Raw genomic sequence first — 57671 nt, forward strand, 5'->3', positions numbered from 1 at the left:
ACTTTTTCAGTGGCCTCGGCAAGCCTGCGGGGTCTCAGGCTTCCCGCATCTCCCATAGGAGTCGAGAACCCCTCCGTTCCAATCAACTTCCTCAAAATAAAAAAGCAAAAACCTTATTGATTACCTTTACTTAGAGAAAAATAGAAATTAAACACTCGATTATATTGCTAATATCGGTAAATCGTCTATTTATAAACTAGTAATGGAATTTCTTCTTCAAACAATTAACATATCAATATTTTTTATGCTGAAAAAGATCCATGACTAAGTTTATTGGTATTGCACTTACAAATTAACTATTAAAACAAGTAAATAACATCATCAAAAGTTTACAAATCTAACATCAAATAGTTCGCCTAATAACACTTTAATTATTGACTATTATATATTTCAACATGACGATTCTTGGTAAAGTTGGTTGTAGTAGACTTCACTACGGCTTGATATGAGCATTCTGTTTTTCATATTTTTGCATTTTACTTACTCATGAACACTCCATGAGTAACAATTTTTCGTATTTCTGCCTGTTTACTTACTCATGAACACTCTATGAGTAACAATTTTACAGATTTCTGGTTGTTTACTTACTCATGAACGCTTTATGAGTAACAATTCTTCAGATTTCTGCCAGTTTACTTACTCATAAACGCTTTATGAGTAACAGTTTTACAGATTTCTGCCTGTTTACTTACTCATGAACGCTTTATGAGTAACAGTTTTACAGATTTTTGCCAGTTTACTTACTCATGAACCTTGCTTGAGAAAGTAATTTTCATATTCACAGTATTTTACTATCGTGTGATACGTTCATGACGTTAGGGATAGATGTCTTTATAGGCATCTTTCTTTTTTTATCCAAATATAATGAGTGAGTACTCACTTTTTATTGACTCGTAATAAAGAATGATTTAAGATGAATTTGTGGAGTGAGTACTCACTCATTGTGAAAAATATGAAGGTAAATATATTTGAACGGAGGATTAGGATGAACAATGTTGTACAAATCCAACAGGTCGATCGTTTATTTGGAAAAAGAGCTGTGCTAAAAAATATTTCAATGGCTATTCAAGAAGGGGAGATTTTTGGAGTATTAGGCCCATCAGGATCTGGAAAAACAACTTTAATTAAATTGATTGCTGGAATTGATAAAAGTTCAAAAGGAGAGGTACTTGTTTATAACAAACAGATGCCTGATTTCTCCGTCCTGCCGTCGATAGGATACATGGGTCAATCTGACGCATTGTATAGTGATTTAACTGGTGCTGATAATTTAAGTTTCTTTGGAGCGCTATATAATTTGAAAGGTAAAGAACTAAAGGCGAGAATTCAGGAAGTAGCTGAAATTGTTGGTTTAGAGGATGCATTAAGTAAACAAGTTAATCAATACTCTGGGGGGATGAAAAAGCGACTTTCACTAGCGATTTCAATCCTGCATAAACCTACATTACTAATTCTGGATGAGCCAACAGTTGGAATTGATCCTGTACTTAGAAAGCAAATTTGGAATCAGTTTTTTGACATGAAAAAGCAAGGCACTACGATCATTATTACAACTCATATCATGGAAGAAGCTGAAAAATGCGAGCGTATTGGATTAATTAGAGAAGGTGAACTAATCGCATTAGACACGACTGTAAATTTAATCTCGAAATCAAGAACTGGCAAGATTGAAGACCTATATTTTAATAATGAGGTGAGTTCATGAGAATCTTTGCTATTTCAAAACGAATCATTAAACAATTTTTAAAAGATAGAAGATCTCTTGCAATGATTTTCGTAGCACCTATTGTGTTATTATTTTTATTTTCTTATATCTTAAAGCAGGATGATACAAAGCCTACATTAGCTCTTGTAGATGCCCCGCCAGCATTTGAACATGTAATGAAAGACTATGCGAAAGTAAAAAATGTTAATCCTTCAGATATTAAAGATAAATTGAAAAATATGAAGCTTGATGGTGCTGTCTTATTTAAGTCAGGAGAAATAGTGGTACAGATTGAAGGGACTGATAAAGCAAGAACTACTGCAGTTATGGATGCGATTCAATCAGCAGTGAAGGAAATCACACCATCTAATCTTAAAATTGTAATGGATCCAATTTACGGTAGTAAAAATATGGAATCGTTTGATTCGATTGGACCTATTTTTATTGGATTCTTCTCGTTTTTATTTGTTTTTATCTTATCAGGTATTTCATTTGTGCGAGAAAGATTAACGACAACTCTAGAACGTTTATTAGTTACACCTGTAAAAAGATGGGAAATTGTAGTAGGTTATATTCTAGGATTTGGATTTTTTGCTCTTATCCAATCAATTATTATCACAATCTTTTCAATCACAGTATTGGATATGTATAATGTAGGAAGCGCGTGGGAAGTTTGTGTAGTTAATATTTTACTATCTATGACTGCATTAACACTCGGAATGTTATTATCTGCATATGCTAATAATGAATTTCAAGTTGTGCAATTTATTCCAGTGATTGCTGTTCCTCAAATACTATTTTCAGGTATTTTCTCAACAGCGTTCTTACCAAATTGGTTTAAAGTTATTGGAGGCATTTTACCACTGACATATGGAGCAGAGGCACTAAGAGGAATTATGATTAAAGGTCAGTCCCTTGTAGATGTTGGCTTCCAGCTATTAATTTTACTAGGATTTTCGATACTGTTTATTTCTTTAAACATAATTGCTTTAAAGAAACAGCGTTCAATTTAAGGAGTGTTTTCAATTAAATTAGAAGAGTTTTTACCAGAAGAAAAATTACAGCAAATGAATGAAAAAGAAATAAAAATTCTTGAAGCAGCAATCGAAATCTTTGCTGAAAAAGGCTTTGTTAGTACATCAACAAATGAAATAGCAAAAAAAGCAAATGTTGCTGAAGGTACAATTTTTCGTTATTTCAAAACTAAAAAAGAATTATTAAAAAGTATCATAAAGCCAACTTTAGTAAAAACAATTGCACCTTTTGAAATGGATCGTTTTTCTAAAGCAGTGTTTCATTTAGAACACAAAACATTTGAAGATTTTTTACATGCACTAATTAAAAATCGAATGGAATTTGTGAAAAAAAACAAGTCTGTAATAAAAATAATCATACAAGAAATGCCATTTCAAGATGATATGCAAGAAGAATTAAAAAAACTTTTTAAAGAGAAAATGTATCCTAAAATTGCGCTTGTTTTACAATCGTTTATTGATAAAGGACAAATAAAAGACATACCGATTCCAACTGTACTAAGATTGATTATTTCATCTGTTATAGGCCTTGTTGTATCGTCAATCGTGCTTGAAAATATTCCGTTTTGGAATGAGGAGCAAGAGACACAACGCACAATCGAGTTTATTAAGGCAGGGTTAGATGCTAAAGAATAGTTAAAAAAGACTAGGTGCTTTTTGTGAAAGGGATAGCTAAAAAGTCAGGGAAACTGACTGGTAGCGTCCCTTTTTTTAATAATAGAGTACTTATGAAAGTAGGGAATACAGCCTACTTTTTCTTCCTAATACCTGCATTTCTTGCCTTTAATTACCTTCTCTTTTCGTGTATAAAATATGTTAAAGTTAATAGGTCAAAGAAGAGAAGGGAAGGTGCAGTAATCGTGAATATTAAAAATCTACAGGCAAAGGTAAATGATTTTAAAACATTCGGTGCAATAACTACAGCATTGGCTACTTTTTTCTATTTCGGGACTCTTCTTCCAAAGGACGGATTAACTCAAACAAAAATATTAACAATTGAGAGTGTCGTTTTTGCAATGTTGATTTTTGCATTAGGCTTTTTCCTTACATCAAATTATTTTAAACGAAAACTTCAAAAAGAAGAACAAGCATAAAACCACTGAAAATGAATTGACTCCAATCGTTAGATTTGACTAACAATTGGAGTCGGAACTCATCATCAGTGGTTTATTTTTTATCCTTTTTCTTTTCTTTTTCAGCCCTTAAAAACTCATGGTACATTTTCATTAAGGCACGTTTTTCAATTCTTGAAACATAGCTTCTTGAAATGCCTAATTTCTTTGCAATTTCGCGTTGAGTTAATTCTTTATCCATATCAATACCAAATCGTTGAATAATGACATCTTTTTCACGATCGTCAAGAATTTTAATGTATTGTTTGATTTTTTCAAGTTCCATATTCAGTTGAATTTGATCAACTACATCTTCTGTTTCCGTTTTTAAAATGTCTAAAAGTGAGATTTCGTTTCCTTCTTTGTCTTGCCCAATCGGGTCATGAAGGGAGACATCTTTTTTTGTTTTCTTTAGCGCACGTAAATGCATAAGTATCTCGTTTTCAATACATCTAGCAGCATATGTTGCTAATTTCGTTCCTTTTCCTTGGACAAAGCTTTCGATTGCTTTAATTAAGCCAATAGTCCCGATTGAAATTAAATCTTCAGCATCTTCACCAGTGTTTTCAAATTTTTTGACGATGTGAGCAACAAGCCTTAAATTATGTTCAATCAATAAATTTCGTGCTTCGCCATCACCGTTTGCCATACGATTTAAATAGAGCGTTTCTTCTGCTGAAGAAAGAGGCTGAGGGAAGGCATTATTTTTTACATACGAAACAAACACAAACACTTCTTTTAAGAACAGACTTAAAGCTGTAAATAAACCAGGCATATGATCACTCCTAAGGAAGGTAAGGTAAGTTGTTATTTATATGTTTATGTATTGTACAAATTCATTGTGTCTGTACCATAAAAAAAATGTAGTGAGTATAAAAAAAATGTTGAAAATAGTAAGCGCTACCAATTCAGTAATGATGTATCTTTTTAAAAATCGTTACATATTCTAAAAAAAATATGCATTGACAGCATATTTAAAAGTGCTTTATAATCCTCATTAATAACTTTTTTAATGAATCTTTTGACAATTAAATATATTGCGTTGAAAAGAGCACAGTAAGCATAGCTTCCCTGTTTAAGAGAGCTGACGAAGGCTGCGAGTCAGTACATAGGCTATGGTGAATTACATTCTTGGAGCAATTTCTATTTCGTTAAACGAAATTAGAAACGGTCATTATTTGATCGTTAACAAAATGAAGGTGGTGAGCAGAATTTTTGTTCACAACTAGGGTGGTACCGCGATTAAATAATTCGTCCCTACTGTTTATTCAGTAGGGACTTTTTGTTTTCAATTTTACATACTTACTTCAAAGAAGTGGTATTGGAATAGAATTATAAAATTTGAGGAGGAACAAGAAATGAGTACAAATGAATTAGTGCAATTACGTGATAAGGTTGATGAAATTAATTTAAAAATCGTGGAATTATTAAACGAGCGTGGGGCAGTTGTTCAAGAGATAGGTAAACAAAAGATTAAACATGGTATTAAGCGTTTCGATCCAGTTCGTGAGCGTGAAGTTTTAGATATGATTGCAAATGTGAATGAAGGGCCATTTGAAACTTCAACATTACAACATATTTTTAAAACAATTTTCCAAGCAAGTTTAGAGTTACAAGAGGATGATCACAGAAAAGCTCTTTTAGTATCTAGAAAGAAAAAGCCTGAAAATACAATTGTCACAGTGAAAAATGATATCGTTCTTGGTGACGGATCTCAATCGTTTATTATGGGACCATGTGCAGTTGAAAGCTATGAGCAAGTACGTGCAGTTGCACAAGCAATGAAACAACAAGGTTTAACAATGATGCGAGGCGGTGCATTTAAACCTAGAACTTCTCCATACGATTTCCAAGGACTTGGATACGAAGGTCTTCAAATTTTAAGAGAAGTTGCAAATGAGTTTGATTTAGCCGTTATTAGTGAAATACTAAATCCAAATGATGTTGAAAGATCATTAGAATATGTTGACGTAATTCAAATCGGTGCACGTAACATGCAAAACTTTGATTTACTGAAAACAGTTGGTCAAGTAAATAAACCAGTTTTATTAAAACGTGGACTTTCAGCTACAATTGAAGAATTTATTAATGCTGCAGAATACATTATTTCTCAAGGAAATGACCAAATTATTCTTTGTGAAAGAGGAATTCGTACTTATGAGAAAGCTACAAGAAATACATTAGATATCTCAGCTGTACCTATTCTTAAGAAAGAAACACATTTACCAGTTGTTGTCGATGTTACTCATTCTACAGGTCGTAAAGACTTACTATTACCAACTGCAAAAGCAGCTCTTGCAATTGGAGCGGATGCAGTAATGGCTGAAGTACATCCAGACCCAGCAGTTGCTTTATCAGATTCAGCTCAACAAATGAATATTCCGCAATTTGAAGAGTTCATGTTTGAGTTAAAAGACTTCCGTTCAAAGCTTCAAGGGTAATTAAACTTAATGAAAGATAGGCGGTGAGAGCCTTGAAAAAGAACGTCCTTTTAATTGGCACTGGTTTAATCGGAGGCTCAATTGCCTTGGCAATAAAAAAAGTTCATGATGTAAATATCATTGGCTATGATATAAACGAAAAACAACTTGAAATAGGAAAAAAAATTCAAGTTTTAGATGAAACCTCGGTACAGCTTAAAACCTGTGCCGAGAAGGCTCATCTAATTATCTTTTCTTGTCCTGTTGAGGAGTCAATAAAATATATACATATGTTAAGTGAATATGAACTAAAGAATGATGTCATATTAACAGATGTAGGTAGTACGAAAAGTGAAATTATGAAGCACTCTAGGACACTTACAGACAAAGGATATTGTTTCATTGGTGGTCATCCGATGGCGGGTTCACACAAAACTGGTGTTGAGAGTGCGAAAGTTCATTTATTCGAAAATGCATATTATATTTTGACACCGAGTGAAAATACTGTGGATGGTCAAATTGATGAATTAAAAGAATGGCTTAAAGGAACAGGCTCACATTTTATTGTGATTGATGAAGCGACACATGATCAAATTACTGGAGTGGTAAGTCACTTCCCACATCTAATTGCTTCTAATCTTGTAAAACAAGTTAAGAACTACTCAAAAGACGAGCCCTTAGTAACCTCTCTTGCTGCAGGTGGATTTAGAGACATTACAAGAATCGCATCAAGTAGTCCTAAAATGTGGACTGATATTGTAATTCAAAATAAAGATATATTGCTTTCTCTAATTTCCAACTGGATAGATGATATGAAGCAAATGTATCAGCTTGTAGATAATCAGAATAAAGATGAAATCTTTCAATATTTTAAGGACTCAAAAGATTATCGTGACAATATGCCAGTAAAAGCAAATGGTGCCATTCCAAGTTATTTTGATTTATATGTTGACGTCTTAGACCGTGTTGGTGAGCTTGCTAATATAACAACAATCCTATCTATTCATCAAGTAAGTATTACTAATCTGAGAATTATTGAATCACGCGAAGGCTTACCAGGTGTACTTCGAATAAGTCTTCAAACTGAAAATGACAGAGAGAAAGCAGAAAACTTCTTAAATGTAAATGGATATGAGACGTATATTGTTTCATAAGAAAGCACTTTTAATAGTGCTTTTTTTGATTGAAAAGTTCGATTACTTGATATAGTTTTGTTCCTATTTGTTAAAGCCTCTGACATTTCAAATAAAAATGAATAGTCAGTCTCTTTTATGTACCAATTTTCTGAACTTTATATTATAATTTAGTAGGTTAGGTTATTAAAAAGTTAAACATGGAGGGATATCAATGTCTCAGTTTGAAAAATCATTAGAAAAATATGCTGAACTTGCTGTAAAAAGTGGAGTTAATATCGTAGAAGGACAAACACTACAAATAAATGCACCAATCGGAGCTGCAGAATTCGTTCGTAAAGTTGTAAAATACGCTTACGAAGCTGGAGCAAAAAATGTAAATATCGATTGGAACGATGATGTAATTACTCGTACAAAATACGAATTAGCACCAGACGAAGTGTTTTCAGAATTCCCAGGCTGGAAAGTAACAGCAATGGAAGAATTAGCTGAAAATGGTGGTGCTGTATTATCAGTAATTTCACCAAATCCTGAATTATTAAAAGGAATCGATCCTAAACGTATTGCTACTTTTAATAAAACTGCTAGTCAAGCATTACATAATTATCGTGAATACATGATGGCTGACCGAATTCGTTGGTCAATCGTAGCGATTCCATGTGTGGAATGGGCTGAAAAAGTATATCCAAATGAGCAAATTGACAAAGCTATGGAATTACTATGGGACTCAGTTTTCAAAATTTGCCGAGTTGACAATGAAAATCCAGTAGAAGCTTGGGTTAAACATAACGATTTCTTACAAGAAAAAGTTGTTCAATTAAATGACAAGCGTTATAAAACGTTACACTATACTGCACCTGGTACTGATTTGAAGCTAGACTTAGTAGATAATCATGTATGGAAAGGTGGCGGAGCAAACAGTGAAGATGGTAAATGGTTCAATCCAAATATTCCAACTGAAGAAGTTTTCTCTATGCCACATAGCCACGGTGTAAACGGTACAGTTCAAGCAACTTTACCATTAAATTACGGTGGAAATTTAATCGAGAACTTCTCTTTAACATTTAAAGATGGTAAAGTTGTCGATTTCACAGCTGAAAAAGGCTATGATACACTGCAACACTTATTAGATACTGATGAAGGTGCTCGCCGTTTAGGTGAAGTTGCATTAGTACCACATGATTCACCAATTTCTAATACAGGTTTAATTTTCTTCAACACATTATATGATGAAAATGCTTCTTGCCACTTAGCATTAGGTAAAGCATATCCAAACAATATGAAGGATGGAGAAAAATTACCTTCTGAAGAACAAGAAAAATTAGGAATCAACCAAAGTTTAACTCACGTTGATTTCATGATCGGTTCTCCAGAATTAAACATCGATGGAATTAAAGAAGATGGATCAGTTGAACCAATTATGAGAAATGGTAACTGGGCATTTTAATAGAACATAAAAAAGAGGGTATCTCATTATTTTGAGATACCTTTTTTGTTTAGGCGAAGTCTTAAATATCTGATTTTCAGACTGATTGCAAGCGTTTGTCTTTCGAGGCGCGAAGACTGATGAGGAGCGGAGTTACCTTAGACGGTAATGAGCACCGCAGGCAGGCGAAGCAACGAAGAAAGCGAGCGTTTGTCAACAGTCTGAGGATTACGCAAATTCTTTGAACACTTCATTACTTCTTAATACGGTAATAAAACCATTTAAAATTGTATGACTAACTGAAAATCCTTTACGTTTATAAAATTCAAGCGCGTCCTCATTTCCATTAGAAACAAAAATAAAATAATACTCTACATCATCAAACTGTTTCAGCCACTTCATAGACATTTTGAATAGTGTAGAACCAACGCCATATTTTCGATATTCTTCTTTTATGTAAAATTGAGACAAACAACCAACATTCTTTTTATGAACTGAGGAAAGATCAAAAAATGTTGCAAATTCATTTGAATATGCCTCTTTTGGAGAAATATTTGAATAAACATAACCAACGACTTTGTCTTCATCTTTTACGATAACAATATAATTATGTATGGCTTTTTTTACTGAAGGAACCATTCGTGTATCAAAATTCATATGATCAAACAACTCTTGTTTGATCGTCGCTTTTGCCTTTTGAAAAGTCATTAATTCATTACATAAATCTCTACATAATTCAATTTGATCTTCGTCGATTACTTCATAAGTTAAATTCATCTTGTCACTCCTCATTAAAATCGATTTTTAGTATTAACTATTTTCATATGATTTAATTTTAATATATAAATTTATGAAAACAAATGAATTTATAAGTTGAATCATTTTTGGTATATAATGGAAGGGTCATCTAGAATCAAAATTCATCACCTAAACATAAACAAAATGGAGGATGAAAAAATGGAAGATCTAAAGTATGAGTTTTATATTGGTGCTAAACCAGAGGAAGTTTGGAAGATATTTGTAACACCAGAAGGAACTAAGGCAATTTTTTTCGGTTGTATATTGAAGTCAACATTTGAAGTTGGTGCGCAATATGAATATATTGGACCAGGTGAAGATGGGGATCAAACAGTACATGTTTATGGAAAAATATTAGCATTTGAACCTTACAAAATGATGAGTTATACAGAACATCCTGGTCCAGTTTACCGTGAAAATCATGCTGAATTAGAAACAAAAATTACCCTTACACTTGAAGAAGTGGGAGAGTGTACAAAGCTAACATTAGTTAACGATCAATGGCCAGAAAATCACCCTTCATATGAAAGTACAAAATCTAGTTGGCCGATGATATTAAGTAATGTAAAAACATATGCAGAATCAGGTAAAACATTAGATTTTGGCTGGTAAATATAAAACTAAAAACCTCTGAGATTTTGTCAGAGGTTTTTAGTTTATCGGAATAGATGAAAACCAATATATGCACAAAAAATACTAATAATTGTAGATAAAATGATGTAGGATAAAGCGGTTTTGAATTTTTTTGAGAGGATTAATTGAATGGCTTCATAGCCAAATGTGGAAAAGGTAGTAAAACCCCCTAATATTCCTACACCAATAAACAACCACATAGTTGTAGAGATGGACTGATCTAGATAAAGATGATTAGTTAAACCTAAAATAAACGACCCGAGTATGTTTATAACGAAGGTGCCAAAAGGAAAAATTGTTGTATGCTTTTTATTAACATAGTTACCAAGAGCATAACGACAAATTGCTCCAATTCCCCCACCTATTCCAATAATGATCATGATGAGGTTACTCCTTTTACTTTATTGAATTTCTCAGCCGTTTTCACACCAAGATATGACAAACTTATTCCAATTACTAAACTTAGTAGTATATAGGCAAAACTTACTAGCATCTTTTTTTCATCAATTAGAATCACATTTTCAAGTGAAAAGGTTGAAAATGTTGTAAACGCTCCAGTAAAACCTGTTCCAATTAATAAAGTGTATTCAGGTTTTAGATTAACTTTAGCCATCGGTAAGAAAAATCCTAAAAAGAAGCATCCAATTATATTGATTAAAAATGTATGAATTGGAAAACCATTAGTCAGTGGATGAATTGCTGTCCCAAATAAGTATCGTAGAATTGCTCCAAAAAAACCTCCAACAAATATAAGTAAATAGTTCATAAATCACCTCATTAATACATGATAAAAACGCTCACTAGGAGCGTTTTTGTTAGTTTGTAGCATAAAAAAGTATAATCGAAACTAAATTATTCAAAAAGTGGGCAAAAATCGTAACCTCAATTTTTTTTGTTTTGATATAAATAATACCAAAAATTAACCCAGCTAAAGAGTACGACAGTAATGCATAGATAGAAAAACCAGCAAGCATATGCAATAAACCAAATCCAAATGAACTTACGATCAATCCAATAATCGGAGAATGTTTAAAAATAGAACCAATGATTAATTTTCGTGTAATCCATTCTTCTTTAATCGGTGCTAATATTACAGCAGAAATAATCATAAGGGCTGGATTGGTAAGCAGCAAGCCTTCAACTTCTTTTTGATTATCTGGAGTTGCTATCGAATAATTGAAATGTTGGAAAATTACATCAAGAAGTTGTGAAGAAACAATAAGAACCACATATGCGCCTAAAACAATTACAATATCAACTACAGTAATGTTTATTCGTCTTAAAGTTAGAAGACCTTTTTTCTTCGTATAATAATATAGCCAAAATAAACTGAGGACACCAAAGATTGAATCCGCATAAATCGAAACAGTATTTAAAAGATTTAAAAATTGTTCTCTAGTTAGACTAATATGCGCGGTTTTAACAAAAATCGCACCCCATATCGTTGCAATCACTAGAAGTAAGTTCAAACCAACTATAAATATTAAAAAATAGAAGACAAGTGTTTTTATGGCAGACTTACGTTCATTCGGTATATTTTCTGGTATGAGTGTTTTATAGTTTAATTCATTATCCAAATCGGCTCCTCCAATTTTTTGATCTATGATCTCAAACTTTCTAACAATCTATTTTATATTTATACTAACATATCCTATTTTATCTTAAATTTAAAGCTGAAAGAACCAAAATTAAATTAAATAAAACTAATTATTTTCAAACCATTTAAGATTCAATTTAACTTGTGATAGAAAAGAGAACTTTAATGATGTACAAAAGTACACAGAATGTCCTAATTATTGTAACTTTCATTTTGTTTGATGATTGTTAAATTATGTTAATCTTTTTGTAATCACAGGGCTTTTTATTTTTTGTGTGAAATTTAATCGATACGGAGGTTGACTAATGATAATTCAAGAATGTTTACGGTACTACAAGTCGAAATTTTTAACAATTTTAACCATCGGATTAACTTTAACCCTACTATCAAGTTATTACATTTCATACTTACAAGAAAAAGAATGGGAGCAAGTATTCGAATCAAAAGCAATAGATTTGAACTTAGATAGAGTTGCTGAGGTCATTTCTAATTACACAGGGATTTATTACTTCAAAAGCTTTTTTGTATCAGATAGTATACTTATTTTCTTTCTAATTATTTTAATCTTTGGATGCATAAATTTTTTGCAATCAGATCGCTTTACGAACAATATTTTTAAGTTTATTTTTGCACAAGTATTGTTCTTATCATCATATTTATTTTGCTATTTTCTAATTGTATTTATGTTCTCCATTTTATTTATAAAATGATTGGTTTTTGCTAGTTGCTATCGAAAAGTACTGATAAAAACATGAAGAAAACAAGGTATACTGATATACCTTGTTTTCTTTAATCCTGCTCGATTCAATTCAATTGCTCAACTTGATCCCTAATCCTCTCCATTTTAAAGTCTAATGAATTTACGGTTGCAGAAGCTTCATTCAAACTATCTATTATTTCTTTTGGAACCTTTTTATTGTATTTATAAAAAATCTTATGTTCAAGGCTTGCCCAAAAGTCCATCGCAACAGTTCTAATTTGAATCTCTACTTTTACCCTTTTTGTTTCAGATGCAAGGAAAATTGGGATTTCAATAATCATATGAAAACTTTTATATCCATTTGATTTAGGATTTTTAATATAATCTTTTACTTCTATTATATAAATGTCATCTTGCTGCTTTAAAAGTTCATAGATCATATAAATATCACTAATAAATGAACAACTAATACGAACCCCAGCTATATCATTTATATATTTTTCTAGATTATCGTTTGTTAATTCTAATCCCTTACGCTCAAGCTTTTCCATTATACTTTCAGGTTTTTTTAATCGAGACTTTACGTGTTCAATTGGATTATGATTATGAGTTAAAGTAAATTCTTCATTTAATATTTTAATTTTAGTATTGATTTCATCTAACGCAAATTTATATATTAAAAGTGTGTTAGTCCATTCACCTAAGCTTAGTTCTTTCAAGATAGGCAACCTCCTAATGTATATTACGTAAGTATTCTATCAGTCCAATGTGAACTTAGTGTGAATTATTTGTAACAAGAAGATTAGTTCAAGACATAGAGTATAGGAAGTGCAGGGAGACAATAGTACAAGATCATGGGTTTAGTAGGTGCAGTGAATAGATTGTTTTATAATATTCGATTCAAAAGCTTCAATCTTGAGTTTAAATTCATTAAATTAGTGCTAGATTAAAGATAAAATAAACTACTGTGGGCTTTATTTTGGGTTTTGTTAGTTTTGATATAATGTGTTATAAATTATATATATATTTTGAGTTAGGGGTACATAGATGAAACAGAGTTTTTATCGTTTGTTTATTGAATTGACCAATAATCGTTTTACTTCAGGTCTTTTGCGTAGGTTTTCTACTTCTAGATTGAGTAAGCTATTTATTAAGCCGTATATTAAAGCGTTTAATTTAAATATGGATGAGAGTAAAGAAACTGCTTTTTCTTCATTACATGCATTGTTTACTAGGGAATTAAAGCAAAATGCTAGACCGATTCATGCTGGTGTAAGTGAATTAGCTTGTCCAGTAGATGGTGTGTTAGAGTCATGTGGGAAAATTGAAATGGATATTAAATTTGTCGTTAAAGGAAAAACATATAGCATTATTGATATGTTAGGTTCAAAGGAAATGGCAGATAAGTATGATGAGGGATATTATATGGTGTTGTATTTAAGTCCTAGCCATTATCATCGTATGCATAGTCCGATTGAAGGCGAAGTTGTTTCTCAATTTGAATTAGGTTCTAAATCTTATCCTGTTAATAAAGCTGGTTTAACGTATGGTAAAGATCCACTTTCAAAAAATTATCGCATTGTTTCAGAAGTATTATGCAATGATAATAATAAACATATTGCGATGATTAAAGTTGGTGCGATGTTTGTTAATACAATCGTCGTAACTAAAAAAGAAAAACAATTAAAAAAAGGTGAAGAGGTAGGTTATTTTTCTTTTGGATCTACGGTTGTTTTACTTTTTGAAGCAAATAGTTTTACACCGAATCAGAAACTACAGTCTGGACAAGCGATAAGAGTTGGTCAAAATCTTGGTAAATTATATTAAAAATAATAAAAGTATGCACTTTTTTTCACGAAATGGGAGCCATCGTCTAGAAAGATGGTTCTTTTTCTGTTATTGTAAAGAGTGCTTGTATTTTAATTTCACTTGTATTATTTGCGTATATTGAAAATAATAAAAACGATTAAGATGTTTTTTTTATATAGAAATCTAGTCCTCTTCGTTTAATTTCTTTTTCGATTAAATAAATGAAGGCCGGATCTAGCTGTAAACCAAGAGCTTTTTTGTATGACTCAAGTAACAACTCATCATTTAATTTGTACATATTTTTTGCCCGGTTGGGCGTTCACCTCCGAGTGATTAGAATTTTTTTAATTTCTTTGTAAACTTAATGTATCAAATTTTTAAAAAGAGAACAACCGTTCGTTTATCCACAGAAATAAGTGGATAACTTGTGGGTAAATTGTTTATATTTTCTGAAAAAGTATGTTATAGGACTAAGGATAATGTGTATAGATTTATCCACAGTTTAAATGGTTGTAGTTATTTGTCGAACGATTTATAGAATATATCGAGGTGTAATAATGTTTAATAAATTTTTACCGAGTGAAACTGTTAATAATGTTTATGCAATTACGCCTGAGCATCTAAAAGGCTTAGGAATAAAGGGGATCATTACGGATCTAGATAATACGTTAGTAGAATGGCATAGACCACTAGCAACCCCTGAATTAACAAAATGGTTTAAAGGTATGGATGATGCTGGGATTAAAATTACAGTTGTATCAAATAACAATGCTGAACGTGTTGGGAAATTTTGCGACCCTCTAGGCATTCCATTTATTCATCGAGCACGCAAGCCACTGGCTACTTCATATAAGAAGGCTTATAAACAAATGAATTTAAAACCGACTGAAGTTGTAATGATTGGTGATCAATTACTTACGGACGTATTTGGTGGTAATCGTCAAGGGATTCACACGATTTTAGTAGTTCCGGTTGCGAGTACGGATGGTATTTGGACAAGATTTAATCGAATGGTAGAGCGTAGAATTCTTTCTTCATTAAGAAAGCAAGGATTGCTACAGTGGGAGGATAAAAAGTGAGTCATACAGAAATAAGATGTATTGGTTGTGGAGTTGAAATTCAAACTGAGGATAAAGAAAAGCTTGGATATGCACCTCCATCTTCATTAGAAAAAGAGGAAATTATTTGTCAACGTTGTTTCCGTTTAAAAAACTATAATGAGATTCAAGATGTGGAGTTAACTGATTCTGACTTTATTCGTATTTTAAATGGAATTGGTACAAAAGACTGTCTAGTCATAAAAGTAGTTGATGTATTTGATTTTTCTGGTAGTTGGTTAAATGGGATCAATCGATTTGTTGGTAACAATAAAATTTTATTAGTTGGAAATAAAGCAGATTTAATTCCAAAATCAGTTAAGAAAAATAAACTTACTCAATGGATGAGTGGAACTGCAAAACGCTGGGGGCTAGTGCCAGTAGGTGTTCATTTAGTTAGTGCAGTTAAAGGCACTGGTATTGATGAATTAGCAGAAAGTATTGAGAAGTATCGTGAAGGCAAGGATGTATATGTAGTAGGTTGTACAAATGTTGGAAAATCAACATTTATAAATACTATGATTAAACGTTATAGTGAAGAGAGTAGTAATATCATTACAACATCTCACTTTCCGGGTACAACACTTGACCTAATTCAAATCCCACTTGATGAACATAGTGATTTAATCGATACTCCTGGAATCATTAATCATCATCAAATGGCTCATTTTGTTGATAAAAAAGGTTTAAAAATCATTACACCTAAAAAAGAAATTAAGCCGATGGTTTATCAATTAAATGAAGGTCAAACATTATTCTTTGGTGGATTAGCTCGCTTTGATTATTTAGAAGGTGGAAGACGTTCTTTTACATGTCATTTCTCAAACGAATTATCAATTCATCGTACAAAACAAGAAAATGCAGATGAATTATATGAAAGACAAGCTGGTGAATTATTAGTTCCACCATATGGAGAACAAATTAATGAGTTACCTAAATTAGTAAGGCATGAATTTATGATAAAAGATGCTAAAACTGATATAGTTTATTCAGGATTAGGATGGATTACAGTGAATGACCCAGGTGCTAAAATAGTTGCTTATGTACCAAAAGGTGTAGCTGTAACACTTCGTAATTCTATTATATAAGAATAATTTTGGGGGCTAAAGAGAAATGAAAGACCAATACTATGTAATCGGTCAGCCGATTGGTCATTCAATGTCACCAACTATGCATAATGAATGGTTTCTCTCTAATCATATTTCAGGTCACTATTCTGCAAAAGAAGTTGGGATAACAGAATTAAAATCAGTTATGACAGAGTTTCGTTCAACTGTTAAAGGATTTAATGTAACAGCACCACTTAAAGTAGAAGTAATGCAGTATTTAGATGAAATTGATCCATTAGCAAAAGCAATTGGAGCTGTTAATACGGTTATCAATAAAGATGGAAAATTATTTGGTAAAAATACTGATGGTATTGGATATATTAGAGGTCTATCTTATGTTTTGGAAAAACCGATTGAAGAAGAAACTATTTTAATTATTGGTGCAGGCGGTGCTGCTAGAGCAATTCTTTATAGCCTACTACACTTAGGAGTTAAGCATATTACCGTTACAAACCGAACGGTAGAAAAAGCAAAAGAGCTCTTAGATGGTAAGTTGATGAATGAAGTTAATATTATTTCAATTCAAGAGGCTGAAGAACAACTAGGAAGATTTTCGCTAATTATTCAAACGACTTCGGTTGGAATGAAGCCAAACGAAAATAGCACTCCTTTAGCACTAACTAATTTATCACCAAATGCAATTGTATCGGATCTAATTTATAGCCCGTTTAAAACAGTATTCTTAAAAGAAGCTGAAGAAAGAAATGTAGCTATACAAAATGGATTACCGATGTTTATTTATCAAGGAGCATTAGCATTTCAAGAGTGGACAGGAATTTTTCCTAATACAATTGATGCTTATTCATTATTAGAAAGAAAACTTGGAGGAACAAAATGTTAACAGGTAAACAAAAAAGATTTTTACGCTCAAAAGCTCATCACTTAAACCCTATTTTTCAAGTAGGTAAAGGTGGAGTTAATGAAAATATGGTTAAGCAAATTTCAGAAGCACTTGAAGTAAGAGAGCTTTTAAAAGTAAGTATACTTCAAAACTGTGATGAGGACCGTTATGAAATAGCAGATCAACTAGTTGAAGGTACAGATGCTGAACTAGTACAAGTAATTGGACATACTGTTGTTTTATATAAAGAGTCAGAAGAAAATAAAACAATCGTATTACCTTAATAAGTTAAATACCGTTAATTAGAGGAGAAGCGGAATAATGGATAAACAAAAAGCACTTTCATATGTAAAAGAAAAACTAACGAACGGGCGTTTTACACATACTATTGGTGTGATGGAAACTGCAGTTAGACTTGCCGAAAAATATGGTGCGGATGTAAAAAAAGCAGAGTTAGCTGCAATTTTCCATGATGTCGCAAAATGCATGCCGATTAAAGAGTTAAAAGCAATTATGGAAGAAAATGAACTTTCACTAAAGCTTTTAAAGTATAATAAAGAACTTTGGCATGCTCCTGTTGGTGCATTTCTTACAAAACATGAATATGGAATTGATGATAAAGAAATTTTACGAGCAATCAAATACCATACAAGTGGTCATAAAGAGATGAATTTATTAGATAAAATAATATATGTAGCAGACTATATTGAACCTAATCGTAACTTTCCTGGTGTGGAAGAAGCTCGTGAATTAGCCGAACAAAATTTGGACCGAGCTTTATTATTCGCATTAAAAAATACGATTACATTTTTGATCAATAAAGAACAAACAGTCTACCCATTAACGGTTAAAACATATAACTCAATTTTAAAGCAAGTTCAAAGCCAGGGGGAACAAAAAAATGAATGAAAAAGAATTAATGATCTTAGCAGTAAAAGCAGCAGACGACAAGAAAGCTGAAGATTTAGTTGTATTAGATATGAAGGGAATCTCTTCAATTGCAGATTATTTCATTATTTGCCAAGGTAATTCAGATAAGCAAGTTCAAGCAATTGCTAGAGAAGTAAAAGATCAAGCATATCAACATGGTAAAGATGTAAAACGTCTTGAAGGATTTGACGAAGCTCGTTGGGTTTTAGTCGATATCGGTGATGTTGTTGTTCATATTTTCCATCGTGACGAAAGAAATTATTATAACTTAGAAAAGCTTTGGGGAGATGCACCATCTCTTGATGTATACGGAGAAATTCTTTCATGACATACAATCGCTTCGCGTACTTGTATGATCAATTAATGAATGATGTCCCTTATGAAAGATGGGTCGAATTCTTAAAAAATGTGTTTCAAAAGTATGATATAAATCAACCTGAAATTTTAGATATTGGGTGTGGTACAGGAACTTTACCGATTCTTTTATCAAAATTGAACTATTCAGTTAGTGGGGTTGATTTATCTGAGGAAATGTTAAGTGTTGCGATGGCAAAAGCCGAACAGGAAAAAGTAAATATACCTTTTTTTCAACAAAATATGGTTGAACTAGAAGGATTTAATGAGTTAGATTGTGTAACGATTTTCTGTGATTCACTTAATTATTTAGAAACGGAAGATCAAGTAAAACAAACATTTCGTAATGTACATGAAAGTTTAAAAGAAAATGGTTTGTTTTTATTTGATGTACATTCGTCTTATAAAATCGAAGAAATATTTGCTGAAGAGACATTTTTTATTGATGATGCAGAGTTAAGCTTAGTTTGGTCTTGTACACAAGGCGAACAACCTTTAAGTGTTGAACATGATTTAGTTTTTTTTATGAAAGATGAACATCGTGATCTATATGAACGTTTTGAGGAATATCACAATCAACGAACATATCCAATCAATACGTATAAAACATGGTTGAATGAAAATGGATTTGAAATAAAAGAAATCATTGCTGATTTTGATGAGTCGGTAGAAGAAATGTCTGAGCGAATCTTTTTTATAGCAATGAAAAAATAAAAAACCCTTATAAGAAAACTCTTTTTCTTAAAGGGTTTTTTGCTTTATTAACCTTATAAAATTAAATTTTGTATTTTTGTGTGCAATTGAATAAACAAGTACAATTAGCAACAAGTTAATCAAAACTGCTCCTTAACCCGTTCGATTTCTTGATCAAATTTATTATGTGTTTTTTCAAAGATTTCTTCAAATAAGTCCCCAACTCGGGCTTCAAGTACTTTGATTCCTTCACCAGTAATTCCGCCTTTTACACATACCTTTTCTTGAAGCGTTTCAAGCGTAAAATGTTTTTGTTCAATGAGTTTTCCAAACCCAATAATCATTTCTTCTGCTAAAATCGTTGCTTGTTCTTTTGAAATGGATGTTTGACATACAGCTGCATCAATAAATTTTTGGAGTAAGTAACTAAAAAATGCCGGTCCACAGCTTGCGATATCAGACGAGACTCTTGTAATATCCTCTGAAATCATAACAGGTTTAGAGACTTTCGAAAATAGCTCGATAATTTGCTCCTTATTTTTGGCTGTACACCTTTTTCCGAAATTAACTAAAGTAACACCACTCAATGCTTGGTTAGTTATGCTAGGAATAACTCTTGCAACTTGACAAGGTAAAATGGCTTCTAATTGATCGACATTTATTGGACTTGTAATCGATATAACACAATGTTTTTTTGTGAAATATTTTTGTAAAGATGAAAGTAATGGTTGTATTTCTAATGGTTTTACGCATACGATTACAATTTCTGAAGAGGTGATGACTTCTTTTGCTGTCTCAACAACATTTAAATCAGGATATATATTTTTTAGCTCATAAGCTTTATACATTGAACGGTTTGTAATTGTTAACTGGGAGGGCTTCAAGGCAATCGACTTTATAAATCCATTAAGCAAGATAGTTCCCATATTTCCTGTACCTATGATGCCTACGTTCATGAGTACATCCCTTCCTTTGCATACATTCTCTCCTACACTATATGATGAAAAGTCTAAAATAATGATATAAGTTAAAACGGAGGACGAAAATGAAAAAGTTAATTCACAATAAACTAGTTTGGTTCTGTCTATTAATTGTAGTAGTTCTAATAGTAAATTATTATCAAACTGAGCGTAAAAATGAGGTTGTTTTTGCAAATCGATCTCATGAAAAAAGGGACGATGAAGAAAAGAAAACCGAGTCTAACAAAGAAATCAGTGCACCAGCTCAATCAAAAGTTTTCATGGTTGATGTAAAAGGTGCAATTCAAAAGCCAAGTGTCATTGAATGCAAGGAAGGAGATCGAGTTATTGATGTAATCAAATTAGCAGGAGGATTTCAAAAGAAAGCGGATGTGAATAAAGTAAATTTAGCTGAAAAAATTTCTGATGAGATGGTAATCTATGTACCATTGATTGGTGAAGAAACAGAGGTTGTTTCGGCTTCGATGGCTTCGACTAATAATAATACTGAAAAAAATGAAGCAATTGATATTAATCATGCAACACAATCAGAATTAGAAAAAATACCTGGAATTGGTCCAACAAAAGCAAGAAATATATTAGATTATATTGAATCTAATGGGCCGTTAACTTCGATTGAACAATTAGATGCAGTAAATGGAATTGGCAAAAAATCTCTTGAACAAATGACTCCATTTATTTTAATTCGATAATTTATAATGAGTATTTATCTAGCTTATATAGTTATTGTACAAATCATTACAACAGTCCTTTTTAAAGATTATAATTTGATTTATTTATTGATTTTACTTATTCTAAGTTTATTTTTAGTTATGAAAAGAAAATGGTCAATTCTATTTACTTGTCTAATTTCGATCCTAATTACCTCATTAATATGTTTTTTTCAAAATAATATAATAAATTCCCCTAACCCAAAACCTGCTCAAAGTGTTCGAGGTGTAATTATTTCTTCCCCCATAATAGATGGAAATAAAATTTCTTTTACATTTAAACTTACTAATCAAAAAGTCTTACTTAATAGCTTTGCTAATTCTAAAGACCAATTAAAAGTATTTCAAAACCGTCAAATTGGTGAGATTTGCGATGTTACAGGTGATGTTGATCTACCTCAAAAAAATTCGAACCCATACTTATTTAATTATCAAAAATATTTATTAAACCAAGGGATTCAGTGGACTATTACAACTGATCCAAATAGTTTACTGAAATGTAAAAATGGAACTCGAACATTACTTCAATCTATAGTTTATAACAGACAAGCTTTAACTAACTATGTTGAGGAGCATTTTGATTCCATTACAGAAGGGTATATAAATGCTCTATTATTTGGTGATCGCTCAAAAATGAACGTAGAAACAGAATCTGAATATCAGATTGTAGGCATTGTTCATTTACTTGCTATTAGTGGTTCACACATTAGTTTATTGAGTCTTTGCATTTATTTTTTATTAATTAGAGTAGGTGTAACGAAAGAAACTAGTTTATTTATAACCATTGTTTGTATTATTACGTATGGCTTTTTAGCAGGCGCATCAGCGTCAGTAGTAAGGGCAGTTATTATTGGGGCTTTAGTTTGCGTATTTAGACTAGCAAAAATAAAAGTGGATCTAACTTCGCTCATATATCTATCTTGTATAGTGATGTTATTAATAAGGCCGAATTACATATATGATCTAGGCTTTCAATTTTCCTTTGTGACAAGTTTTGTGCTTATTTTAACGAGTAAGCAGATCTTGAATTATAATACATGGTATGCCAAAGCCTTATTTACTTCGAGTATTACTCAATTAGTATCCATACCTATATTACTTTACAATTTTCACGAACTGTCCCCTTATAGCATTTTTATCAACTTAATCTTCATCCCATTTATCAGTTTTATCGTTATGCCACTCTGTATTATTTGTTTTAGTCTTAGTTTAATAACACCAGCTATAAGTGTTTATTTTACAATGCTTTTAACGTTTTTCATTAATTTGTCAGATGAATTACTTAGTTTTTGTATGCAATTACCATTTATTAAATTAATTTTTACACACCCGTCAAGGGAGATTCTGTTTCTCTATATAATGCTAATATTTTTAATTTTATATTTCATGGAATCAGAAAAAGAAAAGAAACTATTTATTAATTGTGTAATTGGATTTTTCATTCTTATCATTGGACATTTATTTTTCCCTTTTATTAATCCAATCGGAAAAGTTATGTTCATTGATGTAGGACAAGGTGATTGTATTCTTATTAAACTGCCATTTAATAAGGGGAACTATGTAATTGATACCGGTGGCAAACTAATTATTAATGAAGAAGATTGGATGAAGCGTAAAAAGCCTTTTTCTACTGGTAGCGATATTTTAATACCAATATTAAAAGGAGAGGGAATAAGTAAAATAGATAAATTAATCTTCACACATGGTGACATCGATCATATTGGTGGAGGGCTAGAAGTATTGCAATCTTTCCATGTAAAACAATTAATCGTCGGTAACAAACATACATTTACAGAAGCAGAAAAAGAAAGAATTACTTTAGCAATTAATAAAGGGATTGAGGTGAAGAAAATAAGTGAAGGAAAGAAGTGGAAAGTAGGTCGTAATTACTTTGAGGTTATTTCTCCAATTAAAAACTATAAAGGAGAGGAAAACCATGGATCAATTGTTATTAAATCAACCATAGGTGGGAAGAGCTGGTTGTTTACGGGTGATTTAGATGAAAGTGGTGAAATTGAGCTCATCTCTAAATACAAACATATAAAGGCAGATGTTTTAAAAATAGGGCATCATGGCAGTAATACATCGACTTCTGAGGAGCTATTAAAGGCAGTTTCGCCTAAAGTTGGTATTATCTCAGTTGGTACAAAAAATCGTTATGGTCATCCGAAGCAAGAAGTACTTAGTCGACTACAGAAAAATAATGTTAAAATCCTACGAACTGATAAAAATGGCGCAATAACTTATGAATTTAAAAGTGGTCAAGGTACCCTTTATGTGTTTAAAGCATACCGTAAAGAAAAGAACAGAAATTAATAAAAAAATAAAAAGACTGCCAAGGCAGTCTCACCATTTGATTCTATGTATTATCGTGCAACGAATTCTACAATCGTTGCGATGATAAATAGAGTAGCGAAGAAACCAAATGAAACAGCAAAGCCAACGCCTGAATCTGTAGAATCATTACGCTTACTTTGAACGTTTTTTTCAAATGTATTCACAAATAACCCCTCCTAATTCACAATTTTAGTATAAATCAATATAACTAAAAAATCCATAGTATGTTTGTTTTAGTTATACCGTTTTAAATAAAGAAACCGGATCTTTATTTAAAACGTTAATATAAATTAGAGATTAGTATTTACTAATCTCTTCCTTCTCATGTAGGACATGTTATACTGTATAAAGAAAATTAGTGTAGGGGAGCAAAACATGATTAATGATTTACATAAAAAATTGAAAAAGAATGTGTCTCCAATGTATTTATTGGTTGGTACTGAAGATTTTTTACTTCAAGAAGTAGAAAACTTAATCGTGAAAGCGGCTTTACAAGGAGAAGTCGATGACTTTAACTATCAAACGTATGATTTAAAAGAGGCTTATTTAAGTGAAGCTTTAGAGGACGCTCAAACACCGTCATTTTTTGGTGGGAATAAAGTCATTATTATAAAATCATGTGTTTTTTTAACAGCTCAAAAGGAAAAAATTGTACAAGATATCGAGCCGTTATTTGATTATATTGATAATCCAGCTCCCTTTACAACTGTTGTTTTTATTGCTCCTTATGAAAAGTTGGACGAGCGAAAAAAGGTCACAAAAGCATTAAAAAAACAAGTTGAGTTAGTTGAATGCCACCCGGTTGAAGTGAATAATTTAGATGGTTGGATTAAAGAACAATTCATTGGAAATGTAACAATTACTAAAGAGGCTATTGAAAAATTAAAGCTACTAGTTGGAAATAATTTATCAATTTTAAAACTTGAATGTGAGAAGCTTCAATTATTTATTGGAAACGAAGGAGAAGTAACCGAAGACCTTGTAGAAATGATGGTTGCAAAAACGATTGAGCAAAATGTTTTTTCACTTATAGAAAAAACAGCAGTTAGACAGACGACTGATGCACTAAAAATCCTTCATGAATTATTATATATAGGTGAAGAGCCAATAAAAATTGTAGCATTATTAGCTAGTCAATTTAGATTGTTGTACGGAATAAAACAATTATCAAGTAGCGGATATTCCAATAATCAAATTGCTTCATCAGTTGGAGTATCACCTGGTAGAGTATTTTATGGACAAAAGCAAGCAAATAACTTCCAAGTTAGTGAGTTGAAAGAAGCAATTAGATTAATTGCTGAAGTTGATTATAAAATGAAAACTGGTCAAGGTGATAAAATTTTGATCCTTGAAATGTTGATTCTTCAGTTAAATAAATAAAACTGGAATAATAATTGATAATCGTTTATAAAAATATATAGCAAAATCTGGCAGACCATTTTAATTAAATTTGGACTGCCTTTTTAAATGGTGAACAAATTCTTAAAAATAATAAAAATCTATGGAGGGTAGGGTGAATGAAGGGAATTCCTAATGATATAAATAGAGTGTTAAATACATACTTAGATACCTTTGAATTGAAATTACCTAATTTTCTTCATTCTTATTATCTTTATGGTTCGTCTACAATAGGTGCATTTAAGAATGGGATTAGCGATATCGATTTTATTGCTGTTGTAAATCGTCAAGTAACTGAAAAAGATTTGAAAATCCTAAAAGAAATTCATCGGGATATGCAAAAAAAGTACTCTAAAACCATTCTGGACGGATGGTATATAAGTACAAAAGATTTTCTTTCCTTAAATGAAGATGGAGTTTTAAGTATTCGATTCAATGATGCGAAGTGTCATGGGTTTAAAAAGTTTGAAAAGAACTCCATAGATGTTTTTCAATTAAAAAAATACGGCATTACAGTAAAAGGAATAAATATTGAGGAGTTAGATCTTTCGATAAACTGGGAAATCTTACAATCTGATATGAGAGATAATCTTAATTCTTATTGGCTTAACTGGATAAAAAACAGTAAGAAGTTCGCTAATATAAACTATTTAAGTTTGTTTGTTAGTGTTAGGAGTATTGAGTGGGGCGTTTTAGGTGTGTCTCGTCTTTATTATACATTTAAAGAAAAAGATATTACCTCGAAAGTCGGAGCGGGTGAATATGCTTTGAAGACTGTGCCACATAGATGGCATAAGATTATTAAAGAGGCAATGAGATTACGAAACGACAATAAAAAATCTTTTTACAAATCGATTTTGAAAAGAAGAAAAGATGCAATAGGTTATATGGAGTTTATGATTGAAGAATGTAACAAGCTATTTTAAATTAAAAATTGTACGAAAAAATGGTGTCTCAAATGAGACACCATTTAATTCATTACGCGTTCATAGCGTTAACTTGTTTAGCTAAACGAGACTTTTGACGTGAAGCAGCGTTTTTATGGATTAGATTGCTGTTAGCAGCTTTGTCTAATTTTTTAGAAGCGTTTAATAAAGCTTCTTGCGCTTTTTCAGTTTCGTTATTAGTAACTAAAGCTTCAACAGTTTTCACAGCAGTACGCATTTCTGATTTAAGAGATGCGTTGTGAGCACGATGAGCCTCAGCTGTTTTTACACGTTTAATAGCTGATTTAATATTTGGCATACCTTTCACCTCCCGAATGCATTCGAGAAATTTGCCCTCGAACACAAATAGAACAAAACTTATTTTATCAAAACAAGTCTCATTTGGCAATAGAAATTCATAAAGCTATTTTCGCCTTTTTAAAAGAAAATTAAACTACTCGTTTAGAAATGGTAACATCTAGCTAAACTAGTTAAGAAAAGACTTGTTAAATTTCGATGAGTATTGTGGAGGCTAGATAGATGAGCGAGTTAGATTTAAGTCAATATAGTGTTCGAACAGATTTAGCAGTAGAAGCAAAAGAGATGCTTGAGGAGCGTGAACAAACAAAGGAAGAAATTACCGGCTTAATCGTTAAAGAACGTGAAGTTGATGGTGTGAGTATTTCTCATGTTCATATTAAAGAATCTGCATCTGAAAGAATCGGGAAGAAGCCAGGGAATTATTTAACATTACAAGTTCAAGGTATTCGTGAGCAAGATACTGATCTTCAAGACAAGGTTGAAAAAGTTTTTGCAAACGAGTTTTCGGCTTTTATTAAAAATTTAGGTATTACAGAAGATCAAACCTGTTTAGTTGTTGGGTTAGGAAACTGGAATGTAACACCTGATGCACTCGGGCCAATGGTTGTAGAAAATTTAGTTGTTACAAAGCATCTTTTTGAATTGCAGCCAGAAAGTGTTCAAGATGGATATCGTCCAGTTTGTGCCTTATCTCCAGGAGTAATGGGAATCACAGGTATTGAAACGAGCGATATCATATCAGGAGTCATTGATAAAGTTAAGCCAGATTTTGTAATCGCAATTGATGCACTTGCAGCAAGATCTATTGAACGAGTTAATACAACAATTCAAATAACAGATAATGGTATTCATCCAGGCTCTGGAATCGGAAATAAACGCAAGGAATTGAGTAAGGAAACATTAGGTATTCCCGTAATTGCTATAGGTGTTCCGACGGTTGTTGATGCTGTTGCAATTACAAGTGACACAATTGACTTCATTTTAAAACATTTTGGACGAGAGATAAAAGAAGGAGACAAGCCAGCGAAAGCGCTAATCCCTTCAGGAATGGCATTTGGTGAAAAGAAGAAGTATACCGAGGAAGATATGCCTAATGAAAAAGAACGAATGGCATTTATGGGGATTGTAGGAACACTTGAAGAAAATGAAAAACGTAAATTAATTCATGAAGTACTATCACCACTTGGTCATAACCTAATGGTTACACCAAAAGAAGTGGATACATTTATAGAGGATATGGCAAATATAATTGCTGGCGGTATGAATGCGGCACTACATTCTAAAATTAATCAAGACAATATTGGCTCATATACTCATTAATATTTCATAAATGAGGAGAAGCAAATGAGATATGCGTTTAGGTATTTTTCATTAATCATTATTTTTTCAATTACGATTATAACTTGTATGCAAATTGCAAAAGGCGGAATTAGTAAAGTAACATCGACAGATTACTATCATGTCGATGATGTGGTAAAAATTTCAAAAGAAGATGGAAAGGCTGGTCCAGTACTGTTTGGAAAAGATTATACAAAGGATGGACTAGCAGTTAGAGAAGATCATTTAGAAAGATTAGGAGCATTTAATTACTTTACAGTTGTTGGTAAAGGACTTTCCCGTTTTGTTACGTATGTAACTGAAAAAGGGGTAAAGATTGTTGGAAAAATTCCTTCAATTATTGATAGCTTTAATTAGACCTTCTAAACTTCATTCGACATATACTGCTAATAGAGATTGAATATTGCCCTGTTTTTTTGATATAATCAAAACTATCTATGCTGTCGAGAAATTTAGGAGTGATGAAATGAATAAAGAGTCAAGGTCAGAAAGACAAAAGAGAATTAGAAACTTTTCAATCATCGCACACATTGACCATGGAAAATCTACATTAGCAGATAGAATTCTTGAGAAAACAAATGCATTAACTCAGCGTGAGATGAAGTCTCAGCTATTAGACTCAATGGATTTAGAGCGTGAACGTGGAATTACCATAAAATTAAATGCTGTGCAGTTACAATATAAAGCGAAAAATGGTGAAGAGTATATTCTTCATTTAATCGATACACCAGGACATGTAGACTTTACTTATGAGGTTTCTCGTAGTTTAGCAGCATGTGAAGGGGCAGTCTTAGTAGTAGATGCTGCACAAGGGATCGAAGCTCAAACATTAGCAAACGTATATTTAGCATTAGATAATGATTTAGAAATCTTACCAGTTATTAATAAAATTGACTTACCAAGTGCTGATCCAGAACGAGTACGCCAAGAAGTTGAAGAAGTAATTGGTTTAGATGCTTCTGAAGCGGTATTAGCTTCTGCAAAAGCTGGAATCGGTATTGAAGAAATTTTAGAGCAAGTAGTTGCAAAAGTACCAGCTCCTACTGGTGATCCAGATGCACCATTAAAAGCACTTATTTTTGATTCATTATTCGATCCATACCGTGGAGTTGTAGCGTATATTCGTATCGTCGAAGGAACGGTTAAGGTTGGTCAAAAAATTAAGATGATGGCTACTGGAAAAGAGTTTGAAGTTGTTGAAGCTGGTGTGTTCACTCCACGTACAACTCAAAGAGAAGAACTAACAGTTGGGGATGTAGGTTTCCTTACTGCTTCAATTAAAAATGTTGGAGATACACGTGTTGGTGATACGATTACCTTAGCAGAAAATCCTGCAACAGAGCCACTTGCTGGTTACCGTAAAATGAACCCGATGGTATTCTGTGGTTTATATCCAATTGATACTGCTAAATACAATGACTTACGTGATGCTTTAGAAAAACTTCAATTAAATGATGCAGCACTTCAATTTGAAGCAGAAACTTCTCAAGCTTTAGGTTTTGGTTTCCGTTGTGGATTCTTAGGATTATTACACATGGAAATCATTCAAGAGCGTATTGAACGAGAATTTAAAATTGACCTAATTACAACAGCACCAAGTGTTATATATAGTGTTTACACAACAAAAGGTGAAACAATCACAGTTGATAACCCGGCACATATGCCTGACCCTCAATCAATTGATCGAGTGGAAGAGCCATATGTAAAAGCAAAAATCATGGTGCCAAATGATTATGTTGGGGCAATAATGGAGCTTTGCCAAAAGAAACGTGGAAACTTTATCGATATGCAGTATTTAGATGCAAATCGTGTTTCAATCACTTATGAAATTCCATTATCTGAAATTGTTTATGATTTCTTTGACCAATTAAAATCAAGTACAAAAGGCTATGCGTCATTTGACTATGAATTAATTGGATATAAAGAGTCTAAACTTGTGAAAATGGATATTTTATTAAATGGTGAGCAAGTAGATGCTTTATCATTTATCGTTCACAGAGATTCTGCTTACGATCGTGGTAAAATTATCGTTGAAAAACTAAAAGAGCTTATCCCAAGACAACAGTTCGAAGTACCAGTTCAAGCGGCAATCGGACAAAAAATTGTTGCTCGTTCAACAATTAAATCAATGGGTAAAAACGTATTAGCAAAATGTTACGGTGGGGATATCTCTCGTAAGCGTAAGCTATTAGATAAGCAAAAAGAAGGTAAAAAGCGAATGAAAGCTGTTGGATCTGTTGAAGTTCCACAAGAAGCGTTTATGGCTGTTTTACGTATGGATGACTAAGGAAACAATTTATAATTGATTTCTTGAAAAAAGCCCAATAACCAAATTCGGTTATTGGGCTTTTTTAGAGTTAGTATGGTTCGTTATTCAATGCTTTTTTATTTTGAATAAGTTGATTGGAACGGAAGGGTTCTCGACTCCTATGGGAGATGCGGGAAGGCTAAAGACCCCGCAGGCGCCGCCGAGGAGGCTCAAGAATCTCGCCCCATGGAAAGCGAGAATCCTGTAGTGGAAATCAACATCAAACAACTTTCTCTGATTGGATGGTTGAATAATTGACAATTTTTTTTTAAAACAGCTTGTAATAATATTTAATTTTTTATCAGATCGTAAGAAGTGAATAAAAACAAAAAAACAATTAATACTGATTAATGATACTAAAGCTATTAATTAGACAAATATTTTAAGAAGATATACAATCAAAAAAGTTAAAATCAGCAAAAGTCCCTGAATCTGCACCTAAGATGGTATCGGATCAGGGGCTTTTCGTTACATAGAAAAGAGGAGAAGGTATGGCATCTTCCGTTTATATTCATATACCATTCTGTCAGCAGATTTGTTACTACTGCGACTTTAATAAATTTATGATGGACCGTCAGCCGGTTGATCAATATTTAGAATATCTGGAGAAAGAAATTATTGAAAGTTTAAATAGAAATCCGATAACTGACTTGAAAACAGTTTTTGTAGGCGGAGGTACGCCAACTGCATTAACATTAGATCAAACTCAAGTGTTAGTTGATATGATTAACAACCATATCATAAAAGGAAAAAAAGGAATTGAAATGACTTTTGAAAGTAATCCTAATGAAATTTCAAAAGAGAAGCTACAAATTTTAAAAGATGGTGGAGTGAATCGAATTAGCTTTGGGGCACAAACATTTGATGAAGGTCTACTTAAAAAAATTGGACGAACTCATTCACCTAATGAAATAGAAGAAGCCATTCAAACAGCGAAAGCGGTTGGAATTGATAATATTAATCTTGATTTAATGTATGCCCTGCCAGGTCAAACGATGGAACAATTCGTTGATTCATTGGATAAAGCGATGGAGTTACCAATTCAGCATATTTCAGCGTATTCATTAATTATTGAACCGAAAACAGTTTTTTACATAGAAATGAATAGGGGCAAGCTTAAGCCGGCTCCTGAAGAAGATGAAGCAGCTATGTATGACTTTTTAATGAAGTATTTAGAAGAAAAAGGTTTTCATCAATATGAAATCAGCAATTTTGAAAAGAATGGCCTTGAAAGTAAGCATAATCTTGTTTACTGGAATAATGATGAATATTTTGGATTTGGTGCTGGTGCACATGGATATATAAATGGAATTCGATATTCAAATGCTGGTCCGTTAAAGAAATATTTTCAATTGATTGATGAGACCGGTGTGCCGATTGTACATGAACATACAGTAACTCAGCAAGAAAAAATGGAAGAAGAAATGTTTTTAGGTTTGCGAAAAATGCAAGGAGTATCGGAAAGAAAATTCCAAGAAAAATTTGGTTCAAACTTTAATGAAGTATTTCCGAATGTAATAGAAAAACTAAATAAAGATGGATTAGTTGAGATGAATGGAGAATTCCTTAGACTAACTCATAAAGGAAAACTTCTAGGAAATGAAGTATTTCAAGCATTTTTAATTTAGATGAACGTTGGGAAAGGTAGGAAATTAACTTTCCCTCAGTTCCTTTTTAATCCTTTGCACTTCTCTTGACATAGTAAAAAGGATTTGTTAAGTTAATAATATATTTAGCACTCACTAGACAAGAGTGCTAATAGAGGTGATAAACATGTTGACTGAAAGACAGTTATTGATACTACAAATTATTATCGATGACTTTATTCGCATGGCACAACCTGTAGGTTCAAGAAGTTTATCTAAAAAAGAAGGTATTTCATTTAGTTCAGCGACGATACGAAATGAGATGGCTGATTTGGAGGAACTTGGATATATTGAAAAGCCTCATAGCTCTGCGGGTCGAATCCCTTCTGAAAAAGGGTATCGTTTTTATGTAGACCATTTGTTATCACCACAGCTTGTTAATGACGATGAAGTTCGTTCGATAAAAGGTATTTTTGCCGAGCGTATTTTTGAAATAGAAAAGCTAGTTAAAAATTCGGCTGATATATTATCTGATTTAACAAATTACACAACAATTGCACTCGGTCCAAAGGTTACTGAAAATAGGGTTAAAAATATTCAGCTAATTCCAATAGGACCTAATACAGCCGTATCAATTATTGTAACTGACACAGGGATTGTTAAAAATCGAACAGTTACAATACCACCTGGTGTATCGATGAGTGATATTGAAAAAATGGTAAATATTTTAAATGAGCGACTAGTAAATGTTCCAATTCATCAAATAAATGACAAGCTTTATAAGGAAATTGCAATGATCTTACGTTCGCATATTTCAAATTATGAAAGTGTTATTAAGATGATTGGTGGCACTATTGACGTACCGATTGAACAAAAACTGTTTTTAAGTGGAAAAACAAATATTTTAGCACAACCTGAATTTCATAATGTTGAGACAATGAAAGCATTGTTAAACATGATCGAAAAGCAAGATGAACTAAAAAGTATTATTCCGTTTGAACAGATGGGTTTAAGTGTCAAGATTGGTAAAGAAAATGAAAAGTCTGGATTAGAAAATGTAAGTATCATTAGCGCAACCTACTCTTTAGGTGAAGATCAAATTGGTACAATTGCAGTATTAGGCCCAACTCGAATGGAGTATTCTCGAGTAATTTCATTAATGCATTTAATCACAGGACAATTGAATTTATTATTTTCATCTAAGGATGTTGAATAAATCCATTGTGAAAAGAAACAATGGATTACATATAAAAAATTAGGAGGTGAAGGTGACATGACAGAACGTCAGGAAGAACTTTTAAATGATGAAGCTGTAAATGATGAAGTAGTGAATGAAGAAACTACTGTTGAAGAGCCTTCAATCTTTACAGAAGAAAAAACAGAAGAACAATCTGAAGTAGTTGATTCGATTGATGATGAGCTTTCAAAGCTTCGTGCTGAAGTAGATGAGAAGGAAAATAAATACTTACGTCTACATGCTGACTTCGAAAATTATAAGCGTCGTGCACTTTTAGACCAACAAGCTTTAATGACTTATCGTGCTCAAAGCTTAGTATCTGATTTATTACCAGTACTAGATAATTTCGAACGCGCATTACAAGTTGAAGCAACAGAAGAGCAAACCGCTTCTTTAAAACAAGGTATGGAAATGGTTTATCGCTTGTTAGTTGAAGCTGTTAAGAAAGAAGGAGTAGAAGAAATCCCAGCACTTGGTGAACAATTCGATCCGAATTTCCATCAAGCTGTTATGCAAGAAAGTGATGCTTCTAAACCATCTAATGAAGTTCTACAAGAATTTCAAAAAGGCTATAAACTAAAGGATCGAGTAATCCGTCCATCAATGGTTAAAGTAAACGAGTAATCATACTTGCGTCTATTTAGACGCTAATATAAATATAAAATTAAAATACTAAAAGATAACTTTTGTAGATTTTAGGAGGAACATGCAATGAGTAAAATTATTGGTATTGACTTAGGTACAACGAACTCTTGTGTAGCAGTATTAGAAGGTGGAGAGCCAAAAGTAATTCCGAACCCAGAGGGTGGACGTACAACTCCGTCAGTTGTTGCGTTTAAAAATGGTGAGCGCCAAGTTGGGGAAGTAGCAAAACGTCAAGCTATTACAAACCCTAACACAATCATGTCAATTAAACGTCATATGGGTACTACTCATAAAGAAAACATTGAAGGCAAAGATTTTTCTCCACAAGAAATCTCTGCAATCATTCTTCAAAACTTAAAAGCATCAGCTGAAGCTTATTTAGGTGAAGCAGTAACGAAAGCAGTTATTACAGTACCTGCATATTTCAACGATGCTGAGCGTCAAGCAACTAAAGATGCTGGTAAAATCGCAGGTTTAGAAGTAGAGCGTATCATCAACGAACCAACTGCTGCTGCATTAGCATACGGTTTAGATAAAATGGATGAAGACCAAACAATCCTAGTTTATGACTTAGGTGGCGGTACATTCGACGTATCGATCCTTGAATTAGGAGATGGTATTTTCGAAGTTAAAGCAACTGCTGGTGATAACCGTCTTGGTGGAGATGACTTTGACCAAGTAATTATCGACCATTTAGTAGCTGAATTCAAAAAAGAAAATGGCGTTGACTTAAGCCAAGATAAAATGGCTTTACAACGTTTAAAAGATGCTGCTGAAAAAGCGAAAAAAGACTTATCAGGTATTACTGCAACTCAAATCTCATTACCATTCATTAGCATGGGTGCAGCTGGTCCATTACACTTAGAGTTAAACTTAACTCGTGCAAAATTCGAAGAGCTTTCTCACAACTTAGTAGAAAGAACTTTAGGCCCAACTCGTCAAGCAATGAAGGATTCAGGCTTATCTGCTAGCCAAATTGATAAAGTAATCTTAGTAGGTGGATCAACTCGTATTCCAGCTGTTCAAGAAGCAATCAAGAAAGAAACTGGAAAAGAACCACATAAAGGTGTTAACCCTGATGAAGTAGTAGCATTAGGTGCTGCAATCCAAGGTGGAGTATTAACAGGTGATGTTAAAGACGTAGTATTACTAGACGTAACTCCATTATCATTAGGTATTGAAACAATGGGTAGTGTGTTCACGAAATTAATCGACCGTAACACTACAATCCCAACTAGTAAATCTCAAGTATTCTCAACAGCTGCTGACAATCAACCTGCTGTAGACATTCATGTTCTACAAGGTGAGCGTCCAATGGCTAGTGACAATAAAACATTAGGTCGTTTCCAATTATCGGATATCCCACCAGCACCACGTGGAATTCCACAAATTGAAGTAACGTTTGATATCGACAAAAATGGTATCGTAACTGTACGTGCAAAAGACTTAGGTACTCAAAAAGAACAAAATATCGTAATTCAATCTTCTTCAGGTTTAAGTGACGAAGAAGTAGAACGCATGGTAAAAGAAGCAGAATTAAATGCTGATGCTGATGCAAAACGTAAAGAAGAAGTAGATCTTAAAAACGAAGCGGATCAACTAGTATTCCAAGTAGAGAAAACTTTAAAAGATCTTGAAGGTAAAGTTGAAGAAGCTGAAGTTACGAAAGCTAACGAAGCTAAAGACGCATTAAAAGCTGCTTTAGAAGCTGGTAACTTAGATGATATCCGTACGAAGAAAGATGCTCTTTCTGAAATTGTTCAAGCTTTAACAGTGAAGCTTTATGAGCAAGCTGCTGCTGCACAGCAAGCTGCAGGTGGCGCTGAAGGCCAAGCGAAACAAGACGATGTAGTAGACGCTGAGTTTACTGAAGTTAAGGACGAGAAATAAAGAAAAGTGGAAGGCGTTTGGTCAGCCCCGAAAAGCATAAGAACAAGTATGAGAAAAGTTGGTTTTTACTTTTATCATACTTGGGCTTATGACCTCGAGGGGCTAACGCTTGGAACTAGACAATATATATATCTAAAAAAAGAGGGAAGTCAAAGTCAGGGAAGCCTTGGCTTTGACTTTTTCTTTTTCTTTAAGAAAAGCTTAGGATATGTTAAAATATTCTTTATGTGAAAGGAGCGGATTGAAACACTATGAGTAAACGTGATTACTATGATGTGCTTGGCGTGAGTAAAAGTGCATCACAAGATGAAATAAAAAAATCGTTTCGTAAATTAGCAAAAACATATCATCCGGATGTTAATAAGGATCCTGATGCACCTGAAAAGTTTAAAGAGGTACAAGAAGCATACGAAAACTTATCAGACGATCAAAAACGCGCTCATTATGATCAGTTTGGTCATACAGATCCAAACCAAGGATTCGGTGGTGGCGGATTTGGCGGCGGCGGATTCGGTGGCTTTGAAGATATTTTCAGTCAGTTTTTTGGTGGTGGTGGCGGTGGACGTCGTCGTGACCCGAACGCACCAAGAGCTGGAGCTGATTTACAATATACAATGACAATTCAGTTTGAAGAAGCGGCATTTGGAATGGAAAGAGAAATTGAAATTCCAACTGAAGAAACTTGTAATACATGTAGCGGATCAGGTGCGAAGCCTGGTACGTCAAAAGAAACATGTAATCATTGTCATGGTTCAGGTCAAATGAGTGTTGAACAAAATACGCCATTTGGACGTATTGTAAATCGTACGACATGTTCACACTGTCAAGGTACTGGACAGATGATTAAAGATAAATGTAATACTTGTCATGGTGCTGGTCGAGTGAAAACTCGTAAGAAAATCATGGTAAAAGTACCAGCTGGTATTGATGACGGACAACAAATTCGTCTTTCAGGTCAAGGAGAACCAGGTAAAAATGGTGGTCCTGCTGGAGACTTGTATATTGCATTCCATGTACGTGAGCATGAATTCTTCGAAAGAGATGGAAATGATGTTTACTGTGAACTTCCATTAACTTTTGCACAAGCTGCATTAGGTGATGAAGTTGAGGTTCCAACATTACATGGTAAAGTTAAAACAAAAATTCCTGCTGGAACGCAAACTGGTACAAGAATGCGTTTAAAAGGTAAAGGAATTAAAGATGTGCGTGGGTATGGTCAAGGTGATCAGCACGTTATCGTAAAAGTTATCACACCAACAAAACTAACAAGCCGTCAAAAAGAATTGCTTGAAGAGTTTTATAATATTGGTAAAGGTCAAAAAGACGATAAACATGATTCTTTCTTTACAAAGTTAAAACGTGCAGTAAAGAATTTTGGCGAACAGTAAAATAAGTTATTAATTCAGTACGTTAGTATAGGTAAAAAGTGGAAACACTAAATAGAAGAAGTTATAAAATGGCACCCTCTAAATCTGATTATGATTAGAGGGTATTGCCAAGTATAGAAGAGAGTATGAATGGAGTTGGTAGTTAATGAAATGGTCAGAGTTAAGTATTCACACTACACAGGATGCGGTTGAACCGATTTCTAATATTTTACACGAAGCTGGTGCAAGTGGTGTTGTCATTGAGGATGTGTTTGATTTGACGAAGGAGCGAGCACAGGTTTACGGTGAAATCTACCAACTTAACCCAAAAGATTATCCAGAGGAAGGTGTAATCGTTAAAGCTTACCTTCCTGTGAATAGTTTTTTAAACGATACGATCGATGGAATTAAAGAAGCAATTAATAATTTAATAGCGTTTGATATTGATTTAGGTAAAAATACATTTGCTGTTCATGAAGTAAATGAAGAAGATTGGGCTACTGCTTGGAAAAAGTATTATCATCCAATCGCAATTTCAGATCGTTTTACAATTGTACCATCTTGGGAAGAGTATGTACCAAAATCATCGGACGAGTTAATTATCGAGTTAGACCCTGGAATGGCCTTTGGTACTGGTACACATCCTACAACAGTAATGTGTATACGTGCCCTTGAGAAAGTTGTAAAATCAACAGACAGAGTAATCGATGTTGGGACAGGTTCAGGAGTACTAAGTATTGCAGCGGCTAAACTTGGTTCTTCAAATATCGAAGCTTATGACTTAGACGATGTGGCAGTTCGAAGTGCTAGGGAAAATGTTCAATTAAACAAAGTAGATGATGTAGTAAAAGTTGGACAAGGTAACTTACTACAAGGTATTGAAGGACCGTTCCAAGTTGTGGTTGCTAATTTACTTGCTGAGATTATCCTTCGTTTTGTTGACGATGTATATAATGTTTTAGAACCAGGTGGAACATTTATTTCTTCAGGCATAATTGGGGCTAAGCTTCAAGATATTGAAGATGAATTAAAACGTGTTGGTTTTGTAGTGTTGGAAGTATTACATTTAGATGACTGGGTTGCAATTATTGCAAAAAAACCAGCTCAAGGAATGTAATATGCAAAGATATTTTATAGAAGAAACGCAACTTCAGAATGATACTGTTACAATAACTGGTGATGATGCACATCATATCGCAAATGTTATGCGAATGAAACCAGAACAAGAAATTATTTGTACAGTACAAGGATCTTCAACTGTTCGTTGTTCACTTACAAATATTTCTAGTGAACAAATAACTGCTGCTGTTGTAGAATATGTTGAGAATACTAATGAACTACCAATATCAATTACAATTGCTAGTGGTCTACCAAAAGGTGATAAACTAGAATTGATCATACAAAAAAGTACAGAACTTGGAGCAAGTAGTTTTTTACCATTTGCTGCAGCTAGATCAATTGTTAAACTAGACGATAAAAAAGCTGGTAAAAAAGTTGAAAGATGGCAAAAGATTGCAAAGGAAGCGGCTGAACAATCTTACCGATTTATAGTGCCAACTGTTGAACAACCAGTTTCTTTTCAACAATTACTTAACTCAATACAGCATTATGATGCGTGTATTGTTGCATATGAAGAAAGTGCAAAAATAGGAGAATCAGCAGGGCTTGTTCAAACATTCCAGTCATTAAAAGAAGGCTCGCGATTATTAGTCGTGTTTGGCCCAGAGGGTGGTTTGTCTGATAAAGAAGTTGATCAGCTAGAAGCAAAAGGTGCTATGTTATGTGGGCTTGGGCCACGAATTTTACGTACTGAAACTGCACCATTTTATGTTTTAGCTGCTGCCTCCTTTCATTTTGAATTAATGAGGTGAAGAAATGCCAGAAGTAGCTTTTCATACATTAGGCTGTAAAGTTAACCATTACGAAACAGAAGCAATTTGGCAGCTGTTTAAAGCAGCGGGCTATGATCGTACTGAATATGAAAGTAAAGCTGATGTTTATGTAATTAATACGTGTACAGTTACAAATACAGGTGACAAAAAAAGTAGACAAGTAATCCGACGTGCTGTGCGTAAAAACCCAGATGCAGTAATTTGTGTAACTGGATGTTATGCACAAACATCTCCAGCGGAAATCATGGCGATTCCTGGGGTGGATATTGTTGTTGGTACACAGGATCGTACTAAAATGCTTGATTATATTGAACAATTTCGCGTAGAACGTCAACCAATTAATGGCGTAGGAAATATTATGAAAGCTCGAGTTTATGAAGAGTTAGACGTACCTGCTTTTACAGATCGTACGCGTGCTTCTTTAAAAATTCAAGAGGGCTGTAATAACTTCTGTACGTTCTGTATTATTCCTTGGGCTCGTGGTTTAATGCGCTCACGTGATCCAAAGGAAGTTGTTAAACAAGCAACTCAATTAGTTGAATCAGGCTATAAAGAAATCGTTTTAACTGGTATTCATACTGGTGGATACGGTCAAGACATGAAGGATTACAACTTATCAATGCTATTAAAAGATCTACAAGCAGTTGAAGGCTTAAAGCGTGTTCGTATTTCTTCAATCGAAGCTAGTCAAATTACAGATGAAGTAATCGAAGTACTTCGTCATTCAAATATTGTAGTACGTCATTTACACGTACCTTTACAATCAGGATCTGATACTGTCTTAAAACGTATGCGTCGTAAATATACTATGGCTGAATTTGCTGAAAGAATTGAAAAATTACGTGAAGTATTACCAAACTGTTCAATTACATCTGATGTAATCGTAGGATTCCCAGGTGAAACTGAAGAAGAGTTTATGGAAACATACAACTTCATTCTAGACAATAAATTCTCAGAATTACACGTATTCCCATATTCAAAACGTACTGGTACACCAGCTGCACGTATGGAAGATCAAGTTGACGAAGAAATTAAAAATCAACGCGTACACCGTTTAATTGAATTATCAAATCAACTTGCAAAAGAATACGCATCAATGTTTGATGGAGATGTTTTAGAAGTTATTCCGGAAGAAAAATATACGGAAAATGGTACTGAAGGACAATTGATTGGTTACACAGACAATTATCTAAAAGTCGTGTTCGAAGGAACAGAAGACATGATCGGTAAAATTGTAAAAGTCAAAATCGCCGAAGCTGGTTATCCAGTAAATAAAGGTGAATTTGTCCGAGTTTTAGAAGACGTTACTGTTAACTAAGAACTATATAAATAAAAGGATAGATATTCTAGTAAAAATCTAGGGCATCTATCCTTTTTTATTTTGGCTTGATAAAAAATGGCCGAACTATTTAGTATGTATTCCAAACATCCATACAAAATATAAATACGGAGGTGATTCATATGACAAAACACAAACGATCAAGAGATACTGACGATAACCATATCCATGTTGCTACTAACTCATACTTAGATACGAGTGAGAATGATTCTAATAAAATTAATTATGACGATGGTGGTAGCCCATACTTAGATACAAGTGATGATGCATCATCCGCAGCAAACACAAGACGCGGTGCTCCATATTTGAATACATGATAATAGCAGATCGAGCTTAGGGTATAGGAAATAAAAAAACCAAACATTCCCATTACGGTAAGGTTTGGTTTTTTCCCTATCCCTGCTCCTTAATCTAATGCTGCTCTATTAATATCTTCAACCTCAATAAATGGTTTAGGGTACCCATCCTTTGCAATATTGATCATTGCTCGACCAATTTGTTCGGAAGTTGTTATCGAGTTCGGGAAGAGTTTTTTTAGGACAGGATAAATCGGTTTTGTTATGTCATAAATACCTTGATATAATTTTGTTTTTGATTTTATATCCTTATGTGGAATAATTGCGCCGGGACGGAACATATATGCACCCTTAAACGGTAATTTTAATAAGTCATTTTCTGTTTTTCCTTTTACTCTTGCCCACATAGTGCGACCTTTTTCCGTGCTATCAGTGCCAGAACCTGTAACGTAAATAAAAGTCATTTGCGGATTCAATTTCGATAATGTGCGCGCGATTGAGATTGTAAGATCATAAGTAATTTTGCGATATTCTTCCTCTGACATCCTAAAGGATGATACGCCAAGACAAAAGAAACAAGCATCAAATCCTGTTAACTGATTTTCAATTTGAGATAAATCCAACAGATTATTCTGTTTAATTTCATGAAATTTATCGTGTTGAATTCCAGTCACACTGCGACCAACTGAGTAAATCGAATTGACAGTTGAATTTTGCAAGCATTCTTTTAAAACACTCTGACCAACCATTCCAGTTGCTCCAAAAAGTATAACTTTCATAACGTAACCTCCCATATTTTATTAATAAATAAACATTCATTTATTAGTGAAGAAGATGAGGGTTATGCTTTAATAGCATCCCAACTCATCTGTATAGCTTTATTAAGAGTACTTTCATCAAGGGTGAATTGACCTTTAATATGATTCTTTGCTAATTGTGAGATCGGTAACATCGAATACATAATTAATAAATTAGCGTCCTCTTGTTTAATTAATAATTGTTTTTTTCCGTTTTCAAACATGTCAAAGACTGGGGTAAACAGATTAGAGCTTTCATCAAGGCACCAATTTTGTAGTAAAGGTGAGTTAGATACTTGTTCTATAAAGAGGAAGTAATCACTATTCTTCATTATAAATTCAACGAAGTTTCTTGTATAATTTTCAAATTGTTGTCTAGTAGATCCAGTATTGTCAACGCCTTTAATAACGGAGTCACTCATTAATCGTTTGGATTTTAGATAACACTCTTTTAACATGTCCTCCTTATTTTCGAAATAAATATAAATGGTTGCAGCAGATACATTTGCTTTTTTAGCGATTTTTGAAATAGATATTTCTGAAAAACCAATTTCATTTACAAGTTGAATCGTAGCGTTAAAAATTGCTTCTGTTTTATTCTCATCTCTAAGTCTCATGAGCAAATAATAAATGATTATTCATTTATAGTCAATTTTAAAGCCGAAAAATGATTATTTAGATTATGTAGAAAAACATTAAAAAATACTAATAAAAGAAATGGTTAGTTTCTAATTGAGATGAATTATCGAATGTGATTAGGGAATAGTAAAATTTGTAGTTTCAAAAGTCTTATTATTTAGAAGGATGGTGTCATTAATGAAGGAATTCGAGTGGGACAAGTCTTATTCTGTTAAGAATAAGGAATTTAAAATAATAAAATACGGTAAAAAAAGTTTAGGGACGATTGTGCTTTCATCAATGCTTGCATTAGGTATGTCTTCTACTAGTTATGCATTTGGTAAAGGTTCAGAAGGTCCAGATGTATATGTTGTACAAGGTATGTTGAAATCGATCGGTAGTTACTCAGGTGAGATTACTGGACATTATAATTATTTAACGATTAAAGGTGTAAAATATTATCAAAAGACACATGGATTACCAGTTACTGGTGCAGTAGATCCGAATACTTTTTCATCAATCATGCACTCATATGAATCAGTAAAAGCCGGCGGAGGAACTGGCGGCGCAGGTGAAGGTGGCGGTGCTGGCGGAGGAGCTGGTGGTGGCGCAGGTGAAGGCGGCGGTGCTGGCGGAGGAGCTGGTGGAGGCGCAGGTGAAGGTGGCGGTGCTGGCGGAGGAGCTGGTGGAGGAGCTGGTGGAGGCGCAGGTGAAGGCGGCGGTGCTGGCGGAGGAGCTGGTGGTGGTGCAGGTGAAGGCGGCGGTGCTGGCGGAGGAGCTGGTGGTGGCGCAGGTGAAGGCGGTGGCCAAGGTGGAGGAACTGGTGGTGGCACAGGTGAAGGCGACGGCCAAGGTGGCGGAACAGAGCAACCACAACCAGGTAAAGGCGGAACAGAACAACCTCAACCAGGTAAAGGTGGAACAGAACAGCCACAACCAGGTAAAGGCGGAACGGAACAGCCTCAACCAGGTAAAGGTGGAAATGAACAACCTGAGCCAGAAAAAGGTGGCAATGAAAATCCTCCACCAAGTAAAGGTGGAAATTAAGAAGCTTATAGTTGAAATAATGATCGTATAATCGATTAGAAGAGGGTGCACCAAAAGTCTAACTTTTAGGTGCATCCTCATTTTTAAATTGATCGAAAATAGTTAAAAGAAGAGTAGTCTAATAAAGGGTGAAATGTAATTAAGAAGCCTAAAACTTCAAATAAAAGCCCTCGCACAAATAAAAAAATATGAATCTTAATGGAAAAAGGGGCCTCCTATTCGCCAGTTATGCTGACATTTAGGACTGCCCCTATTTATCCGAAATCGTAAAGTTTTTTTTATGAGTAAATAAGCTGATTGCAAAACAAATCATTATAATAATAATAGAAAATAATGAACTTAACCAAATACTTTGAAATTCGCCTACATACGGTTGAACAACATAAGAAAGTATAATACTTATTATGATACTTAAAGGTACGTAATTAGCTGTCTTTCCTTTACTAAAGACAATAACCAAAATTGGAAACAGCAATGCTGAATAGACATTTCCTGAGTAAAATAATAGTTCGATAATATTTTTTGATTGAATAACTGTTGAGAAAAAAATAATAACTCCGATAACGACCGACAAAAGATAGGCCATTCTTATTTTTTGTTGATCGCTTTTTGTTTTTTTTAATGGCTCAATTATATTAAGAACGATTAAGCTAGTAAGTGAGTGAAGTACTGCACCGAATGTTGAGGTAATCGCATTAAATGCGCATAAAACAAAAAGAATGAAAAAGAATGGTGTTGTAATTTTATTTGCTAAACCAACTAATATTGATTGAATATCTGTAAATCCACCTGTAAAAATGACAATGATAAAAAGACACGAAAATGAAAGTGGGAAAATCCCCCATATTAGTCCAGTTAACGAGAAAGTCAGCGGAATTTTCTTAGCTTCAATCATAAATAATCGATGCCATGAAGTTATGTCGAAGAAAAACTGACCAAATCCTACTAACAGACCTGAAAATAGAAATCCCCATAAATCGTAATGATCAATGACTAACATGTATGGATGATATAATTTAATTCCATCATAAACAGGTTGAACGCCTTCTTTTACGAAAAAATATAAAGGGATTAAGATTGCAGCTGCAAACATTGTGATCACTTGAAATCCTGCTAATCCATGTATCATCTTTAATCCACCAAAACCAGCAAATAGGACACAAAAACAAATAAAAATGAAAATTTCAATATACAATGGTAAATTAAATAAAAAATGAAATAAAGTAGATGCTGACATAGATTGAATATATAATATGTGCAGGCTAGTTAAGATTAATATACCAATCATAATCCAATAACCAAATGGATGGAGCTTTTTCTTCAAATAATCTCCTATTGTTAAACAATCAGGAAATTCTCCACGAACTTTTTTCCCAATAAAACTAAATACAAACAAAGCAATAGCTCCTAAAAATGCATAACCAATTCCACCAAATACGCCATATTTAATCATAGATTCTGGCGAAGATAAAATTGTAGTACCTGTTACCCAACGTGCCAAGAGAGAAATGATTCCCATTCCCATTCCAATTTGAATAGAGCCTTGCACGTATTCTCTAAATGAACGTGAATTCACTGTTTATTTTCCTTTCTCACGATACTCTTTTGGAGTAATGCCCTCAATTTTGCGGAACAAAGTACTAAAATAATGTTGACTATTAAAGCCTGAGTTTTCTGCAACATCAGATATATTCCAGTTTGAGTTATTTGTTAAGAATCGCTTAGCTGCTTGGATTCTGAAATCTATTAAATATTCTGAAAATGAAATGCCAACTTCTTCATGAAATTTCCTACTTAAATAAGTATGATTTGTGTGTACTTCGCGAGCGACGTCTGAAAGTGATAGTTTTTCAGCGAAATGCTCATGAATATATAAAAGCGTTTGATGGATTAAACTAGAATACTGATTTGATGTGTCGGTTTCACTATATTTTGAGAGAACTTTATACAATTCACTTTCAATAACTGGTTTTGTTAAATAATCTAAAACTCCGATTCGGATTGACTGTTGGGCATAATCAAAACTTTGATATGCTGTGACCATAATAATATCGACATCTTTATTCTGTGCTCGTAGCTCTTCTCCAAACTCAAGACCAGAACGTCCTGGAAGATTAATGTCTAGAAATGCGATGTTAATTTTATGATTTTGATTAATTGTAATTGCTTGGCAAGCATCAGCAGCTTTATAGAATTTCCAAAGTGGAAATATATTTTTAATCATATATTCCATTTGTTCAAGCTCTAGGGGTTCATCATCTACTAATAAGACATTCATTTTAAAGCTCCCTCCTTTACATTTGAGTCATATATTAGTGGCCAAACGACCTTAACGTTTGTACCTAATTCATTAGAGGCAATTAATACATGTCCATTGCTACCAAAATATAGTTTTAGCCTCTTTTTTATATTGTCTAGCCCGTGACCTTCATTATTTGAAAATGAGTTTGTCATACCCATTAAGCCATTATCGATTACTTCTAAGCAAACTAGTTCAGAATCTTGATAAAAACGAATATGAAGTAAAGCCTCACCAATTTTTTTTTCTAAACCATGTTTAAAAGAATTTTCTACTAAGGTTTGCAAAATAAATGGAGGAACTAAAGCATCATATAATTCATTTGGACAATCTAACTGAGTTTTAAGTCGCTCACCAAACCGTAGAGTTTGTATATCTAAATAATATTGAGTATATTGTATTTCTTGCGCTAGCGGAATTAAGGGCTCTGAAGACTTATATTTAAATTTTAAAAATTGAGAGAATGTTTCAAGTGCCCTGATTAATTCCGATGTTCGATTTAAACGAGCTAAGCTAAGTATGACATTTAGTGTATTAAACAAAAAGTGCGGTTGAATTTGCTGATTCAACTTGTTATATTGAGCTTCTTGGAGTGCGTGTTCTAAACGAATCTCTCTATTCTTATTTTCAAGTAAGTCGATCCTTTTTTCAAAAATAAATAAAAATAATAAAGCAATAGCTCCCATAATAGGAGCTAAAATAAATAGCATAATTAGTAAAGTAAATCCCTCGTAGCTAAGCATGAAAACCTCCAATAGGGCAGGTATAAGGGAATGAGGCTTCCCGTTTTTTTCTTAAAATCAAAGAACCCCGATGGGGATTCTTTGATTTCATTCCTCAATTATACTACAATGTGGCAAGCAACCTGATGATTTTGCTCGGATAATTTTAATTCAGGTACTCTTGTTTTACAAATATCGATCGCAAAAGGGCATCTTGTGTGGAAACGGCAGCCACTTGGGGGATCGATCGGAGAAGGTACGTCTCCTGTTAAAATAATTCTTTCTCTTTGATGCACTGGATTTGGAACTGGAATTGCTGATAACAGTGCACGTGTATATGGGTGTTGCGGATTGTCAAATATTGATTTTTTATCGGCTATCTCGACTACTTTTCCTAAATACATTACCATCACACGATCTGAGATATGCCTTACTACACCTAAATCATGCGAGATGAAAAGAAAGGTAAGAGAGAATTTTTTCTGTAATGATTTAAGTAAGTTTAGTACTTGGGCTTGAATTGAAACGTCTAACGCAGAAACAGCTTCATCACAAATAATTAGTTTTGGATCGACCGCAAGTGCACGAGCAATTCCGACACGTTGGCGCTGTCCTCCACTAAATTCGTGAGGATAACGATCCATCGCTTCAGGTCTTAAACCAACATGTTCAAGTAATTCTTCAATTCTAGCTATACGTTCTTCTTTTGGAACAACATTTTGAATAGCTAATGCTTCACTTAAAATTTGTCCAATCGTTTGTCTAGGATTAAGAGAAGCAAATGGATCTTGAAAGATTACTTGTAAATCCTTTCTTATTTTGCGCATTTCTTTTTTTCCTAAGCTTAATAAATCTTTTTCTTTAAAATGAATGCTTCCACTTGTAGGCTCGTCTAATCTTAAGATCGCTCTACCGGTAGTAGATTTACCGCAACCGGATTCTCCTACAATGCTTAATGTTTCGCCCTCATAAATATGGAAACTAATATCGTCTACAGCCTTTACATGATTAACTGTTCTTCCTAAAATGCCACCCTTAATAGGAAAGTATTGTTTTAAATGATCTACATTAAGTAGTATTTTTTTATCCACTAGTTGTAATGCCATTATTCAATCCCTACTTTCTCTTGAAGTGTATCTGTTTCCCATTTTGATGTGTACATCCAACAACTAACTTCCGAATTTTTGTCAATTGTGTTTAAGTCTGGTACTGACGTATGGCAAATTTCTTTAGCATGTGCACAGCGGGGAGCAAAACTACAGCCTTTAGGCATATTGAATGGGCTCGGTACTGTACCAGGTATCGTAGTTAATTCATCTTGGTCCATATCCAGACGTGGAAGAGAGTTTAATAAACCGATCGTGTATGGATGTTTAGGGCTATTAAATAGTTCTTTTGCCGAAGTATATTCAACGATTCTTCCGGCGTACATTACAGCCACTCGATCGCAAGTCTCATAAACAACACCTAAATCATGCGTGATTAAGATAACGGCTGTACCGAAATCCTTTTGGAGTGATTTAATTAATTCCAGAATCTGAGCTTGAATTGTCACATCAAGAGCAGTAGTCGGTTCATCTGCGATTAGCACTTCTGGATGACAAGCAAGTGCCATTGCAATCATAACCCTTTGTCGCATTCCACCACTAAGCTCATGTGGTTCTTGTTTTGCACGTTTTTCAGGAGAGGGGATTCCTACAAGTCGCAGCATTTCAACTGCTTTATCCCAAGCTTCCTTTTTGTTTAATTTTTGGTGAAGACGAATCGCTTCTGCAATTTGTTCGCCCGCTGAATAAACAGGGTTTAAAGATGTCATTGGCTCTTGAAAGATCATTGAAATTTCATTACCTCGTATTGAACGCATCTGTTTTTCAGTTTTTGCAAGTAAGTCTTCACCTTTAAAAAGAATACTACCACCAGCTATTTTTCCTGGAGGAGAGGGGATTAATCGTAATAGGGACAAGGAAGTAATACTCTTACCGCTACCAGACTCTCCTACAATTCCAAGTGTCTCACCTTTTTTTAAATTAAAGCTTATTCCATTAACTGCTTTACTAACACCGTCATCTGTATAAAAGTGGGTTTGTAAATTTTTAACCTCAAGAATTGTTTCATCAAATTGTTTTTTCATAGTAGGACCTCCTTAATTCAAGTCAACTCGTTTATTAAAGTAACGGTAGAGAATATCAACAGCTAGATTCATAAATACGAAGATAATTGAAGCGATTAATACGCCACCTTGAACCATAGGTAAATCTCTTGTTCTAATTGCATCAACAATTAATCTACCAAGTCCATTAATTGCAAAAACTGACTCGGTTAAAACGGTACCACCAAGTAATGCACCAAATTGTAGACCAACAACCGTAATAACTGGAATTAATGCATTTTTTAGACCATGTTTGTAAATAATGACATGTTCCTTTAAACCTTTTGCTCTTGCCGTACGCATATAGTCTTGACGAACAACTTCTAACATACTTGATCTAGTCATTCTAGCTACGATTGCAGCACCACCAGCACCTAAAGTTAATGCTGGTAGTACCATATGTTTAAACGTTCCCCAGCCAGCAACTGGAAATATATGAAGATTAACTGAAAAGAAGTAGATCAGCATTAAACCAAACCAGAAACTTGGTAAAGAGATTCCTAGTAAAGCGATAATCATAATTGTAATATCAGCTGCGGAATACTGTTTAGTCGCTGAGATAATTCCTGCTAGCATACCAAGTACGACTGTAATGAAAATACTAGCCAGTGCAAGTTCAATTGTAATTGGCAAACGAATCATAATCTCATCTAATACTGGACGATTATTTCGAATAGATTCGCCAAAATCACCTTGTAATACATGAGCAATATAATCGAAATACTGAATAATGACCGGTCGATCAAAGCCAAGTTGGTGACGAATCATTTCGATTGTTTGTTTCGTAGCACCTTCCCCAGCAAGTAGAGTTGCTGGATCACCAGGGACCATCTGCATAATTAAAAAAACGACTAAACTTACACCAATTAAAACTGGAATAGTTTGTATAATTCTTCTGACAATAAATAGAAACATATACTTTCCTCCTTATTTTTTCATCCTTGGATCAAGTGCATCTCTTAGTCCATCCCCGAAAATATTAAATCCTAATACAAGTGTTGAAATCGCGATACCCGGAAATAAGGCAATATGTGGTGCAGTAAATAAATAATCACGTCCACTACTTAACATCGCTCCCCATTCTGGAGATGGTGGCTGTGCGCCTAGTCCGAGATATGACAAGCCTGCTGCTGATAGAATAGCTGTAGCAAGTTTTAACGTAGCTTGGACAATTATTGGTGAAAGAATATTCGGTAAAATATGTTTGAAAATAATTGTTGCATCAGTTGCACCTAAAGCGCGAATTGCATCAATATATTCAAGTTTTCTGACGGATAATGTAGATCCTCTAACGATTCGTGCAAACATTGGAACTGAAAAGATACCGACAGCAACCATAACATTAATTAGACTAGGACCAAGTGCACTAATAATCGCAAGTGCTAATAAAATACCTGGGAATGCAAGTAAAACATCAACAACCCTCATAATGATCGTATCCATCCATTTTCCGTAATAACCTGCGATCAAACCGAGTGTGATTCCGAAAACGGCTCCAAATAAGACTGATACGAAACCTACTGAAATTGAAAGACGGCTTCCATATATTATCCTACTTAAAATATCTCTTCCTTTATCATCAGTTCCCATCCAATGTTCCATCGATGGCGTCTGTAGTTTGTGCATTAAATCAATTGCAAAAGGATCCTTTGGTGAAATTAATGGTGCAAAAATTGCTACTAAAATATAAAAAAGTACAATATATCCTCCAACTAGTGCCAATTTATTTTTTTTAAACTTCCTATAGAATACTTTCCATCTTTTAAGTTTTTGAGATTTTCTTTTTTCTAGTTTTATTTCAGTATTACTTAATACTGTCTCTGCTTTCATATTTCTTCCCCCTTTTCTTTGTTTAAATTTATTCAAAATTGGAATTGAAGTAAATATAATGCGGAAAAGCAGTAAAGATAATTAAAAAACGAGTAAAGATTCTGAAAATATAAAATTTTATTTTTTTTTATAATTTGATTAAGCCTAACGTATTCGAATAAATGGTGAACTAGAGAATGATAGGGCAATTAAAAAGAGGGGGAAGAAAACAATGAAGAAAAAAACAGCTGGAGTACTATTTGCATCATTATTTACAATTTCAACTGTTCTAGCAGGATGTACATCTGACTCAACAAGCAGTAGTGCAACAGGAACAAAAGCGAAAGCAGGGGGAACTTTAGTTGTCGCTAGATTATCCGATGCAACTACATTAGATCCACAATTTATTACTGATATACCATCAGCAAATGTAGTGTATGAAAAGGTTTATGAAACATTAGTTGAACCAGATAAAAATATGGAGCCGCAGCCTCTTTTAGCAACAGAATGGAAACAAGTAAATAACGTGACTTGGGAATTTAAACTTCGAGAAGGCGTTAAATTCCATGATGGTACACCATTTAATGCAGATGCAGTAAAAGCTACTTTTGATCGAGTGCTTGATCCAAAAACTGCATCACCACAAGCGGGTAAGTTTGCAATGATTAAAGAAGTTAAAGTAGTTAACGATACGACTGTACAATTTATTTTGAAATACCCATACGCACCACTTTTATCAATTTTAATGAGTAGTGAAGGTAGTATTCTTAGTCCAAAATCAATAAAAGATAATAGCGATAAAATTGGACAAAATCCAGTAGGAACTGGTCCATATGTATTTAAATCTTGGAAATCAGGTGAAGAAATAAAAATTGCAAAAAATAATGACTACTGGGGAAATAAACCTAAGATTGATGGTGTAGTCTTTAAAGTAGTTCCTGAAGATGCTACAAGATTAGCAATGATCGAAACTGGTGAAGCACAAGTAACTGACCAAGTACCAGTAACAGAAATTGATCGAATTGAAGCATCAGACACAATGGACTTATATCGCACAGATGGACTAGCTGTTGAATACTTAAGCTTCAATGTTAAGAAAAAGCCGTTTAATGATGTGCGTGTTAGAAAAGCAATTGCACATGCAATTGAAGTAGATTCAATCATTAAAGGTGTATATAACGACGTTGGAACAAAAGCGAACTCAACGATGAGTCCGAAAGTATTTGGATATGATCCTGACATTAAAGGTTACGATTACGATATTAATGAATCTAAAAAGCTATTAAAAGAAGCCGGAGTTAAAGATGGACTAACATTTACTCTAACAACTAGTGATCGTAAAGAAAGAATAAATATGGCTGAAGTAATCCAATCACAATTAAAAGGTATTGGTATCAATGTTAAAATCCAAGTTCTTGAGTACGGAGCTTATATCGATACAATCGCAAAAGGTGAACATCAAGTTGCAATTGGTGGATGGGGTAATGCTACTGGTGATGGGGACTATAATCAATTTAATTTATTTGATAGTCAATCCCAAGGTGCAGCAGGAAATAGTTCTTTCTATAGTAACCCAGAAGTAGATAAATTAATTGAATCAGCAAGACAGGAGCCAGATAGCGAAAAACGTAAACAACTATATGCTGATGCACAAAAAATTGAAAGTGAAGATGTACCATATGTTCCTATTCGTAACTACGAGCATTTAGCAGTTACTAGCTCTTCGGTTAAAGGACTATGGTTAAACCCAGCAAGTTATTTAATGCTTGACGATGTAACAGTGAAATAAGTAATTCCATGAAACAGCATAATTAAATTATGCTGTTTCAGTTTTTAAAGAGAAGTTTATAGGTAGGAGGAGAAAATATGATTGATTTGTTATTAATAAATGGGACTGTAATCACAATGGATACAGAAAGAAGAATTATCCAAAATGGCTCCGTTGCGATTCATAATGGAAGAATTGTGGACATTGATTTGACTGAAAACATGAAAACTAAGTATGAAGCGCATAAAGTAATTGATTGTAGTCATCAATGTATTTTACCAGGGCTAATAGATGTTCATGGTCACGGTGGTCATTCAATGTTTAAAACAATTGCAATGGAAAATATCGATTTTTGGATGCCAATTATGACGAATACGTATAAACATTTCGTGACAGATGATTTTTGGTATTACGAAGGAAAGCTATCAGCACTTGAACGATTAAAAGCAGGTATTACAACAGGAGTTAGTGTGTTAGGTTCAGTACCAAGATCAGATGATCCAATATTTGCGATCAACCATGCGAAAGCATACAACGAAGTAGGAGTCCGCGAAGTAGTTTGTACAGGTCCATGTAACCCACCTTGGCCACATTCATTTAGTAGATGGGTTGATGGAAAAAGAATTGAAAAAGAAGTTACTTATGAAGAAGTTTTAAAAGGAGCAGAAGCGGTTATTGAAGCTTTGAATCATGCAAATGGGGACAAAACGAGAGCCTTTATAACGCCATTTGTCATTGTAACGTCTGTTGACCCTTCAAATCCAACATCTCCAGATCGACTTTACGGTTTAACACAACATGATCTTTACCAGGCGAAAAAAATTAGAGAGATAGCTAGAAAATATAATACAAGAATTCATTCAGATGCATTTGGAGGAATGATTCATTTAGCAATTCAAGATAAGGAAAATGCTTTATTAGGCCCAGATGTACATCTTCAGCACTGCCGAGGAATTTCATTCGATGAAGCGAAAATATTAGCTGAAACTGGGACGAATATTAGTGCTTCTCCAGGTTTTGGCCAAGTAAATGCACGTACTCCAATTACAGAATTAATCGAAATGGGAGCAACAGTTGCAATTTCAACTGATGGTACTTCCCCATCAACAAGCTTTGATTTATTCCAAGCAATGAGAAAAACTCAGTTTGTCCATCAGGCTGCACTTAGAGACTATTATTATTTGCCGCCTGGAAAGCTTTTAGAAATGATTACAATTGATGCGGCAAAATGTATCGGTTGGGACGATGAAATTGGCTCACTTGAAATTGGTAAAAAGGCAGATGTCATCACAGTTAATCTCCACCAACCACATTTGACACCTGAGTTTATGCACGTTCATCGACTGGTTTTTCAAGCAGTCGCAAATGATGTTGATCATGTGATTATTGATGGAAAGCTAATTATGGAAGGGCGAAATGTACATACAGTTCACGAAAGTACAGTGTTAAATGAAGCAAATGAAGAAGCCTTCGAAACAATAAAACGTGCTGGACTAGAAAAGTATATGCAGCCGACAAAGTATTTCTGGGGTCATGCTCGTGCCTATGTTGACGAGATGAGATATGTTGAAAACTAAAATAATCTTTTTTTGAAGGGAGAAAAGAATGAAAACGAAGTTAAAAGGAAGATACGTAATTGGTTTTAATGGAAGTGAACATGTCATATTGGAAGATGCAGAAGTTGTTTATGAAAAGGACACGATTTTATATGTAGGAAAAAACTATTTAGAAGAAGTAGATCAAGTAATTGACGTAGGAAATGCGATCCTTAGTCCTGGTTTTATTGATTTAAACGCTCTAGGTGACATTGATCATGATATTTTGCACTTAGAGGCGAAATCAAATAGACAAAAAAATCTCCTTTGGTCTGAACAATACGTAAAAGAAGGACATCATGAACTAATGAGTGAAGAGGAGGAAGCATTTAAATCTTTATATGCTTATTCCCAACTAATCTTAAATGGAATTACTACGGCCATGCCGATTACATCCGTTTTTTATAAAAATTGGGCTGAAACTTTTGAAGAGTTAGAAGCTGCAGCGAATCATGCGGGAAAACTAGGGTTGAGAATTTATCTTGGACCAAGCTATCAAGCAGGAATTCGAGTAGTTGAGCCGGATGGGAAGATTAAAATGCATTGGGATGAAAAAGCGGGCGAGGAAGGATTAGACAGAGCAATAAGGTTTGTTGAAACCTTCGATGGCGCATTTGACGGATTAATCCGAGGGATGTTAGCCCCAGAAAGAATTGAAACACAGACTGAAGAAATTTTAATAAAAACAAAATATTACAGTGAAAAATTAAATGTTCCTATCAAGCTTCATGCTGCGCAAGGAAGTTTTGAGTTTAATACAATTTTAAAAGAACACGGCGTTACACCAATTAGATATTTATATAATCTTGGGTTTTTAGGCCCAAATACAGGCATTCCACACGCTCATTTTGTATCAGGCTATAGTGGAGCGAATTACAATATTGATAATGATATTTCGCTTCTGAAAGAAACAAATACTACTGTCATCCATTGTCCTCTTATTATAGGAAGACATGGAGAAGGGCTTGAATCATTTGCAAAATATAGAAAAGAAGGTATTAATATTGCACTAGGTACTGATACTTTTCCACCAGACATATTTCAAAATGTACGTACTGGTAGTATGCTTTCAAGATTTGTTGAAAAAGAAGTCGAAGGATCTACATACGCTGATTTCTTCAATTCTATTACCTTAGGAGCAGCGGCATTTCTTAATCGGGAAGATTTAGGAAGAATTGCTGTTGGTGCAAAAGCGGATATTATTGCGATTGATTTAGATGGATTTCACATGGGCGTTATGGATGATCCAATTCGAACAATGTTTGTAAGTGGTTCAGGTAGAGATGTAAAACTATCAATTATAAATGGAAAAATCATGATGGAAGATCAAGTGATTCCTAATCTTGATATGGAAGATTTAAAGCAAAAAGCTCAATTCTATTTTAATAAGATGAGAAAAGGTTATATGGAAAGGGATTACGAGCAGCTTCCTGAAAATGAACTACTTCCATCATCTTTTAAATTAGTTAATTCACTAGAGTAATCAGAAGCAAAAGAATTGAAAAACTAGTAAAGATACTGAAAAAACAGGTAAAGATATTCAAAAATAATTATCAGAATATTTTATATAATTAGATAAATATTGTAAGACAAACTAATACTTGGGAGGCAATGCCATTGAAATTAAAAGCGGGATTCGGTAAATTTTTTCTAGTATTATTTTCTGCAGTGACAATTACAGGATGTTCATCTAATCAAGATGTTGGGACAAAAACAAATGGACAAGCAAATGGTTCAAATGGAGGAAATACGCTAGTAATTGCTCGGCAATCTGATGCAGAAAATTTAGATCAACAATTTATGTCTACCATAAATGCTGCGAGTATTACCCATCATAAAATTTATGAAGGTCTTGTACAACGCGATAGTAACAATGAAATTCAACCAATGTTAGCAGAATCATGGAAACAAATCGACGACACAACATGGGAATTTAAATTAAGACATGGTGTAAAATTTCACGACGGTACGGCATTTAATGCAGAAGCAGTAAAAAAGACGTTTGATCGTTTATTAGATCCAAAAGTAGCATCGCCAAGAGCAGTTGTATTCAAAATGGTAAAAGAAGTGAAGGTAGTTGATGAATATACAGTTCAATTTATTTTAAGTGAACCCTTTTCACCACTTCTTTCGATTTTAGCAAACCATGAAGGTGGCATTATAAGTCCTAAAACGATTGATAAATATGGAAAAAATATTATCCAAGAGCCAAACGGAACCGGTCCTTTTAAATTTAAATCATGGTCTCCTGGTCAAGAAATTACATTAGTTAAAAATGAAGATTACTGGGGCACTAAACCGAAGATCGATAAAGTTGAATTCAAAGTAGTTCCAGAAGACTCAACAAGAATTTCAATGATTGAAACAGGAGAAGCTCAAATTGCCGAACCTCTCCCAGTAGCAGTAATGGACCAAGTTGAATCATCTTCTGCTATGGAAGTCTATCGAAGTGAAGGATACGGTACAGAATACATCGGTTTCAACGTAACGAAAAAACCATTCAATGATGTACGTGTTCGTAAAGCAATTGCTCATGCGGTTGAAATGGATTCAATTATTAAAGGAGTATTTAATAACGTCGGTAAACAAGCAAACTCCGCAATGGGATCAAAAGTATTCGGATACGATGATCAATTAAAAGCCTATGACTACAATTTAAAAGAAGCTAAAAAACTATTAACAGAAGCAGGCTACCCAAATGGATTTGAAGCTACAATTCTTACAATGGATAGCAAAGAACGAGTAAATTTAGCAGAAGTACTTCAATCACAATTAAAAGGAATCGGCATTAATTTAAAAGTACAAGTAATGGAATACGGTTCATTCGTTGAAAAAGCAAATAAAGGTCAATCACAAATGTTTATCATTAGCTGGAGAAACGCAACAGGAGATGCTGATTACAATCAGTACAACCTATTCCACTCAGACTCACGCGGAGCGGCTGGAAACACATTCTTCTACAGCAATCCAAAAGTAGATGAACTAATTAATGAAGGCCGAAAAGAAAAAGACGAAACAAAACGCAAAGAAATCTATGCAAAAGCGCAAGAAATCGAAATGGATGACGCTCCATATATTCCAGTAAGAGTAATCGAAAATGTCGCAGCAATCTCAAAAAATGTAAAAGGATTCTCAATTAGTCCTTCAGGTTACTTAGAGATTAATGACGTGACACTTAAGTAATATTTTTTGTTTTTAAGAAAGAGGGGATCCCAATAAAGTTAGGGGATTCCCTCATTTTTTATTTCAACAGTAGTTTTAGGAAGGCAGAGCTGCAAATAAAAAAAGAGAATCGCGGATAAACAACGTACTGCAAATAAAATTAGTAAAACTGCAAATAAAATACAAAAAACCGCAAATAAGGAAGGAAGAGCTGCAAATAAAAAAGGAAAATCGCAAATAAACAACAGACTGCAAATAAAATCCGAAAACCGCAAATAAAATCAGCAAAACTGCAAATAAAATTCGATAATCGCAAATAAAATCGGCAAAACTGCAAATAAAATTCCAATAATCGCAAATAAAATAGGGAATTACCTATACCAGGTAGGGTATTTGGCAATAAAACTTCCATAAATTTATAGATTTATAAATGAAAAAATAGCAAATCTGCTTCAATCTGTGCCAAAACGAATAAAAAATAGATAGAACACTGTAATTATCTATGGAAAAAGATCAATAAAATCAACTGCAAATGAAAAGACCATCAGATATACCCCCCTACTAATATTTTTGAAGAGGAGGTAAGCTCACTCCCTTGAAAGAGAGTATCCTGTAGTGGAAATCAACCTGAGTTTACTTATTTAATTGAAAATTCCTAGTTCAACTGAGTAATTAGTTCCTACGCTACTTTTTAATCAATATAAACCAACTAGTAAAAATACTTTAAAAATATGTAAACATACTAAAATCAAAATATTCTAAACAGATTTATAATGAAAATAGAATCAAAATTTAAAGTGGGATGGAAGGGTGAGTAGATTGTCAAAAGTATATTGGTTAACAAATGTGAGTCTAGAAAATGGTTTTACTTATAATGACAATGAAGTAATTAACGGAACGGCAACTGGAAAGTACAATGTGAAAATTGAAAATGAAAAAATCGCTGCTATTCAATTAGCTAGTGAAGTAATAACTGATCAATTACCGCAATATGATGTGCAAGGCCTTCTAATGGTTCCTTCATTTAAAGAGATGCATATCCACATTGATAAAACTTATTATGGTGGACCTTGGAAAGCGTGTATGCCTGCAACTAATGGTGTGAGGACACGTATTGAAGAAGAACAAATTTTATTACCAAAATTATTACCAACTGCTAAAGATAGAGCAGAAAAGATGCTTGATTTATTACTAAGTCACGGTGCGACGCATATTCGTACACATTGTAATATTGACCCGGTTATCGGATTAAAAAACTTAGAAGCTACTTTACAAGCATTAGAAGGATATAAAGATAAATTAACACATGAAATTGTTGCATTTCCGCAGCATGGACTTTTAAGAAGTAACTCTGTTGAACTAGTTAGAGAAGCGATGAAATATGGAGCAAATCTAGTAGGTGGAGTTGACCCAGCTTCAATCGATGAAAATATCGAACGCTCTCTTGAGACGATTATGGACATAGCAGTTGAATCAAATTCTGATATCGATGTTCATTTACATGACCCAGATCATCTTGGATTATTTACAATGCAAAGATTAGCAACATTAACTGAAAAAGCAGGATGGCAAGGAAGAGTTACAGTAAGTCATGCGAGTGGTTTAGCAGACCTTTCTGTTCCAGATGCTACTGCGATTGCTGAGCGATTTGCTGATTTAGGAATTTCGATTACTTCGACTGTACCAATTTTTAGAACAATTCCAATTCCTTTACTAAGTGAAAAAGGTGTAAAAGTCGAATTAG

58 protein-coding genes and 1 other annotated feature (1 of these 59 running past the window's edge) are annotated in these 57671 nt (G+C 33.7%); of the genes, 39 read left to right on the forward strand and 19 right to left on the reverse strand.

The window, feature by feature from the left end; all coding sequences use genetic code 11:
* The first annotated feature begins 985 nt into the window (after nt 1-985).
* The 4 genes from CN692_RS17410 to CN692_RS26220 all read left to right on the forward strand — a co-directional run bounded on the left by CN692_RS17410 (nt 986) and on the right by CN692_RS26220 (nt 3833).
* Complete coding sequence (locus CN692_RS17410) at nt 986-1705, forward strand: ABC transporter ATP-binding protein (protein ID WP_142317283.1); 720 nt, start codon at nt 986-988, stop codon at nt 1703-1705.
* Nucleotides 1702-2718: an ABC transporter permease gene (locus CN692_RS17415; RefSeq protein WP_098120426.1), complete on the forward strand. Its 1017-nt coding sequence runs from the start codon at nt 1702-1704 to the stop codon at nt 2716-2718. Before CN692_RS17410 ends, CN692_RS17415 begins: the two co-directional genes overlap by 4 nt.
* A 3-nt stretch (nt 2719-2721) precedes the next feature.
* Nucleotides 2722-3375 carry a TetR/AcrR family transcriptional regulator gene (locus tag CN692_RS17420; RefSeq protein WP_098120427.1) on the forward strand — a complete coding sequence of 218 codons (654 nt, stop codon included), beginning with the start codon at nt 2722-2724 and terminating at the stop codon, nt 3373-3375.
* A gap of 224 nt (nt 3376-3599) precedes the next feature.
* Nucleotides 3600-3833 carry a YrhC family protein gene (locus CN692_RS26220; protein ID WP_098169690.1) on the forward strand — a complete coding sequence of 78 codons (234 nt, stop codon included), beginning with the start codon at nt 3600-3602 and terminating at the stop codon, nt 3831-3833.
* Nucleotides 3834-3906: 73 nt separating this feature from the next.
* On the opposite strand, the gene sigK is transcribed toward CN692_RS26220, so the two are convergent.
* Complete coding sequence (sigK, locus tag CN692_RS17430; RefSeq protein ID WP_098120429.1) at nt 3907-4626, reverse strand: RNA polymerase sporulation sigma factor SigK; 720 nt, start codon at nt 4624-4626, stop codon at nt 3907-3909.
* A gap of 258 nt (nt 4627-4884) precedes the next feature.
* Nucleotides 4885-5113 (forward strand) — a binding site (T-box leader).
* 96 nt (nt 5114-5209) lie between these two features.
* On the opposite strand from sigK, the gene CN692_RS17435 reads away from it, so the two are divergent.
* The 3 genes from CN692_RS17435 to CN692_RS17445 all read left to right on the forward strand — a co-directional run bounded on the left by CN692_RS17435 (nt 5210) and on the right by CN692_RS17445 (nt 8851).
* The gene (locus tag CN692_RS17435; RefSeq protein WP_098120430.1) at nt 5210-6292 is read left to right on the forward strand and encodes a bifunctional 3-deoxy-7-phosphoheptulonate synthase/chorismate mutase; all 1083 of its coding nucleotides are present in this window, start codon (nt 5210-5212) and stop codon (nt 6290-6292) included.
* 32 nt (nt 6293-6324) lie between these two features.
* Nucleotides 6325-7425 carry a prephenate dehydrogenase gene (locus CN692_RS17440; RefSeq protein ID WP_098120431.1) on the forward strand — a complete coding sequence of 367 codons (1101 nt, stop codon included), beginning with the start codon at nt 6325-6327 and terminating at the stop codon, nt 7423-7425.
* Nucleotides 7426-7618: 193 nt separating this feature from the next.
* Nucleotides 7619-8851, forward strand: a complete 1233-nt coding sequence (locus CN692_RS17445; protein WP_098120432.1) for an aminopeptidase — start codon at nt 7619-7621, stop codon at nt 8849-8851.
* Between the two features lie 207 nt (nt 8852-9058).
* Here the strand turns inward: CN692_RS17445 and CN692_RS17450 are convergent, their stop codons facing one another.
* Nucleotides 9059-9607, reverse strand: coding sequence for a GNAT family N-acetyltransferase (locus CN692_RS17450; protein WP_098120433.1), 549 nt, complete (start codon nt 9605-9607; stop codon nt 9059-9061).
* Nucleotides 9608-9787: 180 nt separating this feature from the next.
* Between CN692_RS17450 and CN692_RS17455 the strand changes: the two genes are divergently transcribed.
* Entirely contained in the window at nt 9788-10240 is a 453-nt protein-coding gene (locus CN692_RS17455) for an SRPBCC domain-containing protein (protein ID WP_098120434.1), read from the forward strand.
* Between the two features lie 44 nt (nt 10241-10284).
* On the opposite strand, the gene crcB (CN692_RS17460) is transcribed toward CN692_RS17455, so the two are convergent.
* From crcB (CN692_RS17460) to CN692_RS17470, 3 genes are read right to left on the reverse strand one after another with little or no spacing between them, the layout of a single operon-like run.
* The gene (crcB, locus tag CN692_RS17460) at nt 10285-10641 is read right to left on the reverse strand and encodes a fluoride efflux transporter CrcB (RefSeq protein ID WP_257131569.1); all 357 of its coding nucleotides are present in this window, start codon (nt 10639-10641) and stop codon (nt 10285-10287) included.
* The gene (gene crcB / locus CN692_RS17465) at nt 10638-11027 is read right to left on the reverse strand and encodes a fluoride efflux transporter CrcB (protein ID WP_098120436.1); all 390 of its coding nucleotides are present in this window, start codon (nt 11025-11027) and stop codon (nt 10638-10640) included. The genes crcB (CN692_RS17460) and crcB (CN692_RS17465) overlap by 4 nt, the downstream gene beginning before the upstream one ends.
* A 49-nt stretch (nt 11028-11076) precedes the next feature.
* A complete protein-coding gene (locus tag CN692_RS17470) occupies nt 11077-11838 on the reverse strand; it encodes a CPBP family intramembrane glutamic endopeptidase (RefSeq protein ID WP_098120437.1) in 762 nt (253 codons plus the stop codon).
* Between the two features lie 325 nt (nt 11839-12163).
* On the opposite strand from CN692_RS17470, the gene CN692_RS17475 reads away from it, so the two are divergent.
* Nucleotides 12164-12568, forward strand: coding sequence for a hypothetical protein (locus tag CN692_RS17475; protein ID WP_098120438.1), 405 nt, complete (start codon nt 12164-12166; stop codon nt 12566-12568).
* A 94-nt stretch (nt 12569-12662) separates the two neighbouring features.
* Here CN692_RS17475 and CN692_RS17480 read toward each other — a convergent pair whose 3' ends face one another.
* On the reverse strand, nt 12663-13286 hold the full coding sequence (locus CN692_RS17480) for a GTP pyrophosphokinase (RefSeq protein ID WP_373604946.1): 624 nt from the start codon (nt 13284-13286) through the stop codon (nt 12663-12665).
* Between the two features lie 319 nt (nt 13287-13605).
* Between CN692_RS17480 and CN692_RS17485 the strand changes: the two genes are divergently transcribed.
* The gene (locus CN692_RS17485; RefSeq protein ID WP_098120440.1) at nt 13606-14385 is read left to right on the forward strand and encodes a phosphatidylserine decarboxylase; all 780 of its coding nucleotides are present in this window, start codon (nt 13606-13608) and stop codon (nt 14383-14385) included.
* A gap of 139 nt (nt 14386-14524) precedes the next feature.
* Here the strand turns inward: CN692_RS17485 and CN692_RS17490 are convergent, their stop codons facing one another.
* Nucleotides 14525-14665 carry a sporulation histidine kinase inhibitor Sda gene (locus tag CN692_RS17490; RefSeq protein WP_056473113.1) on the reverse strand — a complete coding sequence of 47 codons (141 nt, stop codon included), beginning with the start codon at nt 14663-14665 and terminating at the stop codon, nt 14525-14527.
* A 259-nt stretch (nt 14666-14924) separates the two neighbouring features.
* Between CN692_RS17490 and CN692_RS17495 the strand changes: the two genes are divergently transcribed.
* Genes CN692_RS17495 through CN692_RS17525 form a run of 7 tightly spaced genes read left to right on the forward strand, consistent with a single transcriptional unit; the run spans nt 14925 to nt 19412 of the window.
* Nucleotides 14925-15446 (forward strand): YqeG family HAD IIIA-type phosphatase, encoded by a 522-nt coding sequence (locus CN692_RS17495; RefSeq protein ID WP_098120441.1) that lies wholly within the window; start codon nt 14925-14927, stop codon nt 15444-15446.
* Nucleotides 15443-16552: a ribosome biogenesis GTPase YqeH gene (yqeH, locus tag CN692_RS17500; RefSeq protein ID WP_098120442.1), complete on the forward strand. Its 1110-nt coding sequence runs from the start codon at nt 15443-15445 to the stop codon at nt 16550-16552. The genes CN692_RS17495 and yqeH overlap by 4 nt, the downstream gene beginning before the upstream one ends.
* Before the next feature lie 25 nt (nt 16553-16577).
* On the forward strand, nt 16578-17414 hold the full coding sequence (gene aroE / locus CN692_RS17505; protein WP_098120443.1) for a shikimate dehydrogenase: 837 nt from the start codon (nt 16578-16580) through the stop codon (nt 17412-17414).
* The gene (yhbY, locus tag CN692_RS17510; RefSeq protein ID WP_098120444.1) at nt 17408-17698 is read left to right on the forward strand and encodes a ribosome assembly RNA-binding protein YhbY; all 291 of its coding nucleotides are present in this window, start codon (nt 17408-17410) and stop codon (nt 17696-17698) included. The genes aroE and yhbY overlap by 7 nt, the downstream gene beginning before the upstream one ends.
* Before the next feature lie 37 nt (nt 17699-17735).
* Nucleotides 17736-18323 carry a bis(5'-nucleosyl)-tetraphosphatase (symmetrical) YqeK gene (yqeK, locus tag CN692_RS17515; protein ID WP_098120445.1) on the forward strand — a complete coding sequence of 196 codons (588 nt, stop codon included), beginning with the start codon at nt 17736-17738 and terminating at the stop codon, nt 18321-18323.
* Entirely contained in the window at nt 18316-18672 is a 357-nt protein-coding gene (gene rsfS / locus CN692_RS17520) for a ribosome silencing factor (protein WP_098120446.1), read from the forward strand. Before yqeK ends, rsfS begins: the two co-directional genes overlap by 8 nt.
* Entirely contained in the window at nt 18669-19412 is a 744-nt protein-coding gene (locus CN692_RS17525) for a class I SAM-dependent DNA methyltransferase (RefSeq protein ID WP_098120447.1), read from the forward strand. The genes rsfS and CN692_RS17525 overlap by 4 nt, the downstream gene beginning before the upstream one ends.
* Before the next feature lie 119 nt (nt 19413-19531).
* Here the strand turns inward: CN692_RS17525 and comER are convergent, their stop codons facing one another.
* Entirely contained in the window at nt 19532-20347 is an 816-nt protein-coding gene (comER, locus tag CN692_RS17530) for a late competence protein ComER (protein ID WP_098120448.1), read from the reverse strand.
* An 89-nt stretch (nt 20348-20436) separates the two neighbouring features.
* On the opposite strand from comER, the gene CN692_RS17535 reads away from it, so the two are divergent.
* Entirely contained in the window at nt 20437-21063 is a 627-nt protein-coding gene (locus CN692_RS17535) for a helix-hairpin-helix domain-containing protein (RefSeq protein WP_098120449.1), read from the forward strand.
* 6 nt (nt 21064-21069) lie between these two features.
* The gene (locus CN692_RS17540; RefSeq protein ID WP_098120450.1) at nt 21070-23397 is read left to right on the forward strand and encodes a DNA internalization-related competence protein ComEC/Rec2; all 2328 of its coding nucleotides are present in this window, start codon (nt 21070-21072) and stop codon (nt 23395-23397) included.
* Between the two features lie 50 nt (nt 23398-23447).
* Here CN692_RS17540 and CN692_RS17545 read toward each other — a convergent pair whose 3' ends face one another.
* Nucleotides 23448-23582 (reverse strand): YqzM family protein, encoded by a 135-nt coding sequence (locus CN692_RS17545; RefSeq protein WP_098120451.1) that lies wholly within the window; start codon nt 23580-23582, stop codon nt 23448-23450.
* A gap of 211 nt (nt 23583-23793) precedes the next feature.
* Here CN692_RS17545 and holA point away from each other — a divergent pair, with 211 nt between their 5' ends.
* Both holA and CN692_RS17555 read left to right on the forward strand, forming a co-directional pair.
* The gene (gene holA, locus CN692_RS17550; protein ID WP_179874472.1) at nt 23794-24798 is read left to right on the forward strand and encodes a DNA polymerase III subunit delta; all 1005 of its coding nucleotides are present in this window, start codon (nt 23794-23796) and stop codon (nt 24796-24798) included.
* A gap of 137 nt (nt 24799-24935) precedes the next feature.
* Nucleotides 24936-25742, forward strand: a complete 807-nt coding sequence (locus tag CN692_RS17555; RefSeq protein ID WP_098120453.1) for an aminoglycoside adenylyltransferase domain-containing protein — start codon at nt 24936-24938, stop codon at nt 25740-25742.
* Nucleotides 25743-25794: 52 nt separating this feature from the next.
* Here the strand turns inward: CN692_RS17555 and rpsT are convergent, their stop codons facing one another.
* Nucleotides 25795-26061 (reverse strand): 30S ribosomal protein S20, encoded by a 267-nt coding sequence (gene rpsT / locus CN692_RS17560; protein WP_098120454.1) that lies wholly within the window; start codon nt 26059-26061, stop codon nt 25795-25797.
* A 221-nt stretch (nt 26062-26282) separates the two neighbouring features.
* Here rpsT and gpr point away from each other — a divergent pair, with 221 nt between their 5' ends.
* From gpr to CN692_RS17625, 12 genes are all read left to right on the forward strand, one after another.
* Complete coding sequence (gpr, locus tag CN692_RS17565; protein WP_098120455.1) at nt 26283-27383, forward strand: GPR endopeptidase; 1101 nt, start codon at nt 26283-26285, stop codon at nt 27381-27383.
* 24 nt (nt 27384-27407) lie between these two features.
* On the forward strand, nt 27408-27758 hold the full coding sequence (locus tag CN692_RS17570) for a hypothetical protein (RefSeq protein WP_098120456.1): 351 nt from the start codon (nt 27408-27410) through the stop codon (nt 27756-27758).
* Between the two features lie 109 nt (nt 27759-27867).
* On the forward strand, nt 27868-29688 hold the full coding sequence (gene lepA, locus CN692_RS17575) for a translation elongation factor 4 (protein ID WP_098120457.1): 1821 nt from the start codon (nt 27868-27870) through the stop codon (nt 29686-29688).
* 512 nt (nt 29689-30200) lie between these two features.
* Nucleotides 30201-31337, forward strand: coding sequence for a radical SAM family heme chaperone HemW (hemW, locus tag CN692_RS17580; RefSeq protein WP_098120458.1), 1137 nt, complete (start codon nt 30201-30203; stop codon nt 31335-31337).
* A 145-nt stretch (nt 31338-31482) separates the two neighbouring features.
* Entirely contained in the window at nt 31483-32511 is a 1029-nt protein-coding gene (gene hrcA / locus CN692_RS17585) for a heat-inducible transcriptional repressor HrcA (protein WP_098120459.1), read from the forward strand.
* A 57-nt stretch (nt 32512-32568) separates the two neighbouring features.
* Entirely contained in the window at nt 32569-33156 is a 588-nt protein-coding gene (grpE, locus tag CN692_RS17590; RefSeq protein WP_098120460.1) for a nucleotide exchange factor GrpE, read from the forward strand.
* Between the two features lie 87 nt (nt 33157-33243).
* Nucleotides 33244-35067, forward strand: coding sequence for a molecular chaperone DnaK (dnaK, locus tag CN692_RS17595; RefSeq protein ID WP_098120461.1), 1824 nt, complete (start codon nt 33244-33246; stop codon nt 35065-35067).
* A gap of 251 nt (nt 35068-35318) precedes the next feature.
* A complete protein-coding gene (gene dnaJ / locus CN692_RS17605) occupies nt 35319-36455 on the forward strand; it encodes a molecular chaperone DnaJ (protein WP_098120463.1) in 1137 nt (378 codons plus the stop codon).
* A gap of 145 nt (nt 36456-36600) precedes the next feature.
* The gene (gene prmA, locus CN692_RS17610) at nt 36601-37551 is read left to right on the forward strand and encodes a 50S ribosomal protein L11 methyltransferase (protein WP_098120464.1); all 951 of its coding nucleotides are present in this window, start codon (nt 36601-36603) and stop codon (nt 37549-37551) included.
* A 1-nt stretch (nt 37552) separates the two neighbouring features.
* Nucleotides 37553-38305: a 16S rRNA (uracil(1498)-N(3))-methyltransferase gene (locus CN692_RS17615; protein ID WP_098120465.1), complete on the forward strand. Its 753-nt coding sequence runs from the start codon at nt 37553-37555 to the stop codon at nt 38303-38305.
* Between the two features lie 4 nt (nt 38306-38309).
* Nucleotides 38310-39644: a tRNA (N(6)-L-threonylcarbamoyladenosine(37)-C(2))-methylthiotransferase MtaB gene (gene mtaB, locus CN692_RS17620; protein WP_098120466.1), complete on the forward strand. Its 1335-nt coding sequence runs from the start codon at nt 38310-38312 to the stop codon at nt 39642-39644.
* Nucleotides 39645-39787: 143 nt separating this feature from the next.
* The gene (locus tag CN692_RS17625; RefSeq protein ID WP_098120467.1) at nt 39788-39982 is read left to right on the forward strand and encodes a hypothetical protein; all 195 of its coding nucleotides are present in this window, start codon (nt 39788-39790) and stop codon (nt 39980-39982) included.
* A gap of 89 nt (nt 39983-40071) precedes the next feature.
* On the opposite strand, the gene CN692_RS17630 is transcribed toward CN692_RS17625, so the two are convergent.
* Both CN692_RS17630 and CN692_RS17635 read right to left on the reverse strand, forming a co-directional pair.
* Nucleotides 40072-40740, reverse strand: a complete 669-nt coding sequence (locus CN692_RS17630) for an epimerase (protein WP_098120468.1) — start codon at nt 40738-40740, stop codon at nt 40072-40074.
* A 62-nt stretch (nt 40741-40802) separates the two neighbouring features.
* Nucleotides 40803-41375, reverse strand: a complete 573-nt coding sequence (locus CN692_RS17635) for a TetR/AcrR family transcriptional regulator (RefSeq protein WP_218923557.1) — start codon at nt 41373-41375, stop codon at nt 40803-40805.
* A 199-nt stretch (nt 41376-41574) separates the two neighbouring features.
* Here CN692_RS17635 and CN692_RS17640 point away from each other — a divergent pair, with 199 nt between their 5' ends.
* Nucleotides 41575-42423 carry a peptidoglycan-binding protein gene (locus tag CN692_RS17640; RefSeq protein ID WP_257144059.1) on the forward strand — a complete coding sequence of 283 codons (849 nt, stop codon included), beginning with the start codon at nt 41575-41577 and terminating at the stop codon, nt 42421-42423.
* 250 nt (nt 42424-42673) lie between these two features.
* Here the strand turns inward: CN692_RS17640 and CN692_RS17645 are convergent, their stop codons facing one another.
* The 7 genes from CN692_RS17645 to nikC all read right to left on the reverse strand — a co-directional run bounded on the left by CN692_RS17645 (nt 42674) and on the right by nikC (nt 49423).
* The gene (locus CN692_RS17645) at nt 42674-43999 is read right to left on the reverse strand and encodes a transporter (protein ID WP_098120471.1); all 1326 of its coding nucleotides are present in this window, start codon (nt 43997-43999) and stop codon (nt 42674-42676) included.
* A gap of 3 nt (nt 44000-44002) precedes the next feature.
* The gene (locus CN692_RS17650) at nt 44003-44701 is read right to left on the reverse strand and encodes a response regulator transcription factor (RefSeq protein ID WP_098120472.1); all 699 of its coding nucleotides are present in this window, start codon (nt 44699-44701) and stop codon (nt 44003-44005) included.
* On the reverse strand, nt 44698-45465 hold the full coding sequence (locus CN692_RS17655) for a sensor histidine kinase (RefSeq protein WP_098120473.1): 768 nt from the start codon (nt 45463-45465) through the stop codon (nt 44698-44700). Before CN692_RS17655 ends, CN692_RS17650 begins: the two co-directional genes overlap by 4 nt.
* A gap of 98 nt (nt 45466-45563) precedes the next feature.
* Complete coding sequence (locus tag CN692_RS17660) at nt 45564-46550, reverse strand: ABC transporter ATP-binding protein (protein ID WP_098120474.1); 987 nt, start codon at nt 46548-46550, stop codon at nt 45564-45566.
* Complete coding sequence (locus tag CN692_RS17665) at nt 46550-47575, reverse strand: ABC transporter ATP-binding protein (protein WP_098120475.1); 1026 nt, start codon at nt 47573-47575, stop codon at nt 46550-46552. Before CN692_RS17665 ends, CN692_RS17660 begins: the two co-directional genes overlap by 1 nt.
* Nucleotides 47576-47587: 12 nt before the next feature.
* Complete coding sequence (locus CN692_RS17670; RefSeq protein WP_098120476.1) at nt 47588-48508, reverse strand: ABC transporter permease; 921 nt, start codon at nt 48506-48508, stop codon at nt 47588-47590.
* A gap of 12 nt (nt 48509-48520) precedes the next feature.
* Nucleotides 48521-49423 carry a nickel transporter permease gene (nikC, locus tag CN692_RS17675; RefSeq protein WP_098120477.1) on the reverse strand — a complete coding sequence of 301 codons (903 nt, stop codon included), beginning with the start codon at nt 49421-49423 and terminating at the stop codon, nt 48521-48523.
* Between the two features lie 211 nt (nt 49424-49634).
* Here nikC and CN692_RS17680 point away from each other — a divergent pair, with 211 nt between their 5' ends.
* From CN692_RS17680 to CN692_RS17700, 5 genes are all read left to right on the forward strand, one after another.
* Nucleotides 49635-51191 (forward strand): glutathione ABC transporter substrate-binding protein, encoded by a 1557-nt coding sequence (locus CN692_RS17680; protein WP_098120478.1) that lies wholly within the window; start codon nt 49635-49637, stop codon nt 51189-51191.
* A 77-nt stretch (nt 51192-51268) separates the two neighbouring features.
* Entirely contained in the window at nt 51269-52747 is a 1479-nt protein-coding gene (locus CN692_RS17685) for an amidohydrolase family protein (RefSeq protein ID WP_098120479.1), read from the forward strand.
* 28 nt (nt 52748-52775) lie between these two features.
* Complete coding sequence (locus tag CN692_RS17690; protein ID WP_098120480.1) at nt 52776-54248, forward strand: amidohydrolase family protein; 1473 nt, start codon at nt 52776-52778, stop codon at nt 54246-54248.
* Nucleotides 54249-54382: 134 nt separating this feature from the next.
* Entirely contained in the window at nt 54383-55948 is a 1566-nt protein-coding gene (locus tag CN692_RS17695) for a glutathione ABC transporter substrate-binding protein (protein ID WP_257144060.1), read from the forward strand.
* Between the two features lie 798 nt (nt 55949-56746).
* Nucleotides 56747-57671: the 5' portion of an amidohydrolase family protein gene (locus CN692_RS17700; protein WP_098120482.1), read on the forward strand. Its footprint extends 323 nt past the window's final position; 925 of the gene's 1248 nt are visible here — the first part of the coding sequence; its start codon is at nt 56747-56749; its stop codon lies beyond the right edge, outside the window.

The organism is Bacillus sp. AFS002410 (assembly GCF_002556365.1).
GTDB lineage: Bacteria > Bacillota > Bacilli > Bacillales > Bacillaceae_G > Gottfriedia.

Excerpts from the sequence above, each read along its gene's own strand:
- dnaK (WP_098120461.1), top strand. The coding sequence starts at position 33,244 with ATGAGTAAAATTATTGGTATTGACTTAGGTACAACGAACTCTTGTGTA.
- CN692_RS17670 (WP_098120476.1), bottom strand. The coding sequence starts at position 48,508 with ATGTTTCTATTTATTGTCAGAAGAATTATACAAACTATTCCAGTTTTA.
- CN692_RS17555 (WP_098120453.1), top strand. The coding sequence starts at position 24,936 with ATGAAGGGAATTCCTAATGATATAAATAGAGTGTTAAATACATACTTA.
- CN692_RS17475 (WP_098120438.1), top strand. The coding sequence starts at position 12,164 with ATGATAATTCAAGAATGTTTACGGTACTACAAGTCGAAATTTTTAACA.
- CN692_RS17540 (WP_098120450.1), top strand. The coding sequence starts at position 21,070 with ATGAGTATTTATCTAGCTTATATAGTTATTGTACAAATCATTACAACA.
- CN692_RS17490 (WP_056473113.1), bottom strand. The coding sequence starts at position 14,665 with ATGTACAAATTAAATGATGAGTTGTTACTTGAGTCATACAAAAAAGCT.
- CN692_RS17665 (WP_098120475.1), bottom strand. The coding sequence starts at position 47,575 with ATGAAAAAACAATTTGATGAAACAATTCTTGAGGTTAAAAATTTACAA.
- CN692_RS17485 (WP_098120440.1), top strand. The coding sequence starts at position 13,606 with ATGAAACAGAGTTTTTATCGTTTGTTTATTGAATTGACCAATAATCGT.
- CN692_RS17660 (WP_098120474.1), bottom strand. The coding sequence starts at position 46,550 with ATGGCATTACAACTAGTGGATAAAAAAATACTACTTAATGTAGATCAT.
- mtaB (WP_098120466.1), top strand. The coding sequence starts at position 38,310 with ATGCCAGAAGTAGCTTTTCATACATTAGGCTGTAAAGTTAACCATTAC.
- CN692_RS17495 (WP_098120441.1), top strand. The coding sequence starts at position 14,925 with ATGTTTAATAAATTTTTACCGAGTGAAACTGTTAATAATGTTTATGCA.
- comER (WP_098120448.1), bottom strand. The coding sequence starts at position 20,347 with ATGAACGTAGGCATCATAGGTACAGGAAATATGGGAACTATCTTGCTT.
- grpE (WP_098120460.1), top strand. The coding sequence starts at position 32,569 with ATGACAGAACGTCAGGAAGAACTTTTAAATGATGAAGCTGTAAATGAT.
- hrcA (WP_098120459.1), top strand. The coding sequence starts at position 31,483 with ATGTTGACTGAAAGACAGTTATTGATACTACAAATTATTATCGATGAC.
- nikC (WP_098120477.1), bottom strand. The coding sequence starts at position 49,423 with ATGAAAGCAGAGACAGTATTAAGTAATACTGAAATAAAACTAGAAAAA.
- holA (WP_179874472.1), top strand. The coding sequence starts at position 23,794 with ATGATTAATGATTTACATAAAAAATTGAAAAAGAATGTGTCTCCAATG.
- yqeK (WP_098120445.1), top strand. The coding sequence starts at position 17,736 with ATGGATAAACAAAAAGCACTTTCATATGTAAAAGAAAAACTAACGAAC.
- CN692_RS17410 (WP_142317283.1), top strand. The coding sequence starts at position 986 with ATGAACAATGTTGTACAAATCCAACAGGTCGATCGTTTATTTGGAAAA.
- CN692_RS17635 (WP_218923557.1), bottom strand. The coding sequence starts at position 41,375 with ATGAGACTTAGAGATGAGAATAAAACAGAAGCAATTTTTAACGCTACG.
- CN692_RS17455 (WP_098120434.1), top strand. The coding sequence starts at position 9,788 with ATGGAAGATCTAAAGTATGAGTTTTATATTGGTGCTAAACCAGAGGAA.
- CN692_RS17435 (WP_098120430.1), top strand. The coding sequence starts at position 5,210 with ATGAGTACAAATGAATTAGTGCAATTACGTGATAAGGTTGATGAAATT.
- CN692_RS17680 (WP_098120478.1), top strand. The coding sequence starts at position 49,635 with ATGAAGAAAAAAACAGCTGGAGTACTATTTGCATCATTATTTACAATT.
- CN692_RS17445 (WP_098120432.1), top strand. The coding sequence starts at position 7,619 with ATGTCTCAGTTTGAAAAATCATTAGAAAAATATGCTGAACTTGCTGTA.
- CN692_RS17655 (WP_098120473.1), bottom strand. The coding sequence starts at position 45,465 with ATGCTTAGCTACGAGGGATTTACTTTACTAATTATGCTATTTATTTTA.
- CN692_RS17640 (WP_257144059.1), top strand. The coding sequence starts at position 41,575 with ATGAAGGAATTCGAGTGGGACAAGTCTTATTCTGTTAAGAATAAGGAA.
- gpr (WP_098120455.1), top strand. The coding sequence starts at position 26,283 with ATGAGCGAGTTAGATTTAAGTCAATATAGTGTTCGAACAGATTTAGCA.
- CN692_RS17535 (WP_098120449.1), top strand. The coding sequence starts at position 20,437 with ATGAAAAAGTTAATTCACAATAAACTAGTTTGGTTCTGTCTATTAATT.
- crcB (WP_098120436.1), bottom strand. The coding sequence starts at position 11,027 with ATGAACTATTTACTTATATTTGTTGGAGGTTTTTTTGGAGCAATTCTA.
- CN692_RS17625 (WP_098120467.1), top strand. The coding sequence starts at position 39,788 with ATGACAAAACACAAACGATCAAGAGATACTGACGATAACCATATCCAT.
- lepA (WP_098120457.1), top strand. The coding sequence starts at position 27,868 with ATGAATAAAGAGTCAAGGTCAGAAAGACAAAAGAGAATTAGAAACTTT.
- hemW (WP_098120458.1), top strand. The coding sequence starts at position 30,201 with ATGGCATCTTCCGTTTATATTCATATACCATTCTGTCAGCAGATTTGT.
- sigK (WP_098120429.1), bottom strand. The coding sequence starts at position 4,626 with ATGCCTGGTTTATTTACAGCTTTAAGTCTGTTCTTAAAAGAAGTGTTT.
- CN692_RS17615 (WP_098120465.1), top strand. The coding sequence starts at position 37,553 with ATGCAAAGATATTTTATAGAAGAAACGCAACTTCAGAATGATACTGTT.
- crcB (WP_257131569.1), bottom strand. The coding sequence starts at position 10,641 with ATGATCATTATTGGAATAGGTGGGGGAATTGGAGCAATTTGTCGTTAT.
- rpsT (WP_098120454.1), bottom strand. The coding sequence starts at position 26,061 with ATGCCAAATATTAAATCAGCTATTAAACGTGTAAAAACAGCTGAGGCT.
- CN692_RS17685 (WP_098120479.1), top strand. The coding sequence starts at position 51,269 with ATGATTGATTTGTTATTAATAAATGGGACTGTAATCACAATGGATACA.
- CN692_RS17630 (WP_098120468.1), bottom strand. The coding sequence starts at position 40,740 with ATGAAAGTTATACTTTTTGGAGCAACTGGAATGGTTGGTCAGAGTGTT.
- aroE (WP_098120443.1), top strand. The coding sequence starts at position 16,578 with ATGAAAGACCAATACTATGTAATCGGTCAGCCGATTGGTCATTCAATG.
- CN692_RS17415 (WP_098120426.1), top strand. The coding sequence starts at position 1,702 with ATGAGAATCTTTGCTATTTCAAAACGAATCATTAAACAATTTTTAAAA.
- CN692_RS17690 (WP_098120480.1), top strand. The coding sequence starts at position 52,776 with ATGAAAACGAAGTTAAAAGGAAGATACGTAATTGGTTTTAATGGAAGT.
- CN692_RS17570 (WP_098120456.1), top strand. The coding sequence starts at position 27,408 with ATGAGATATGCGTTTAGGTATTTTTCATTAATCATTATTTTTTCAATT.
- yhbY (WP_098120444.1), top strand. The coding sequence starts at position 17,408 with ATGTTAACAGGTAAACAAAAAAGATTTTTACGCTCAAAAGCTCATCAC.
- CN692_RS17525 (WP_098120447.1), top strand. The coding sequence starts at position 18,669 with ATGACATACAATCGCTTCGCGTACTTGTATGATCAATTAATGAATGAT.
- rsfS (WP_098120446.1), top strand. The coding sequence starts at position 18,316 with ATGAATGAAAAAGAATTAATGATCTTAGCAGTAAAAGCAGCAGACGAC.
- prmA (WP_098120464.1), top strand. The coding sequence starts at position 36,601 with ATGAAATGGTCAGAGTTAAGTATTCACACTACACAGGATGCGGTTGAA.
- CN692_RS17650 (WP_098120472.1), bottom strand. The coding sequence starts at position 44,701 with ATGAATGTCTTATTAGTAGATGATGAACCCCTAGAGCTTGAACAAATG.
- dnaJ (WP_098120463.1), top strand. The coding sequence starts at position 35,319 with ATGAGTAAACGTGATTACTATGATGTGCTTGGCGTGAGTAAAAGTGCA.
- CN692_RS17450 (WP_098120433.1), bottom strand. The coding sequence starts at position 9,607 with ATGAATTTAACTTATGAAGTAATCGACGAAGATCAAATTGAATTATGT.